The following is a 54,280-nucleotide window of genomic DNA, read 5'->3' as shown; positions in this document are numbered from 1 at the left end:
AGGGGTGGTACTCGTTGGTCAGGCCGTTGATCACAGGCACGCGCGAGTTGGCGGCAAAACGCTCGATCTTGCTTTGCTCGTAGGTGCGGATCATCACCAGATCGGTCATGCGGCTGATGACCTTGGCGCTGTCCTCGATGGGCTCGGCGCGGCCCAGCTGGCTGTCGCCCGTGGTCAGGTGCACCACACTGCCGCCGAGCTGGTACATGCCCGCCTCAAAGCTCACGCGCGTGCGGGTGCTGGCCTTCTCGAAGATCATGGCCAGTGTGCGGTCCACCAGCGGGTGGTGCTTTTCGTAGGCCTTGAACTTCTTCTTGATGAGCGCGGCGCGCTCGAACAGGTAGGCGTACTCGTCGGCGGTGAGGTCGGTGAACTGCAGGTAATGTTTCAGCGTCGTCATGGCAGTGGGACTATTCTTCATTCAGCCAGGATGGCTTTGACCAGCGGGGTCAGCTTGGCGACGATTTCGTCGGCTTCGGCGGTGGTAAGGATCAGCGGGGGCACCAGTCGAATCACGCTGTCGGCTGTCACTGACAGCAGCAGGCCTGCCTCGGCCGCGCGGCCGATCAGCGCGCCGCAGGGCTTGTTCAGCTCGATGCCCAGCATCAGGCCCTGGCCCCGGATCTCCTTCACACCGGGCAGGCTGCCCAGCTCGCGCTGCAGTGCCGCCTTGAGGTGATCACCCACCGTGGTGGCATTTTGCAGCAGGCCGTCTTCTTCCATGATGCGGATGGTCTCGACCCCGGCGCGCATGGCCAGCGGGTTGCCGCCAAAGGTGGTGCCGTGGTTGCCGGGCTGCAGCACGTTGGCGGCCTTGGGGCCCGCCACCACCGCGCCAATCGGCACACCGGAGCCCAGGCCCTTGGCCAGCGGCATCACGTCGGGCACGATGCCGGCCCACTGGTGGGCAAACCACTTGCCGCTGCGGCCCATGCCGCACTGCACTTCGTCGATCATCATCAGCCAGCCGCGCTCGTCGCACAGCTTGCGCAGCTGCTGCAGGTATTCCACGCGCATAGGGTTGATGCCGCCTTCGCCCTGGATGGTCTCGAAGAACACGGCCACCACGTTGGGGTTGCCTTCGGTGGCCTTCTTGATGGCTTCGATGTCGTTGAGCGGCACGCGGATGAAGCCCTCGACCAGCGGGCCGAAGCCGCTGTAGATCTTGGGGTTGCCGGTGGCTGACATGGTGGCAATCGAGCGGCCGTGGAAGGCTTTTTCGTAGACCACGATCTCGGGCTTGGCGATGCCCTTGTCCACGCCGAACTTGCGGGCTATCTTAAGGGCCGCCTCATTGGCCTCCAGGCCCGAGTTGCAGAAGAAGACGTTCTGCATGCCCGACAGCTCCACCAGCTTGGCGGCCAGCTGCTCCTGCAGGGGCGAGTGGTAGTAGTTGGAGGTGTGGATCAGCTTGGTGATCTGGTCCTGCAGCGCTGGCACCAGCTTGGCGTGGTTGTGGCCCAGCGTGTTCACGGCAATGCCGCCCAGCCCGTCCAGGTATTCCTTGCCGTTCACGTCCCACACGCGGCTGCCTTGTCCACGGGCCAGCGCGATCGGTACGCGGCCATAGGTGTTCATCACGTGGGGCGAAGCTGCCTCAATGAAAGCGGTCATGCGGAAATCTCCAGACGGTGCAGTGGCGAAAAAACGAGTCACGATTCTAGGGGGAGCAGGGCGACGGTCTGTTGACGATTGCGCATCACTGCAATGCACCTCGCTAGCCGACTTTGGCCCGCTTGGTGGAGCCTGGCATAGGGATTAGAGGGGTAGCTCTTATATAAGAGTTAGAATGTCGCGCTGCGGTGCAGCATGCAGTGATCCTGCGTCTGAACCCTCACTACCACTCCAATCCCCGATGGTTTCCCCCTCCTCCAAAGAAGTCTTCATCCAGGGCATCACCCACGACGGGAAAACCTTTCGTCCCAGCGACTGGGCCGAGCGGCTGGCCGGGGTGATGAGCAGCTTTCGACCCGGTGGAGCCCGGCCGGGCAGCCACTTGAGCTATTCGCCTTGGTGCATTCCCACCACGCTCAATGGCGTGAAATGTGTGGTGGTGCACCGCGACCTGCAGGGGCACGAACCCATGGCCTGGGACTTCGTGATCAATTTCGCCCGCGACAACAACCTGCAGGTGGCCGAGGCCTGCCTGCTGCCCGAGGTTCCCCCGCTTCCAAAGCCCTGAGGGTGTGCCTGCCGGGGCGCTGACGGCGGCCTGCGCGCGCCGTAGAGCCCCTCAATAGCGCACGATGAGCGCAACGATGCCGAGGAACGCAGCCACCGCTGGTTCCATGCCAGGCAAGTCGATCACAAGCTCCCGTTTGAAGGTGATGGCCGACCTCTCCCGGATACATCCCAGCGATTGTCCGGTGGACAGGTAGGTGACGGGGAAGTTCTTTGTGAGCCAGCCGGAGGATGTCCCGACCTCGATGTCCGCTGGCTGCGTCATCACGATGCGTGGCAGGCGCCGACCGGTGTTTTGGCTCAGAACGTCTGCCTGGGCGTGTATGGATTCGTCGGCGGTTTCGAGCGTGTAGCGGATATCGCTGACGTACCCCCGACTCAGGTAGCAATGCCGCACCCTCCAGGACTGGCCGTGCAAGGTCATCTGAATGTCGCCCCTGGCGGCATCTTCGGCGCTGAAGACGCGCAACCGGGCATTTTTGGCCTGCGCAAACCACGCATAGTGGAATCCACCCACCACCAGGTTCTCGGGGCCATCCAGAAACTCGTAGGCAAAACCATCCAACGCTGATTTCTGACGCAGGATCATGGGGCCTCGTGGAGTGGGGGGTATTGCCGGGCAATGTAGCCGGTTGCCGTGAGGAAGTGCGCCCCCAACGAAAAAACCGCCCGAAGGCGGTTTGTTCGTTTTTTTGCTGGCAGCGCACCCGTTACAAACGGCGAACGGCAGGTGCCATTCGGGCTGTTTGCCTGCCGGGGCAGGCGATGAATTGATTAAGCGGCTGCGGGTGCCAGGGCTTTCACCTTGGCAGACAGACGGCTCTTGTCGCGAGCAGCCTTGTTCTTGTGGAAGATGCCCTTGTCAGCCACGGTGTCCACCACGGCTTGCATCTTGGCGAACAGTTCGGTCGCCTTGGTCTTGTCGCCAGCCAGAACAGCCTTTTCGACGTTCTTGACAGCGGTACGGTATTTGGAACGCAGCGAGGTGTTTGCAGCGTTGATCTTGACGTCCTGACGGACGCGCTTGCGGCCCGACGCCAGGCGCGGGTTCTTCTTCTTGGGTTTTGCGGATGCCATTGTTTAGTTCCTTGGGTCTGTGGATGATGCCAGCAAAGCCCGCAATTATAGCCCAGAGCCTTTCGTTGCGCCACTGCGACAACGCTTCACGCCCACCTCACCCACTTCCTGTTCGCCTCACACGCACCGTTCACAGTGGGTGATCCACTCCCTCATGAAGGATCGTCCTTTGAAGATACCGTCGCCTTCTGGGCCAGCCCGGCTTGCCGCCGGTGCGCGCCTGCAAGCGCATACACTCCCGCCGGTGTCACTGTTCAAAGCCGCCTCCACTGTTTCCCTGTTGACTCTCGTCTCCCGCATCACGGGGCTGGTGCGCGAGTTGCTCATGGCCTCCGTCTTCGGGGTCAGTGCCATGACGGACGCTTTCAATGTGGCGTTCCGCATTCCCAACCTGTTCCGCCGCGTGCTGGGCGAGGGCGCCTTCAGCCAGGCCTTTGTGCCGGTGCTGGCCGCCACCCGGGCCGAGGAGGGCGACGACGGTGCCAAGGCGCTGATCGACCATGTGGGCACCTTGCTGGCCTGGACGCTGGTGCTGCTGTGCATCGCCGGTGTGTTGGGCGCGCCCTGGATGGTGTGGGCCATGGCCAGTGGCATGAAACAGTCCCCCCAGGGTTTTGACGCCGCCGTCACGATGACGCGCTGGATGTTCCCCTACATCGGCTTCATGTCGCTGGTGGCGCTGGCCGGGGGCATCCTCAATACCTGGAAGAAGTTTGCGGTGCCCGCTGCGTCGCCGGTGCTGCTCAACATCGCCCTCATCCTGTCCATCACAGTGGGCGCGCCCTTGTTTGCACGCCACGGCATTGAGCCCATCTATGCCCAGGCAGCGGGCGTGATGCTGGGCGGCCTGCTGCAACTGGCCATCCAGGTGCCCGCATTGCTGCGCCTGGGGCTGCTGCCCCGCATCGGCGTGCGCTGGTCGGCCATCCGCGCGGCCTGGGCCGACCCCACCACCCGCAAGGTGGCGCGCCTGATGCTGCCCGCCTTGTTGGGGGTGAGCGTGGCGCAGGTCTCGCTGCTCATCAATACGCAGATTGCCTCGCACCTGGCCACCGGCAGCGTGAGCTGGATCACCTACGCCGACCGCCTGATGGAGCTACCCACCGCGCTGCTGGGCGTGGCGTTGGGCGTGGTGCTGATGCCGCAGCTGGCCAGCGCCCGCGCCAAGCAAGACGACGAACGCTATTCGGCCATGCTCGACTGGGGACTTCGGCTGGTGGTGGTGCTGTCGGTGCCCTGCATGGTGGCGCTGCTGGTGTTTGCCAAGCCGCTGGTGGCGGTGCTGTACCACTATGGCGCCTTTGCCGACCGGGATGTGCAGCAGACCACGCTGGCCCTGGCGGGCTACGGGGTGGGCATTGTGGGCATTGTGGCCATCAAGGTGCTGGCGCCAGGCTACTTTGCCAAGCACGACATGCGTACCCCCATGCTGATTGCGGTGGCGGTGCTGGTGTTCACGCAGCTGATGAACCTGGTGCTGGTGCCCTATTTGCAGCATGCTGCGCTGACGCTGTCCATCGGCGTGGGGGCGGTCATCAATGCCACCTGGCTGCTGGTGGGTCTTCTGCGGCGTGGCAGCTACCGGCCGCTGCCTGGCTGGGGGCGGTTTGCCCTGCAGGTGGTGGCGGCCAGCGCGTTGCTGGCCGTGCTGCTGGCGTGGGGTGCGCAGCATTTCGACTGGGTGGAAATGAAAGCGCAGCGCCTTCAGCGCATCGGCCTGCTGGCCGCGATGATGGTGGCCGCTGCGGTGCTGTACTTTGGCGCCCTGTGGGCCGCCGGGCTGAAGCTGCGCCAGCTGCTGCGCCGCTGACCGGCAGCTGCCCGTTTGGCCTCCGAAATACCCTGCAAAGCCCGTGCTTCTGTGGCTTGACGCCATGGCAGCGGCCCCGTACAAAGCTGCCATGTCCCTGAGCCTTTCCGTGCCCACCTCGCTGGAGTACTTTGCATCGCTGGTGCAAAGCGACGACCACTTTCCCTTGCTCGAAGCGGCCGCCAGCCTTGCGCAGGATGAATACCCCGAGTTCGACGTGCAGCAACTGCTGGGCGATGTGGACCAGCTGCAGGCCCGCATCAAGCGCCGCCTGCCTGCCGATGCACCGGCGCTGCAGCGACTGCGCACGCTCAACCAGTTCTTTTTTGCCGACCTGGGTTTTGGCGGCAACATCAACAACTACTACGACCCAGAGAACAGCTACCTCAACGCCGTGCTGCGCACGCGCCGGGGCATTCCCATCAGCCTGGCTGTGCTGTGGATGGAGCTGGCCCAGGGGCTGGGCCTGCATGCACGGGGCATTGCGTTCCCGGGGCACTTCATGGTCAAGGTGCTGCTGCCCAAGGGCCAGGTGGTGCTGGACCCGATCTCGGGCCAGTCCCTGAGCCGCGAGGAGCTGGCCGAGCGGCTGGAGCCCTACAAGCGCCGCAACGGCCTGGTGGACGACTACGATGTGCCGCTGGGCCTGTACCTGCAAGCCGCCACGCCGCGCGACATCATTGCGCGCATGCTGCGCAACCTCAAGGAGGTGCACCGCACCCAGCAGGACTGGCAGCGGCTGATTGCCGTGCTGGACCGGCTGATCGTGTTGTTGCCCGAGGCCTGGGGCGAGCGGCGCGACCGGGGGCTGGCGCATGCCGAGCGCGGCAACACGGCCGAGGCCGTGGCCGACCTGGAGGCCTATCTGGCCCACAGTGAAGACGGGCTTGACCTGGACCTCATCGCCGACCGGCTGAGCGCGCTGCGCAACGCCAACGGGTGAACCCCAGCGGCTGACCCTCCAAGCAGTTTTAGAACGGCGTGCTGTCTGCAGGCAGCGCCGCCTGCAACTGCGCTACCTGGCGGCGCAGCTCGGTGTTCTCCGCCGTCAGCTCTGCCACACGCAGGCGCAGGGCGTGCAACTCGTCGGTGTTCCCTTCGGCACCGGTGGCCGGCTCTGCATGGGCTTTGTCGTCTGACGGCGCCTCGTCGCGCGGCTTACGCTTATTGAGCTCACGCACGCGTTTGGCTGCTTGCTTGAGTTCGTCCTTGCCGGCCGCTGCGGCCGCCACCTGTTCCTCGGCGGGCAGGGTGGCCACGGCGGCTGCGGCGTTGATGGAGATGGTGCCGGACTTGACGGCGGCCACCAACTCGGGCGCCGCCTGTTTCTGGATCTTTTCGATCATTACCACCTGGCTGCTGCTCAGCCGCGCAGCCTTGGCAATGGCCTCTCGGCTGTTCAGCGGGTCGGGGGCGGGCAGGGCGGCTGCGGCCTCGGGCACATCCGCCGTGGGGGTGGCCTCTGCAGTGTCTGTGGCAGTGGCTGCGCGCGCCTTGCGCTCGGCCATGATCTCGCGCTTTCGCAGGGCCAGCACGCCGCGCTGGAAGTCGGACACGCTGCGGCGGCCCAGGTGCTGGTCGATCATCCACAGGTGCACGTCTTCCATCGACTGAAAGCGCGGGTTCTGCACGGTCTGGAAAGGCAGGCCATGCTTCTGGCAGATGCCGTAGCGGTTGTGCCCGTCCACCAGCACATCGCCCCACAGCACCAGTGCGTCGCGGCAGCCTTCGGTGAGGATGCTGCGCTCCAGCGCGTCGTGTTCGTCGGGCGTCAGGGGTTCGATGTAGGCTTTGAGTTCTTCGTTGACGACGATGTTCATGGTGGCAGGCGGTCCGGGGAGCTGGGCAAGGGGCGGCATTGTAGTGGGGCTAGCCACCGGGCCTGTCTTGCTTGTCGGGCGATCAAACCTGCCGACTGCCGAACAGTCCCGCCTACTTACTGATCGCGCGTGCCCCGCAGGGCCAGCCAGCCCGCCACCGCCGTGAAGGCCGCCACCACGGCCACGATGATCCAGAAGCCGTGGCTGTTATCCGCCAGCGGCACACCGCCCACATTCATGCCAAACAGGCCGGCCAGGATGTTGATGGGCAGGGCCAGCACAGTCACCACCGTCAGCACAAACAGGCTGCGGCTGTTGGCCTCCTGCACGCTGGCGGCAATTTCTTCCTGCAGCAGCTTGATGCGCTCCTGCAGGCCCTGCATGTCGCGCAGCACCACAGAGAACTCTTCGGTCGAATCGCGCAGCTCCTGCGCATCGTCGGCGCCCATCCAGGCCGGTGGGTGCTGCAGCAGGCGGAACAGCGCCGCAGGCTCGGGGGCCAGCAGCCGCTGCAGCCGCACCAGCAGGCGCCGCAGCACGCCCAGCCGTGCGCGCTTGTGGTCCAGGCGGCCGGCCAGCAGCGCGTCTTCCACATCGTCGATGCGCTGGGTCACACCCCGCACGATGTCCACGAGGCCTGATGCCTGCGTGCGCATCAGTTCGGCCAGCAGCGCGACGCTGGAGCACGGGGCGTTGCCGCTGCGCACCGTGGTGCGCAGGGCATCCACCGACCGCAGCGGACGTGTGCGCCCCGTCACCATCAGGTGGGGCGCCACGCTGGTCCACAGCGTGGCAATGTCCGAGGGCTCGAACGCAAAATCAAAGTGGGCATCGTTGAGCACCGCGATCAGCGTGTCATCGTCGCGTTCGATGCGCGTGGACACCGAGCGGTCCTTGAGCGCATCAAAAAAAGCTTCCGGCAAATGGGCGTGCCGCTCCATCCAGCGCACCGCCTGCGCGTGGCTCAGGTTGAAGTGCAGCCACAGAAACTGGTCCGCTGGCGCAGCACCGGCCTGCAGGCTCGCCAGCCACTGCGCAGCCTGGGCCGAATCCACCTCCTGGGGTGGGGTATCGGTGCCCAGCAGATAGCCGCAGATCAGCCCGGCGGCGTCTGCGCCGTAGTTCTGGCTGGCACTGGCGGGGAAAGGGCTGGACAAAGGCGGGGAGTGGTCTGCGGTCGGCACGGCCTCGCATGCTGGCCTGTGGTTGTGACAGCGTTGTGACGGATCACGCCAGTGTCACGGCGCTGTCACTGCACCGGTTCACCATCGCGCATCTGTTTTGCACGACCGCCGGATGGTTGCCCATGTTCCACAACAACGCCCTCGACACACAGGAGCTGATGCAACGCATCGCCAACGACCTCATTGACAGCTACGACGAAGAGATTGAGCTGGAGATCGAAGACCGCGAGGTCGATGACATCGGCGCCCCCAGCCCCGGCGACAAGCTGGCGCGCCAGCAATATTTCAAGGACCTGTTTCGCCTGCAGGGCGAGCTGGTCAAGCTGCAGGATTGGGTGCAGCACAGCCGCCAGAAGGTGGTGATCCTGTTCGAGGGGCGCGATGCGGCGGGCAAGGGCGGTGTCATCAAGCGCATCACGCAGCGCCTGAACCCCCGCGTGGCCCGTGTGGCCGCGCTGCCCGCACCCAACGACCGCGAGCGCACGCAGTGGTACTTTCAGCGCTATGTGGCGCACCTGCCTGCGGCGGGCGAGATGGTGCTGTTTGACCGCAGCTGGTACAACCGCGCTGGCGTCGAGCGGGTGATGGGCTTTTGCACCGACGACGAATACGAGGAGTTCTTCCGCACCGTGCCCGAGTTTGAAAAGATGCTGGTGCGTTCGGGTATCACCCTCGTCAAATACTGGTTCTCGATCACCGACGAAGAACAGCACCTGCGCTTTCTGGGCCGTATTCACGACCCGCTCAAGCAGTGGAAGCTCAGCCCCATGGACCTGGAAAGCCGCGTGCGCTGGGAGGCCTACACCAAGGCCAAGGAGACCATGCTGGAGCGCACCCACATCCCCGAAGCACCCTGGTGGGTGGTGCAGGCGGTGGACAAGAAAAAGGCGCGCCTGAACTGCATTGCGCACCTGCTGTCGCAGCTGCCTTACCAAGAGGTGCCGCACCCGCCCGTGGTGCTGCCCGACCGCGTGCGCAACCCCGAATACCTGCGCCAGCCCGTGCCGGCCAGCATGTACGTGCCAGAGATCTATTGAGATGGAGGCACCCCGCGGGCTGCGGGGTGGGGGCGCGGTTATCTGTCCTTCAGCAGGCCAATGGTGGCGATCACGTCCCGCACCTTGAAGGGCTTGATCAGCACCCGCCGCACCTGCAAGGCCTTCATCTTCACGGCGGTGGATGCATCCACCTGCGTGGTGGTCACCGCCACCGGCACATCGGCGCTGACGGCCAGGGCGTCGTTACGCACCTGCTCCAGCAGGGCGACAGCCTCCTGCTCTTGCTCGTCCAGCGAGACGATCACGCCCGCATAGCTCTGATGGCTCAGCCGCTGCTGGGCCATGCGCACGCTGTTCACCTGCCGCACCACGGGCAGGTTCAGCTGGCGGGCCGTGGCCACGATGATGCTGCCGGTCAGCGAACTGGGTTCGACCAGCAGGATGTCCTGGGGGCTGCGGTCGCTCATGGGGCGGGTGCTCCCTGTTCGCGCCGCACCAGCTCTTCCACCGCCAGATCGCGCAGCGAGCCCAGGATGGCCAGATCGATGTCGTCCAGGGTGCGTGGTTTGTTATCGATCAGGCACAGCGTGCCCACGTTCTGCCCGCCGGGCAGCTTGAGCGGGGCGCCGGCATAGAACTGGATGTGGGGATCGCCCGTCACCAGCGGGTTGTCGATGAAGCGCTCGTCCTGGTTCACATCGGGCACCACCATGATGTCGTCCTGCAGGATGGCGTGGCCGCAGAACGAGATGCCCCGCGAGGTTTCGCACTGGTCCATGCCCACGCGGGACTTGAACCACTGGCGGTCGTCGTCGATGAGCGAAAGCAGTGCCGTGGGCACGTCGAACTCTTGCGCGGCAAAGGCCGTCAGGCGGTCAAACCGCTCCTCGGGGGGGGTGTCCAGAATCAGCAGCTGGCGCAGGGCCTGCAGGCGGTCGGGCTCGTTGGCGGGGCGGGGTGGTTCTTGCATGGTGGCGACCCGGCGGGTGGTGCGGCAAAGGGCTTGATTATCGGCGGGTGCTGGGTCGCGTGCATCGCGCGGCATCCCGCCGGGCGTACCCCTCAATGGCTGCGCGCACTGCCCTGCGATGGCGTGCCGCCACGTCCGAACTGGTGCCAGGCCCGGCGCAGCTGCGTGTCAGAGCTGAACCCCGCCATCAGCGCCGCCTGCGTCACGTTCTGGCCCGAGCGCAGCGCGGCCTCGGCGGTGGCCAGGCGGATGCGGCGCAGGTACTGCAGCGGGGCAATGCCCGCATGCTCCAGAAACAGCCGTGTCAGATGGCGTGGCGAGGTGTGCGCCACCTCAGCCATCTGCGGCACGCTCCAGTCGGCCTGGGGTTGTTGCCCCACGGCATCCTGCACGCGGTGCAGGGCCGGGTGCAGGTGGTTGCGGTGGTGCAGAAAGGGCGAGAACTCGGGGTCGTTGGGCCCCCGGCGCAGCGCCACCACCATGGCCTGTGCCACCTGGGCCGCCAGCGCGGGGCCGCAAGTGTCCGAGATGCGGTGCAGCAGCAGGTCGATGCCCGTGGTCACGCCCGCGCTGCTGTACACCGCGCCATCGGCCACAAACACGCGGTTGGCCACCACGTCGCAGCGCGGGTCCACGGCGGCCAGTTCATGAAGGTGCTGGTGGTGCGTGGTGGCGCGGCGCCCCGTCAGCAGGCCGGCGTGGGCGGCCAGCACCGAGCCCGCGCACACGGTGATCAGCTCCAGCTGTCCCGCCACAGGGCGCAGCCCGCGCAGCCAGTGCAGCAGCGCGCGGGCCTCGTCACCGTCCACTGCGATGTGTTGTCCCGCCAAACCCACCAGCACCACCCAGGCGGGGCTGGGCAGGGTGGCGGGCAGCGGCTCCAGCCGGGTGAGCACGGCGCCAACCGACGAGACGGACTCGGTGGTGGGGCTCACAAAGTGCTGCACAAACCGCTCGGGCTGGCCTTGCTTGGCCAGGGTCTGGTTGGCGATGCGCAGTGCCTCGGCGGGGCCCGCCCAGTCCAGCACCAGGCTGCCCGGCAGCAGGGTGAAATAGACGTGGATGGGGGAAGGGACCGGGTTCTGCATTGATGGCGTTGAGTGGCTAAAAGCGTGTCATGGCTGAGGGTTCCAGGGCGTGTCCATCTGGCGGGCCGTGCGCTCGGACAGCGCCGCGCCCAGCAGCCGGGTGACCAGATGCAGGCTCATGTCGATGCCCGCGCTGATGCCAGCGGATGTGACCAGCGCGCCCCGGTCCACCCAGCGCAGATTCTCCAACACGTCGAGCGCGGGGTACTGCGTGCGCAGGTCGGCAATGTCCTCCCAGTGCGTGGTGGCCGGGCCTTCGCTCAGCACCCCGGCTGCGGCCAGGATGAAGGCCCCCGTGCACACCGAGGCCGTGATCTGCGCGGCCCCAGCCGCCTGGGCCACCCAGGCGCGGGTGGCGGGGCAGGCCGCGGCGGCATCGACCACGCCGCCGGGCACGATCAGCACATCGGGTGCGGCGGCGCTGGCAAAGTCCGCATCGGGCAACACGCGCAGGCCCGCGCGGGCGCGCACCGGGGCCATGCTGCGGGCCACACACTGCACCACAAACGGTGCAGTGGCGTCAGGGTGCTGCCGCTGGTGCATGCGGCTGGCGGTGGTGAAAACCTCGTAGGGCCCGCCCAGGTCCAAGGCCTCCACGTCGTCGAACACCAGGATGGCGACCTGTAGTGGCTGCGTGCTCATGCGGCCGCCCGGTCCAGCGCCTGCTGCACGGTGCACAGCGTGGCAAAGCGGCCCTGCAGCACGGTGGCGGTGCGGGTCTTGATGTCGGCGGCTGCCAGCACCTGGCCGTCGGGCTGCACCATGTCCCAGGTCAGGGTGGCGTCGGTCACGTAGTCCACGTCCCAGCCCAGGTCGGACGCGTGGCGCGTGGTGGTTTCGCAGCACTGTTCGGTGCGGATGCCGCTGATGATGAGGCGCTGAATGCCATGGCGCGTGAGCCACACATCCAGCCCCGTGCCCACCAGCGCGCTGTGGCGCGACTTGGTGAAGGTGGCCGCCGCGTCGAAAGGCGCCAGGCCATCGAGCGCACGCACCTGACCGGACGCCTGCGAGAACGGGTTCTCGGCCACTTCGGGGCCGTCGCTGTGGAACATGCGCAGCACCGGGATGCCCTGGGCGACGCAACCGGCGATCAGCGCGTTCTGCGCCTGCAGGTAGGCGGGCAGGTCGCGTTCGGTGAAGAAGGGGCGGTGGCGGAAGGATTCCTGGACATCAATCACTATCAGACAGGTTTTCATGAAAGGCTCGCGGAGGCAGTGGTTGGGATGCGCTTATCTTCCGTGCGCAGCGAGCCGATGTCCGAACCGCCGAGGACAGGATTCGATCAATTTCAGCCATTAGCATTCTGCTGGCGAAGTGGCCTGGCTGTCGCCGCTTGCCGGGTGGGGTGGCCTGGGTTGCCGCTGGAGGGTGGTTTGAAGAAAAAACAGCCTCAAGCGCTAGTGAATCATGCCCTGATAGCTATAAAAAACGTAGCAATTCGCCAGGCATGGCAAGAAGCTGTTAAGGTGACTAGGGTTTTCCCTGTGTTTTGAACATCGCCCGCACGCCCTCCTGCCTATGCCCCGCCGCTCCCGCCTGTTTTCCCTGTCGTCCCTGGCACGGGCCTACCAGCGCAATCTCAAGGCCTTTGCACGTGCGGCAGGGGCGGCCAGCAAGCCCGTGCGGGCCAAGGCGGTGTCAAAGCTGCGCGCTGCACCGCGCAAAAGTGCGGTGGCTCCCGTGCCGTCCACCGCCCGTACGCCGCGCGCGGCCGCCAAGCCGGTGCCGCTGCGGGGTGAGTGGATCTCTGGCGTGGCCCCGGGCCCGGCAGGGGCGCGGCGGTTCCATGCCTACGTGCCCACCGGGCTGGCCCTGCGCCCGGACGAAAAGCTGCCGCTGCTGGTCATGCTGCACGGCTGCGGCCAGACGGGGCGGGACATTGCCGCGGTGTCGCGCATGAACCGGCTGGCAGCGCGCCATCGGTTTGTGGTGCTGTACCCCGAGCAGGAGCGCGTGGCCAACGCCCAGGGCTGCTGGAACTGGTTTGAGCGCCGCAACGGCCGTGCCGAGGCTGAAGCCGCCACGCTGCTGGCCGCCGTGGACAAGGTGGCGCGCCGCCTGCCGGTGGACCTGGCGCGGGTTGCGGTGGCGGGGCTGTCGGCGGGCGCCAGCATGGCGGTGCTGATGGCGGCGCTATTCCCTGACAGGTTCTGCGCCGTGGCCATGCATTCGGGCGTGGCGCCCGGCACGGCCGAATCAGCTGCCACCGCCCTGGGGGCCATGCATGGCCGCCGCGAAGCCCATCTGCCCGACCTTCCTGCGTCTACCGCTGCAGCCACCCCGGCGCTGCCCGTCGGCGCCTCTGCGGTCTTGCCTCCGCTGCTGATCCTGCATGGCGATGCCGATGGCGTGGTGTCGGTGCGCAATGCGGCAGCCACCGCGCAGCTGTGGGCTGGTGCATTGTGTGCGCGGGCGGGGGCTGTGCGTACCTTGCAGCGGGGCCAGCGCTACCCCATGCGGGTGACCGAGTTCAAGGCCCGGGGCCGCACCGTGGTGGCGCTGCGCGAGGTGGTCGGGCTGGCGCATGCCTGGAGTGGCGGCGCTGCCCAGCGGCCCTACAGCGACCCGGCCGGGCCGGATGCGTCAGCGCTCATCTGGGCCTTTGTGGCCCGGCAATTCGGAAAATAAACAAGAAAATGGCCGCAAGCGCTAGTTTGTATTGCGCCGGCTGCTATCAAAAAGTGACTTGTGCAGCCTGGAGCTGCCTCCTGGGCACGGTGAGCGACGCAGAGGTCACACCAGCCGTGCGGCCACCAGTTCCTTCTTGAGGTAGGCATAGAACAGCGGCGCCGCCACCAGCCCCGCAGGACCAAACACGGCCTCGGCCACGAACATCACACTCAGAAGCTCCCACACACCCATCTGGGTGCGGCGGCCCACCACCTTGGCGTTGATCACGTATTCGGCCTTGTGGATCAGGATCAAAAACCCCAGGCAGGCGGCGGCTGCGAGCGGTGACACCGACAGCCCCACGATGGTGATCACCACGTTGCACACCAGATTGCCCACGATGGGCACCAGCCCGGCCACGAAGGTGAAGGTGATCAGCACCGGCGTGTAGGGCAGTTGCAGCCCCCAGATCGGCAGCACAAACAGCAGAAACAGGGCGGTGAGCAGGGTGTTGAACGCCGCGATCCAGAACTGGGCGGCCACGATCTGGCGGAATGCCTCGCCGAACAGCGTGATGCGCAGCTTGAGCTGCTGCGCCAGCGGGCCGCGCGCCAGCACCGGCGGACGCACCGCAGCTAGCGCGCCAATGAGCAGGCCCACGTAGGCAAACAGCACACCGGCCAGCCAGGCCCGCCCCGCCATGGCCAGCGCCCCGGCCTTGGCGCCCAGGTAGCTGGCAATGATGCGCTGGATGTCGGCCACACCCTCGGGCAGGTGGGCGGCCATGTCGGCGGGGAGCTTCAGGCGCAGCTCCAGCACCGTGCGGGCCATGTAGGTGAGCAGTTCCTGGTACTGCTGCGGTGCGCTGACCAGGTAGCCGCGCGAATGCGTCAGGCCCAGCGCCAGCAGGGCCAGCGGCAGCAGCATCACCAGGCCCGCGGCCGTGACCTGCGCCACGCGCAGGTGGGTGGCGGACGGTGTGGTCTGGCGCTGAATGCGGCCCAGCCCTGCGGCAAACCAGCCCGTGAGCGCGCGGGTGAGCAAAAAGCCCAGGCACACGCACAGCAGCCCGGGCAGCAGGCCGCGCCACATCACCAGCAGCAGCACAGCGGCCACCAGCAGGTAGCTGGCCACCACGATGCCCTGGTTCAGGGCGCGCGGCGGCAGGGTGGTGGGCGTGGGCTCAGTCTGCGCTGAGGGGGCGGGGGCTGGAGCGGGGCGCTGCGCCATGCGCGGTGAGGGGGCAGTGTTCCAGGCTGGGTATCAGGCTACCACCACGGCGGCGCCTTCGCCACGCGCTGCAATCGTGCCGATCGCGTAGACCTGCTCGCCGGCCGCACGCAGCGTGGCGGCCGTGGCTTCGGCGTGGGCCGCGTCCACCACCACCACCATGCCGATGCCGTTGTTGAAGGTGCGATTCATCTCGATGTCGTCGATGCCCGCCGTCTTCTGCAGCCAGGCGAACAGCTCGGTCTGGGGCCAGCTGCCCTTCTTCAGGTGGGCGGCGGTGCCGTCAGGCAGCACGCGGGGAATGTTCTCCAGCAGACCGCCGCCGGTGATGTGGGCCAGGGCCTTGATGGGGTGCGCGGCCAGCGCGGCCAGCACGTTCTTCACATACAGGCGGGTGGGCTCCATGATGGCCTGCTTGAAAGGCTTGCCATCCAGCGTGGCGGGGGCGCTGTCGCCAGCGCGGTCGATGCACTTGCGCACCAGGCTGAAACCGTTGGAATGCACGCCGGCCGAGGCCAGGCCCAGCACCACATCGCCGGGCTTCACATCCTTGCCGGTCAGGATCTTGGACTTTTCGACCGCGCCCACGGCAAAACCGGCCAGGTCGTACTCGCCCGCAGGGTACATGCCGGGCATTTCAGCGGTTTCGCCGCCGATCAGCGCGCAACCGGAGAGTTCGCAGCCCTTGGCAATGCCGCCGACCACGGCAGCGGCCGTGTCCACGTCGAGCTTGCCGCAGGCAAAGTAGTCCAGGAAGAACAGGGGCTCGGCGCCCTGCACCAGCACGTCGTTCACGCTCATGGCCACCAGGTCGATGCCCACGGTGTCGTGCATGTTCCATTCAAACGCCAGCTTGAGCTTGGTGCCCACGCCATCGGTGCCGGAGACCAGCACGGGCTCCTGGTACCGCTTGGGCACTTCAAACAGTGCGCCAAAGCCGCCGATGCCCGCCAGCACGCCTTCGCGCATGGTCTTCTTGGCCAGCGGCTTGATGCGCTCGACCAGGGCGTCGCCCGCGTCGATGTCAACGCCGGCGTCTTTGTAGGAGATGGGGGTGGAGGGGGCAGGAGAGCTCATGGATGGTGTGGTGCTGGTAGGCCCGCCGGGCGGGCTGGAATCCGGGGATTTTAAGGGGCACGCCTCGGCGCCCTCACTCAGCCCTGTGGGGCAGGGGGCTTTGGGGCGCGACCGTGCCGGGCGGATTGCACCAGCACACCCGCCAGCGCGAGCGTGGCAAACAGGATTCCGGCGCCAAACGTGGCGCTGGCACCCAGCCGGTCCCACAGCAGGCCTGCCAGGCCGCTGGCCACCAGCAGCGCCACGCCGCTGACCAGGTTGAACATGCCAAACGCCGTGCCCCGCAGGTCGGCCGGTGCGGTGTCGGCCACCATGGTGGCCAGCAGCCCTTGCGTCATGGCCATGTGCAGGCCCCACAGCGCAATGCCCAGCCAGGCGGCGGCGCCCCGGTCGCTGAAGGCCAGCAGCGCATCGGCCGCGATCAGCACCACCAGCCCCCAGGCCAGCAGCGTGGTGTGGCGAGTGCTGTCTGCCAGTTTGCCCAGCGGATAGGCACCCAGCGCAAACACCACGTTCATCAGCACCAGCACCAGGGGCGTCCAGGCCAGCAGCAGGCCGCCCTGCTGCACGCGCAGCACCAAAAATGCCTCACTGAAGCGGGCCAGCGTGAACACGGCGCCCAGCGCCACCACCCACCAGTAGGCGCCATCCAGGCGGCGCAGGTTCTCGCGGCGGATGGGGTTGGTGCGCATGGCGCTGGCGGCGCGCTCGGGCTCTTGCACGCCCACCAGTAGCAAAGCCACGCACAGGGCCGCCGGAATCACCGCCACCCAGAACACGGCGCGGAAGTCATTGGCCCACAGCAGCATCAGCCCCATGGCCAGCAGTGGGCCCAAAAAGGCGCCCACGGTGTCCAGGGACTGCCGCAGCCCGAACGCTGCGCCCCGCATGCCGGGTGGCGCCAGGTCAGCCACCAGCGCATCGCGCGGCGCGCCGCGGATGCCCTTGCCCACCCGGTCGATGAGGCGCGCGGTGACCACCAGACCCACGGTGGGCGCGATGGCAAACAGCGGCTTGGACAGCGCCCCGAGCCCGTAGCCCAGCACCGCCAGCGGCTTGCGCCGCCCCCACCAGTCGCTCAGAACGCCCGAGAAAACTTTCAGAACCAGCGCTGTGGCCTCGGCCGCCCCCTCGATGAGGCCCACAGCCAGCATGCTGACCCCCAGCGAGGTGACCAGGAACACGGGCAGCAGGCTGTGGATCATCTCGGACGACACGTCCATCAGCAGGCTGACGAAGCCCAGTGCCCAGATGCTCGCGGGCAGACGCTTGGCGGGGGAGGCGGGAGCTGTCATGGTGCAAGGCAGGCGAGGGTGGGGCCGAGCGGCGGCTCAGGGGGCTGGCAGCAGACTAAAATCGCAGCCATTGTCCCCCAGCCCCTGCCAGGGAGCCGGTCGGTGACCACGCGCCGTACGCCACTTTGTCGCCGCGCCTGGCCGGAGTCATCGACGGCCCGGTGCCTTCCCACCCACTTGTGATGCCGCTGCTGACCCTCTTCCTGACCGCCGCTTCCGCACCTTCTGCCACGGTTCAGCCTGCGCTGTGCGGGTGCCGCGCATGACGATGAAGCAACTGGCGCTGGACATCGGCCTGGCCACCGGGCCCACTCTGGAGCGGTTTTTTGCCGGGCCCAACGAGGCCGCGCTGCAGCACCTGCGCCTGGCCGCCGGGGCAGGCAGCAGCGAAACCACGCGCTCCCCGGTGCCCACCTACCTGTGGGGCGAGCCGGGCAGCGGCAAGACCCATTTGCTGCAGGCCGTGCGCCAGGCCCTGCGCGAGCAGGGCTCCAGCGTGGGCTGGCTCGACCCCACGGTGGGCGAGCCGCCCGATTTTGACGAGCGCTGGGCCGCCGTGGTCATGGACGACGTGCATCTGTACAGCACCGCCCAGCAGGCCACGGCCTTCAACTGGTTCGTCAATGCCATCAGCCCTGCCAGCGGTAGCCAGCGCTGGGTGCTGGCGGCGGGCGACCTCCCCCCGGCCGACCTGCCGCTGCGCGACGACCTGCGCAGCCGTCTGGGCTGGGGCCATGTGTTCCAGCTGCAACTGCTGGGCGAGGCCGAGCGCCGCGCCGTGCTGCGCCAGGAGGCCGATGCGCGCGGCGTGTTCCTGGGCGACGAAGTCATGGACTACATGCTCAACCGCTTTTCGCGCGACCTGGGCAGCCTGATGCAGCTGCTGGACCAGCTCGACGCGTTTGCCCTGCGCACCCAGCGCGCCATCACGATTCCGCTGCTCAAGACGATGCTCGAATCGGAATGAAAAATGAGGGACAACCCCCTGAGCGGCTGCGCCGCTTCCCCCTTCTCTCGCTGTGCTGCGCACCGCGGGAAGGGGGACGCCGCCAGCGCGGCGGGGCGGCCCTTGCGCGGCGGCCGCTGGCTTTGGGCAGCGACAGTTTTTGCAACCGCTCGCGCAGCGCAACTTATTGAATGACTGAAATGCAAAGAAGCCGCCTTCGCTTGGCGCTGTTTGACCTGGACCACACGCTGCTGCCGCTCGACTCTGACTACGAGTGGGGCGAGTTCACCATCCGCATCGGCTGGAACGACCCGGTGGAGTTCGCGCGCCGCAACGACGAGTTCTATGCCCACTACCAGGCCGGCACGCTCGACGTGCACGACTACGTGCGCTTTGCCACCGAGGCCGTGCGCCTGCGCGGGCCCGAGGCCGCAGCAGCGGCGCACCAGCAGTTCATGCGCGAGGTCATCACCCCCGCCATCAAGCCCCAGGCGCTCGACCTGATCCGCCAGCACCAGGCGGCGGGTGACGAGGTGCTGATCGTCACCGCCACCAACGAGTTCGTGACCACACCCATCGCCCAGGCCCTGGGCGTGCCGCAGCTGCTGGCCGTGCAGCTGGTGCGTGATGCCAGCGGCTGGTACACCGGCGAGATCGACGGCATCCCGACCATGCGCGAAGGCAAGGTGCGCCGCATGGAACAATGGCTGGCCGAGCGGCAGCTCAGCTGGGCCGACGTGGAGAGCACCTTCTACAGCGACTCCATGAACGACGTGCCCCTGCTGGAGAAGGTGAACCACCCGGTCGCCACCAACCCCGACCCGCGCCTGCGCGCCCTGGCCCAGCAGCGCGGCTGGCGCATACTGGACCTGTTCTCGGCACCCTCCGGCGAGCCCGCCAGCCAGACGGCCTCCTGACCCTGCGCGCGCAGCCCCTGATAACTCCCTACCCATGATCAAGAAGTTCATCGACAAACTGCTGGGCAAATCGACGCCCGGCACCGCGGGCGGCAAGCCCCATTTCGGCAAGCGCGAAGAGGTGCCTGCCAGCGTGCATGGCATCAACCCCGAACTGGTGGACCGCCGCGCGGCCGAGGTGGTGCAGACGCTCAAGGACGCGGGCTTCGAGGCCTACATCGTGGGCGGTGCCGTGCGCGACCTGCTGCTGGGCCTGCGCCCCAAGGACTTTGATGTGGCCACCAACGCCACACCCGAGCAGGTCAAGGGCCTGTTCCGCCGCGCCTTCATCATCGGCAAGCGCTTTCGCATCGTGCACGTGGTGCACGGCCGGGGCCGCGAGCACGAGGTGATCGAGGTCTCCACCTTCCGCGCCTACCTCGACAACAGCGCCGCAGGCCAGGTCAGCGGCAACGAAAAGACCTCCAAGGCGCAACTGGCGGGCATGCAGCACGCCGTGGACGCCAGCGGCCGCGTGCTGCGCGACAACGTCTGGGGCCCGCAGGACGAAGACGCCACGCGCCGCGACTTCACCGTCAACGCCATGTACTACGACCCGGTGAGCCAGATCGTGGTGGATTACCACAAGGGCATCCAGGACGCGAAGAAGAAGACGCTGCGCATGATTGGCGACCCCGCCACGCGCTACCGCGAAGACCCGGTGCGCATCATCCGCGCCGTGCGTTTTGCCGCCAAGCTCAGCCCGCTGGGCTTCACCATCGACGCCAAGTCGGCCGCGCCCCTGGTGCAGTCGCAGGCCCTGCTGGCCGAGGTGCCCCAGAGCCGCATGTTTGACGAAATGCTCAAGCTGCTGCAAACCGGCCACGCCATCGCCACCATCGAGCAGCTCAAGAAGCTGGGCATGGCCAAGGGCATCTACCCGCTGCTGGACGTGGCCGTGGAGCGCGCTGACACCCCGTTTGTCAAAGCGGCCCTGGTGGACACCGACCGCCGCGTGAACGAAGGCAAACCCGTGGCCCCCAGCTTCCTGCTGGCCTGCGTGCTGTGGGAAGACGTGCGCAACGGCTGGCAGGAGCGCCTGAACCAGCGCCAGCACCCGCTGCCCGCGCTGCAAGAGGCCATCGACGAAGTGTTCGACAAGCGCATCGGCGACGTGTCGGGCCGGGGCAAGCTCGCCGCCGACATGCGCGAGATCTGGGTCATGCAGCCGCGCTTTGAAAAGCGCGTGGGCAACACGCCGTTCGGCATGGTCATGCAGCCGCGTTTCCGTGCCGGGTTCGACTTCATGCGCCTGCGCGCCGATGTGGGCGAGGTCGAGGAAGCGCTGGCCGAGTGGTGGCAGGACTTCCAGGCGGCCGACGACGAGCGCCGCGAAGACCTGATGGACCAGGCCAAGGAAGAGCAGCGGGCCCGCCAAAAGGCGCAGCAGCCCGTCGTCAAGCGCGTACCGCGCAGCAACCCCGCGCCGCGCCCGGTATCTGTTACGCCCACCGGTGCCACCGTGGATGCCGCGCCTGCCGACGGCGAAGATATGGAACTGCCGCCCGACGGCAGCGCCCCCAAGAAGCGTCGCCGCCGCCGTCGCAAAGCCGGTGGTGGCACCGGCGGCAGTGGCGGGGAGGGCAGCGGCGCGCCCGGCAGGGCCGCGGATGCCTGACCACACGGCGTACATCGGCCTGGGTGCCAACCTGGGCGATGCGCCCGCGGCCCTGCGCGCGGCCATCCAGGCCCTGGCCGCGCTGCCGGGCACCCAACTGCTGCAGTGCTCGGCGTTGTACCGCAGCGCTCCGGTGGACGCTACCGGCCCCGATTTTTACAACGCGGTGGCAGCCCTGCGCACCAGCCTGCCGCCGCATGAGCTGCTCGTGGCCCTGCAGTCCATCGAAGCCGCCGCGGGGCGTGAGCGCCCTTACCGCAACGCCCCACGCACGCTGGACCTGGACATCCTGCTCTTCGATGGCTTGGCCATCGACACCCCCAAGCTGACCGTGCCACACCCCCGCATGCATGAGCGGGCCTTCGTGCTGCTGCCGCTGGCAGAAATCGCACCCGCCCAGGTGCGCGCCGAGTGGCTGCAGGCCGTGCGCGACCAGCGCATTGAGCGCCTGGAAGCCGTCTGAGGAAATAGCAGGCCCTGCCGCCACCCTGCGTGGAGGGCGGCGCACCTTGGTGTCCGCGACTGTTTTGCTATTAAGGTGATAGCTATAGGCGCTTATTCCATAGGCGATGGGGCGAATTCCTCAGTGGCTGCGCACCCTGGCATTCTCCATCGTTCTTGCTCAGGCGAGTGATGTGAACTCCGGCAGGGCACGCCCTGTCTCCAGCATGGTCACGATGCGATCCACCTGACCGCTCAGGTTCTTTTCCCTTCTGAACTTCTTCATATGGAGCGCCAGATCCAGCAGGGTTTTGTCTGTAGACACAGCCGTGGATGGGTCTGCGCCACGAGCCAGCAGTGCACCCACGGCCAGGTCGCTGCCGGAGGTGACCGCCGTCCGTAACGGTGTGAGGCGCAGCGCGCTGGCATCGGGCGTGTTGACGTCGCGCGACAGGCGGATCAGCTCGGGCACATAGCGGTTGTTGCCCATGCAGATGATGTGCAGTATCCGCAAGGAGTCGTCCCAAGGTGCGTCCACGTCGACCACGCCAGCGTCCAGGATGCGCTGGAACAGGGCGTCGGAGCTTGCATCCAGCTCGCGCTCATGCAGCTCTGTCAGGCGCAGCACCGGCATGTGGTCCTGGGTGGTTGAGTGGATGGCTGCACCCAGGTCCAGCGCGGCCATCACGGCCTCGTGGCACCCGGGCCGCCACAGTGCAGCCATCGTCAGCGGCTCGACCGCTCCGTATCTCTTCTGCGCCATCAGGGCGTTGTGGTACAGCGGCATACCCGCCTCGGCCAGCAGGTGCACCATCTCCAGGTCATTCCCTTCGACGGCCAGGACCATGGGATAGGTGTCTTCCCAGCGTTCGCCTTGCCACAGGGCCTTGGCATCGCCGCCGCTCGCCAGCCACCTGCGCACGGCGGCGTAGTCTCGGGCCTGTACGGCGGCCTGTAGTGCGCGCTGCGAGGTGAGCAGGGCCAGTCGTTCGTTTCTCTTCATGGTGATGGGATGCCTTGCAAGGAGGACAGAGGGCGCGATGAGGCCGAAGTGAAGGGTGGGTGCGAGGCCGGAGGCGATCGAAGGTGCATTGACTGCCTTGCATAGGGTGCCGTGTGAGCGCGTGCCGAGGGTTGACAACTTGTCCACCGCAAGAGGGCTGGACGGCGCGAGAAGGGCTTTACATTCTGAGGGGCCGTCGGCAAGGAGGAGCTTTGGCGCTGCGACCCCCAAGGCATCCCGTGCCGCGTCATCACTGGGGCTGATTTTGGCGCTCTACAGAGCCACTGCGGATGGGGAACGAAGACGAATCACGGAGAGGAATGGTGATGGATTGGACGAGAGAGCAGCTGTGGAATCGCATGGACGCCTTGGATGCATTCGACTGGTGTGAGCCGCAGCAATATGCAGCGCTGCGCGCCCTCTTTTTTGACGGGGTGCTGTGGCAGGGGGACGAGTATCCGCCCACCTGGATGACCTGCCGCGAACTCTTCTTTCACCCCGTGCAAACGCCTGAGCAATGGGCACGCATGGTGAAGCTGCGCTCGACCTATACCGACGAGGACGGGGCTACCCACACGAGTGAATCGATGGCGGCAAGTTACCGAGCCGAGGCCTTGTCACATTTGCTGGGCAGAGATCACCAGTACTGCGGCATGGGTGTGGCCCAGCAGCTGGAGATGCTGGAATGGCTGGGCTGGATGCAGGCAAGTCCATCCTGCGCGGCGTTGGATGCTTGGGTGGGTGACATTCACTTTTGGCTGAATCCTCAGCCGCGCAACAGTTGGGTTTTGGATGAGTGTGACGACAGCCGCCATGCCCACGCACTGCCTTGGCTGTACCACATGCTAGAAAAGGCACCGCTGGTGATGCAGGGCCGCTGGTTGGCCGCTACGGAGACAGGCTGGTGCTACGAGATCTTTCCGCGCACCTTTCTCCAATCGCTGCAGTCGCTGATGCGCAGGGCCGATAAAGGCAAGGTACCCCATCGGCCAGGCCTGAACCCGAAGCATCGTCAGGACTTCCTGCGGCAGCTGCGCGATGACTTGGTGGCTGGCAAAGGCGGGGCTGTGTTGCAGCAGGTCTGGGCGATGACCCGACAGCCCTGATCAGGGGCAGCAGGATTTCAATGAGCGCTACCTCCCACACCATTGCCGCTATCCTCAAAAGGGCAGGCATTGCCTTCCGGCCCCTGCCCCAAGACTGGGACAGCTCCCACCTGGGCCAAATCTTCCATCACATGGTGCCTGATCGGATCTGCGAGTTCGACCCGAAGAGCATCACGGAAGTAGACGACTATGTGGGGGTACTTCAGGAGCTCGCACAGGTCACCCAGGGAGAGTTTGTGCCCGAGAGTCTGCGAGCCGAGGAGCGCGTCGGCGACAAGGTGGTGCTGGAGTTCCTGCATGCCGGGAAGGCCATTCGCTTCCAATTCACGCAGGAAGGCCGCTGGGTGGCCGACAGCTTTTACGAGCAACTGCGCAAGTTCTGCAAAAAGCACCTCAGCGGCAGCTATCTGAGCGTGGGCACGGATTGGGCCACTGAGGTCTACTTGCCGCACAAGGTGATTGCGCAGATCCAAAAAAAGACGCGCACGTTTGATAGCGTCGAAGCGCTGGTGCAATTCGTGGTGGAAGGCGCATCCCAGAGCGACATGTTCACGGCATGGGAGCGTCTGCCCTGGCAGTTGAAGGCGGGCTATACCCGCGACGGAGACAGCCTGATGACGGCGCTGCTCAAGTCTGAGGCGGACACGGACCGATGCCTGAGTGCCTACGAGACGCATGAAACCCCTTTACTGCCCAGTCGCTATGGCGAATCGCCCCTGGAATTGGCGCAGCGCCTGCGGGGGGTGAATCCGCGAGTGCTGATAGGAGAGCCCAGCGCTACCCTGGGCTATGCCGAAATCCGCCAGAAGTGGAGCCAGCGGCTCTGGCACAGCTATCTTCCCGAGTACCTGCGCATCGTCGATGCGCTGGAGGCGGACCTGTCATCCATGCGCTTCTCCGAAGCAGGCAACTTGTATGGCATCGCCATGTGCCACGCGCCGCTGCTGGATTGCGGGTCAGAAGTCGCGCAAGTGCACTACTACGAATACAACGGCGCGTACACCCTGAATTTGCTCACCCAGGGACCTGGAGGTGGCGCCTTGCACCTGCAATTGCCCTGCGACCAGGTCGACACGGTGATCGACCTGCTGCGCCGCTATTGCCGCCGCACCTTGTGGACCACGCCCGGGCAGGACGGTGCGTGGCTTGTTGCGCAAGAATAGCCTGCGGCCCCGGCGCAAAGCCAGTATGCAAAGAACGCGCGGGGATGTCGGGCGGCCGGTGCAGGCGGCCCCACATCCCTGCGCAATTTGCTATTCAATAGATAGCGACGAGCGCTTTCTGGGAAGGCGCTACAGACAGACTGGGCTCAAAATTCTCAATCTACCTTCGCACCCGAGGCCTTCACCACCTGCTGGTATTTGGCACGCTCGGCGGCCATGAAGCTGTCGAATTGCTGCGGCGTGGTGGCCACAGGCTCTGCCAGCAGGGCAGCAAAGCGGGTCTTGGTCTCGGGCGCGTTCAGTGCCGCCACAAAGGCCTTGTTCAGCTTGTCGATGACGGGCTTGGGCGTAGCGGCGGGTGCCACCAGGCCCCACCAGGTATCGATGGAGAAGCCCTTGAACGTGGCAGACAGGGGCGGCACGCCCGGCAGCGAGGCCGAGGCGTCGAGCGAGGTCACGGCCAGGGCCTTCAGCTTGCCCGCGCGGATATTGGGTGCAGCGGCGGCCAGGTTATCGATGTTGAAGTCCACCTCGCCGGCCAGCAGCGCGAGCTGGGCCGGGTTGGCGCCCCGGTAGGGGATGTGCAGGGCATAGATGCCAGCGCGCTGTTTGAACATTTCACCGGCCAGGTGGCCCGCGCTGCCGTTGCCGCCGCTGCCGTAGTTGAGCTTGGCGGGGTTGGCCTTGGCGTAGGCGATCAGGTCGGCCACGGTGTGGATCTTGAGTTGCTCGGCCTTGGCGGCGTTCATGACCAGCACGTTGGGCACACGCACCATCTGCGTGATGCCTGCAAAGTCCTTGCCCGCGTCATACGGCATGCGCGCATACAGCCAGGGGTTGACCGCATGGGTGGCGGTGGCGGCGATGCCGATGGTCAGGCCATCGGGTGCGGCTTTGGCAATGGCGTCGGCGCCAATGTTGCCGCCTGCACCGCCCTTGTTGTCGATGATCACCGTGCCCAGCGAATCGCGCACGCGCTCGGCCAGCGCGCGCGCCGTCACGTCGATGGGACCGCCGGGGGCATACGGCACGATCAGGCGGATGGGCTGGCCCGTGTCCTGCGCTGAAGCGATGGAGGGAGAAAACACCGTTGCGGCGGCAACGGCGCTGGCGAGGAGGATGTTTCTGCGGTTCATGGGTGCCATTGTGCAAAAAAATCGTAAGAAAGCTTATGAAGCCCTGAGGGGGTGATGGTCAGGCGGGGAGGTTTATGCCGTACGAGGCGCGCTGAGGGCCACGCCCAGGTCTTCCACCAGCATGCCCAGTTCGTGCGATGAGCGGATGTCCAGCTTCAGGAAGATGGCGGACCGGTGCGTGTCCACGGTGCGTGGGTCGATGGGGCGCTCCGGGTCACGCTGCGCCAGTGCGCGGGCCACTTCCTTGCTGCTGAGGCCGGTGCCCAGCAGTTGGGCCACCTCTTGCTGGCGTGGGCTCAGGGCGTTCCAGCGCTCGCGCAGTTGCTGCTGCCGTTGCGTCTGTCGTGTCTGCGCTTGCGACAGCGCGGAGGCTTTTTCCACAGCGGCCAGCAAGGTGGCTTCGTTGCAGGGCTTTTCGAGCCAGTCCACCGCCCCTTGCTTGACGGCTGCGACGGCGGAGGAGAGCTCGCCATGGGCCGACAGGAACACGGTCTTGAGCGCGCTGTGGCGCAGGCCGAGTTCGTGGAACACCTGCAGCCCGCTCAGGCCCTCCATGCGCAGGTCCAGCAGCACGCAGCCGGGGTGGTCCAGCGGGGCCTCTGCCAGGAAGGACTCGCCGCCGCCAAAAGTGTGCACCGTGTACCCGCGCGCCAACAGCAGGGCCGCCAGCGATTGGCGCACGCCTTCGTCGTCGTCCACGATGTAGACCACGGTGTCATCGGGCGGCTCGGCGGTGGGTAGGGTGTCGTAGGTCATGGTGCGACGGCATTCTCAGGGGTTCTCAGGGATTCTCAGAGACGTTGACGAGCGGCAGGCGGATTTCGAAAACAGCGCCGCCGCCCTCGCGGTTGCGGGCGTGCAGCTGGCCGCCCATGCTTTCGATGATGGAGCGGCAGATGTTGAGGCCCAGGCCCAGCCCGTCGGAACGGGTGGTGAAAAAAGGCTCGAACAGGCGCTCTGCGATGCCGGGCGGCAGGCCCGGGCCCCGGTCGAGCACCTGCACCAGCGCATGGCCCGGGTCTGCGGCCAAACGCAGCCGCAGTTCGTGCCCTTCGGGCGGGGGCTGGTGCGTCTGCATGGCCTGCAAGGCGTTCAGTCCGAGGTTGATCACCACCTGCTCCAGCAGCACGCGGTCGGCGTGCACCTGCAAAGGGGCTGCGGCCTGCTCGACGCGCACCGCAATCCCCTGGCGGCGGGCCTCGGCGCGTAAGAGCAGCTCCAGCGACTGCTCCACGATGGCCGACAGGTCGCAGGGCTCGCGGCTTTCAGGGTGCTGGCGCACCCAGCGGCGGATGCGGCCCACGATGTCGGCGGCCCGGAGCGCCTGGGCCGACAGGGCTTCGAGGCTGTCGTTCAGTGGCCCGGTTTTGCCCTGTGCGGCCAGCGCACGTGCAGCCGCCGCGTAGTTGACCAGGGCTGCGAGCGGCTGGTTCAGCTCGTGTGCCAGGGTGGAGGCCATCTCGCCCACCGTGATCACGCGTTGCACCCGCTGCAGCTGGGTCTCGCGTTGCTGCTGCTGTTCCTCGGCCCGCTTTTGCGCGGTGATGTTGACCACCGAGCTCATCCAGCCGATGTGGTGGCCGCTCCCATCGATGAGACGTGTGGTGTAGAACATGGTGTACACGTCCGACCCATCGCGGTGCCGCAGGCGGTTCTCCCGCCCCTGGGGAAACGCATTGCCGGCCAGCACGGTGTCGCTGTCGTTCCAGTGCCGGTCGAGGTCGTCGGGGTGCCAGTAGGGGTAGGGCGGCAACTGGCCAATGAGTTCGTCGGCCCGGTAGCCCACCATGTCGCACATGGCGGCGTTGACGTAGACGATGCGGCCTTCGAGGTCGCGCGCGCGCATGCCCACCAGCAGTGAGTCTTCCATGGACTGGCGGAACGCCTGGGCTTGCTGTAGCGCGTGGGTGCGTTCCTGCACGCGCTGCTCCAGTTCGATGCGGGCCAGGCGTGTCTCTGCCAGCCGCCGCTCGCGCAGTTGCCAGTAGAGCGCGCCCAGCACCAGCAGGCCCGAGGCCAGCGTGGCCAGCGCCCAGGCCTGCTGCCGTGCCAAGGCCACCACGCGGCTGTCGGCGGTGACGGTGAGGGTCCAGCCCAGATCGGGCAGCTTTTCCTCAAAGGCCAGATACCGCTTGCCGCCCGGGCCGTCCAGGCGCAGTTCGGCGCCGGGCGAGTCGTCCTGGGGGCGCAGGGTCCAAGGCACGGCGCGCGGGGCCCAGCCCGTGCCGTACTGTTCGTTGTGCTGCAACTGCTGTACCAGCGGTGCGGGCAAAGGGCGGCTAGTGCGGTAGAGCCAGCCGGGCACGGAGCCCAGAAACACGATGCCCTGCTCGTCCGTCACAAACACCGGGTCACGCAGCTGGGCCCAGGCGTCTGAGATGGGCTCCATGCGCACCTTGACCGCTACCACGCCGATCACCCGGTCCGCTTCGACCACCGGGGCGGAGACAAACAGGCCGGGCTCGCCCGTGGTTTTGCCCACGCCATAAAAGCGGCCCGTCTGGCCTGCCAGCGCATCGCGAAAGTACGGACGGTTGCCGTAGTTCTGGTGCACAAAGCTGTTGGGGGTATCCCAGTTGCTGGATGCGAGCGTGAGGCCCTGCGGGTCCATCACGTACAGCATGTCGGAGCCCGCGTGCTGGTTCACCGCCTGCAGGTAGGCGTTGGCAGCGTCCCGCACGGCCTGTGATGCGGGCCGCTGCAGTAGCTGCCGCACCAGCGGGTGCTGCGCGGCCGTGAAGGGCAGGTAGTTGTACCGCGTGGCCACGCCGCGCAGCGCCAGGGCTTGTACCTCGCCCAGGCGGCGAAGGTTGTCCCACTGGGCATCGCGTTCGCTTTGCTCCGCCCATTCGCCTGCGCCCCACACCAGCAGCGCCGCCACGCACAGCAGCGTGGCAATAAAGCCCGCGCGCCGTGCCTGGGGCCAGCGCTGCGGCGTGCCCTGCGGGGTGGGCGGGGCGGGCGCTGGGCGCACGGTCAGTGGGGTGGCTGGTGCCGTGGGGGGGCTAGGTCAGCCGCCATGCTTGTCGGCTTCTGAGGTGAAGGCGTCGGCAAAGAATTCCTCGGGCGGCAGGCCGCGCTGGGCGCTGTAGGCATCGCGGGCGGATTCGACCACGATGGGGGCTCCGCAGGCATAAACCTGGTGGCCCGAGAGGTCTGCAAAATCATCCAGCACCGCCTGGTGCACGAAGCCGGTGCGGCCCGTCCAGCCGTCCTCGGGCAGCGCATTGGAAATGACCGGAACGTAGCGCAGCCACGGCAGCTCTGCCACGCGGGCCTGCACCCAGTCTGCCAGGTACAGATCGCCCGGGCGACGGCCGCCCCAGTACAACACGGTGGGGCGGCTGATGCCCTTGAACTGCAGGTGCTCGATCAGCGCCTTGATGGGGGCAAAGCCGGTGCCGGACGCCAGCAGCACGATGGGCTTGTCTGAGTCTTCGCGCAGGAAGAAGCTGCCGAACGGGCCCTCGACACGCAGGATTTCCTTCTCTTTCATCGCGCCGAACACATGGTCGGTGAACTTGCCGCCCGGCATGTGGCGGATGTGCAGTTCCACGCCCGGCGCCTCGGCCTGGGTGTGCGGCGCGTTGGCCATCGAGTAGGCCCTGCGCGCACCGTCGCGCAGGATGAATTCAATGTACTGGCCCGCGTGGTAGCGGAACGTGTCTGCCGCAGGCAGCTGCAGGCGCACCTGCATCACGTCGTGCGACATCTTTTCGAGCGAGGCCACGCGCACGGGCATCTTTTTGATGGGGTAGGCACTTTCGTCGGTGACCTGGCGTGATTCGAGCACCACGTCGGACAGCGGCTGCGCGCAGCAGGTCAGCACCAGGCCTGCGGCTTCTTCGTCGGCCGAGAGGGCCTTGGACTGGTGGGCGCCGTGCTGCACGGTGCCGCTGATTTTTTTGCATTTGCACGAGCCGCAGGCGCCGTCCTTGCAGCCATAGGGCAGGCCCACGCCGCTGCGGATGGCGGCGGCCAGGATGGCTTCGCCCGCATTGGCACTGAAAGCGCGGCCACTGGGCTGCACGGTGATCTGGAAAACGGACTCAGCACTGGTCATGGAGTGGGTATCCTCGGGGGCTCTTGTAGTCAACGGACGGTTCCGATTTTGCCTTCAAACCAAAACCCCCTCGGCGCCCTGCCAGCCCGCTTTCGTCGCGAACGCCTGCTGATCGTGGGCTGTGGTGATGTAGGTCAACGGGTGCTGCGCAATTTGCAGACCGGCCCTGGTGCTGGCCGCATGCAGGTGCTGGCGCTGACCTCCAGTGCAGGGCGGGTGGCGGGGCTGCGCGCACAGGGCGCCCGGCCGCTGTTGGGCAATCTGGACGATGCGGCGACGTTGCGCAGGCTGTCTGGCCTGGCCACACGTGTGCTGCACCTGGCGCCGCCGCCGGGTGAGGGCGCGGGGGGCAATGCATGGTGGCGCGACCCGCGCACCGTGGCGCTGACCCGGGCGCTGCGGCTGCGCAGCCTGCCAGCGTCATTGGCGTATGCGTCCACCAGCGGCGTGTATGGTGACTGCCAGGGCGCCCTGGTGCAAGAGACGCGGACCGTGGCCCCTGGCACACCGCGCGCCCAGCGCCGTGTGAACGCCGAACGCGCCGTGCGCCATCTGGGCCGTGCCGGCGTGCGGGCCACGGTGCTGCGCATACCGGGCATCTATGCGCCTGACCGAGAGGGTGGCACCCCAGACGCGCGCTTGCGTCGGGGCACGCCCGTGCTGGTGGCTGAGGACGATGTGTTCACCAACCACATCCACGCCGACGATTTGGCCCGCGCTTGCATGGCGGCGGTGTGGAAGGGCCGGCCGCAGCGCGCCTACAACGTGAGTGATTCCACCCATATGAAGATGGGCGACTACTTTGACCTGGCGGCCGACCTGTATGGTCTGCCGCGCCCGCCGCGTGCGCCACGCAGCACGGCGCAGGAGCAGCTGTCGCTGATGCTGTTGAGCTTCATGAGTGAATCGCGCCGGCTGGACAACCAGCGCATGCTGCGCGAGCTGGGGCTGCGGTTGCGCTACCCCAGCGTGGCCGAAGGGCTGCGGGCCTGAGAAGCCGCGCAATAACTTCGAAGGTTTCTCAATCCGCCTGCAACGGACGCCCAATCAGCGTGGGTAGCTGTTGCCCTGCGCGTCGTAGCAGCGGAACACGTTGCACTGCGTGAATTTTTTGGGGGCGGGTGTGGGTGGCGGTGGCTGCACGGGCGTTGGCCGCACGGGGTAGTACGGCGGGGGAACGACCACCACGGGTGCCGTGGTGTTGGACCGGGGCCGGGATTTCTCCACCTCTGCATAGCCCTGGGGGCCCAGGCAGTCCAGGTCGACCTGGCGCTGTGCCGCCTCCACCCGCAGGTTTTGTTCGTAGCCACCACCCGTGGCGCTGCTCAGCACCACATCCAGGTTCCGCCGCGAGCGAGCGCACTCCGGAGAGCGCGCATAGTCGATCGTCTTGGCTGGGGCCGCGTGGTCACGCTGTGCATTGCGCCGTGCCTCGGTCTCTGCAGCCGTTGCTTCGGCCTGCAGCCGCTGCTGTTTGCGGGCCAGCGCTTCGGCAGCTTCTTCGCGCTCCTGCTGGATCTCTTGTGGGGTCTTGCGGGCCTCTACCTCACGCTCGGTGGCGCCGCTGGCGCACTTGCCGTCGGTGTAGGTGACCTTGCCCGTGGCAGCGTCGGTGCAACGTATCACTTGCGCCTGGGCTCCCAAGGGAGCCCAGGCACCCAGGAAGACCACGCACAGACCGGTGATGAGAATGTGTCGACGTGGCTTCATGGTCATGAAAAAGTGGCTAGGGCAGCGGGTTCAGCGACAGGCCATCAAGGCTTTTCCTGGCTGTTGGACTGCTGGCGCGAGCGCCAGTCGTACGGGCTCGGTGTATAGCTGTCAGGCGCCAGACGACCGGGGCGGTTCTCGCGGTTACGGCGGTCTTCGGCGGCACGGCGGTCCCGTTCGGCCTGCTCCCGGCGGGCCTGGTCTTGCTCACGGGCTCTGCGATCCAGTTCGCGGGCTTGCTGATCGCGCCGCTCACGTTCGCGGGCGGCCCGGTCGCGTTCTGCGCGGTCCCGCTCACGTTCCCTTTCGCGCCAGTCACCGCGGTTGCGGTCGTTGTCCCAGCGGTTGTCGTCGCGGTCACGTCCGCCGTAGTACACAGCGGGCGGTGGGGCCGAATAGATCACGCCGGGCGCGCGGTACACGGGCGGGGCCTGGTACACCGGCTGCGGCGCGCTGTAGATGTAGCCTGGCTGTTCGTACACGGGGTAGCGTGGAGCATCGTAGTACGGGTCGCCGGGCACGGTGGCGCACCCAGTCACCAGGGCCCCCAGAACCGTGGCCGAAAGGATGCGTGTGATGGTGTAGTTCATGGTGTTCAGACTCCGGCCGGAATGGCGCGTTCCGCCCCGTCCGTAAAGCCCATGAAAAGCGCTCCGGTGGAACGTTACAAATTTCAGGAGCCTGGCACAGGGGTGCCAATCACTTTAGCGCGTGGGGCGGGTGTTTGGTTGACCCGCCGTCAGCACAGGTGCAGAGAAAGGCTGTAACAACCCGTGAAGGCAGGCGCGCCCTGCCGGTAGGTACTAACAAAAATGATAGCTACCGAGGCATATTCAATCGGCGCTACGAGCTAACTGGACGTAGTGTGGCATCCTTCAAAACACAACGGCCCCGCAGGGCCATTGTGATGGGGGGAGGGGCCGCCGGTTTACTTGGGGAGCACGCGGCGGATGGTTTCCGCCAAGTCTTCGGCCACAAACTTGGCGACGTAGCCATCCGCCCCGACGCTGCGCACATGGTCTTCGTTGGCCGAGCCCGACAGCGAGGAGTGGATAACCACCGGCAGGCCGTGAAAACGGGCGTCCTGCTTGATGTTGCGCGTCAGCGTGAAGCCGTCCATTTCGGGCATTTCCAGGTCGGTCAGCACCATGGCCACGCGGTCGAGCACGGTTTTGCCTTCGGCCTCGGCGCTCTTGGCGATGGCATTGAGCCGGTCCCAGGCCTCCTTGCCGGACTTGACCATTTCGTACGGTGCGTTGAGCACCTTGAGTTCTTGCTCGATTAGCGAGCGGGCGACAAACGAATCGTCGGCCGCCAGGATGATGCAGCCGGGCTTGAGTTTGAGCTTGGCGCCCACCTTTTCCTCGGTGACCTCATGACCGTCAGAAGGCGAGATCATTTGCAGGATCGCCTCCACGTCCAGCACCTGGGCCAGGCGGGACTCGTCGGTGTTGCCATCCAGGCGGGCAATGCTGGTCACCAGCTTGCCGGCTGCGCCGCTGGTCTCTGCCGACAGCACCTGCTTCCAGTCCAGGCGCACGATGTCTTCCACCGACTCGACCGCAAATGCCTGGGTGGTGCGCGCGTATTCGGTCACCAGCATGATATTCAGGCCCGTCTGAGGCTTGCAGCCGACGATGGAGGGCAGGTCCAGCACCGGAATCACCTGTCCGCGCAGGTTGACCACCCCCAGCGAATGGGCCGTAGTGCCAGCGATCGGCGTGATGCTGGGCATGGCCACGATCTCGCGGATCTTGAAGACGTTGATGCCGAACAGCTCGGACTTGCCCAAGGCGCTGTCGATGCCCAGGCGGAACAGCAACAGCTCGAACTTGTTGGTGCTGGTGAGGTTGGTCCGCTCGTCGATGTCCTGCTGGATGGCTTTCATGTTGGATCCTTCGCGCGGTAATGAAGATACGAAGATACGCGCTTTTACAAATTCTAGGACCCAAACGGCATGCGCAGTGCGCTAAATCTTCAGGCAATACCCGAATAGTGCGCTGCAGCATCCGTGCGTGGCGGCGCCGTCACACCCTGTCCGGCGTGACGGGCTCAAAGTGCACAACCGTGGGGAACGGATCGTAAAAATGGTGCAGCAGCCGCTTCCATTCCTGGTACTGGGCGGACTGGCGGAACCCCACCTCGTGGTCGGTCAGGGTGGCCCAGCGCACCAGAAGCACATAGTCCTGCGGTCGCTCCATGCAATGGCCCAGCTCATGGGACAAATAGCCGGGCATGGACGCAATGATGCGCTGCGCCTGGGCAAAAGCCTGCTCAAACGCGCTGTTCTGACCGGTGCGGACAGTGAGGTGGGCAACTTCAAGAATCATGGATGTCTCCGCAACGGTCTGGTCAAGATATCAGCCACTGTGCAAGGTCTGCCGCAGGGGCGTGGCGTTGCCGTGGGGCTTCCGCGCAGTAGTGGGCTGGCAGGGTTTCACAGTATCGCCGGGCCTCAGTCCGAAATGCCCGGCACCTGCTTCAGGTAGGCGTGCAGCGCTGCAATCGCCTGGCGCACCTTTGCGGGCTGGGCATCGCGCTGGGGCGTGACGGCCCAGATATCCAGCGTGCCAAACGACCACTCCGGCAGCAGCCGCACCAGCCGCCCGGCCTGCAGCGCATCGTGCGAATCCATGCTGCCCACCAGCGCCAACCCCAGCCCGGCTTCGCACATCTGCTGGATCGAGAGCTGGTTGTTGCTGGCAATGCGCGGCTCCACGCGCAGCGCGCGGGGTTCGCCGGTGGGGCTGCGCAGGTCGATGAGCAGCCCACCCCCCTCCCGCGCAAAGCCCAGCCAGCTGTGGGACAGCAGCGCGTCCGGGTGCTGGGGCATGCCATGTGCGGCCACCCAGTCGGGCGACGCGCACAGGTACCAGTGCATGCCCCCCAGGCGCCGCGCGGCCCAGGTCGAATCTGCCAGGCGCCCGTAGCGCACCGCCAGATCGATGCGGGCGTTGATGAGGTCGATGGTGGAGTCGTCCACCAGCAGCCGCAGGCGCAGCGCCGGGTGCGCGGCCAGCAGTTCTCCCAGGGCGGGCGCAATGTGCCGCGCAAAACCTACGGTGGCCGACATCCGCAACTCGCCGCTCGGCGCATCGCGCGAGGCCGCCAGCTCGGCCCGCGCCTGCTCCGCCGCCGCCCACATGGCAGCGCAGCGCGCGTGGTACCGCTGGCCCGCCTCGGTGAGCGCCAGCTTGCGTGTGGAGCGGTGCAGCAGCGTCACGCCGCCATCGCTTTCGAGCTTGCGCACCTGCTGGCTCACCGCCGAGGTGCTCATGCCCAGGGCGCGCGCGGCGCCGCTCATCGAGCCGTGTTGCACCACAGCGGCAAACACGGCCATGCGTTTGAGGTCTTCCATCATGGGTCAACGAGAGTGGTAGGGAGTTGATTGTGAAGTAGAGCTTCAAAAAGAAGGCTGTTTTAACCCTCTACCGCCTGCTTTGACAAGCTCCTATTCTCACTACATCGCAACTTTGACCCCAAGGACACCGTATGAACATCGCCCTGATTGGTGCCACCGGCTTTGTCGGCTCGGCCGTGCTGAACGAACTGCTGCAACGTGGTCACCGCGTGACCGTGCTGGCCCGCAACCCTGGCAAGCTCACCCCCCGCGAAGGCCTGACCGTGGTCGCCGCCGACGCGCAGGACGCTGCCCAGGTGGCCAAGGCGGTCGCTGGCCACGACGCCGTGGTCAGCGCCTACAACCCTGGCTGGACGGTGCCAGACATTCACGACCAGTTCCTCAAGGGCACGCGCGCCATCATCGACGGCACCAAGGCCGCCGGTGTGCGCCGACTGCTGGTGGTGGGCGGCGCAGGCAGCCTGTTCGTGGCGCCCGGCGTGCAGCTGGTGGACACGCCCCAGTTCCCGGCCGAATGGAAGCAGGGCGCCCTGGCAGCCCGCGAGGCGCTGAACTGGATCCGTACCGAAAACACGCTGGACTGGACCTTCCTCTCGCCCCCCATCCTGCTGCAGCCCGGCGAGCGCACCGGCCAGTACCGCCTGGGCGACGAGGCCCCGCTGATGAACGGCGACCAGCCTGGCAGCATCAGCGTGGCCGACCTGGCGGTGGCAATGGCCGACGAACTGGAAACACCACGCCACGTGCAAAAGCGTTTCACGGTGGCCAACTGAACAGCGCTTAGGGGTGAGTAACTCCTGATTTGATAGCTGCAAGCGTAATATCCACTAGCGCTTGCGGCATTTTTTGCTTCAAACCTGTAGATTCATCCCGTAAACCACCGCATCGGCACCAGCACGAGCGACGGAAACAGCACCATCAAGAACATCACCGCGAACTGCGCCACCATGAACGGGATGACGCCCCGCGTCACGTCGTCCATGCGCATCTTGCCCACTCCGGCCACCACGTTCAGCACCGTGCCCACGGGCGGGGTGATGAGCCCGATGGCGTTGTTGATGATGAACAGCACGCCGAAGTAGACCGGGTCGATGCCCGCAGCCTTCACCACCGGCATCAGCACGGGTGTGAGGATGAGGATGGTGGGGGTCATGTCCATGGCGGTGCCCACGGCCATCACCAGCACCATGATGGCGATGAGCAGCAGCGTGGGGTGCTCCATCAGCGGCTTGAGCAGGCCCACCAGCTGGCGCGGGATGTCGGCCACGGTGATGAGCCAGGCGCTGACCATGGCGGCTGCCACCAGGAACATGATCACCGCCGTGGTCTTGGCGGCGCTGATGAACACGTCAGTGAGCTGGCGCCAGTGCAGCTCGCGGTAGACCAGCGTGGCCACGAACAGGGCGTAAACCGCAGCCACCGCCGCCGCCTCGGTGGGCGTGAACACGCCCATCTTCAAACCCACGATCACGATGACCGGCAGGAACAGCGCCCACGTGGATTCCTTGAGCGCCCGCAGCTTCTCGGCCGTGGAGGCCTTGGGCGGCGGCGTGACGTTCTCGCGCTGCGACACCCAGTACCAGGTGACCGCAATCGCCAGCCCCATCAGCAGCCCCGGCACGATGCCCGCCAGGAACAGCTTGCTGATCGACACATTGGCCGCCACGCCAAACACCACGAAGCCGATGGAGGGCGGAATGACCGGCGCGATGATGCCGGCCGACGCAATCAGTCCGCCCGCACGTGCCTTGTCGTGCCCGGCCTTCACCATCATGGGCAGCAGCAGCGCCGCCAGTGCTGCCGTGTCGGCCACGGCCGAGCCCGACAGCGCCGCCAGCATGCAGGCGGCCAGGATGGCCACAAAACCCAGCCCGCCGCGCTTGTGCCCCACCAGCGTGAGCGCGAGCTTGACGATGCGCTGCGACAGCCCACCCACGTTCATGATTTCGCCCGCCAGCATGAAGAAGGGCACCGCCAGCAGCGGAAAGCTGTCGGCGCCGTTGATCACGTTCTGCGCCAGGATCTGTGCGTCAAACAGGTCCAGGTGCCACATGAGGGCGACGCCGGACACCAGCAGCGCGTAGGCAATCGGCACGCCAATGGCCATGGCGGCCAGCAGGGAGCCGAGGAAGATAAAAACGGTCATGGAAGAGCGCTCCAGGTCATTGCGGTGTGGGGCTCACTGGCGCGAGGCCGTGGGCGCGGGGGCTGCGTGTGGCAGCTGGCTGCCCACGGCGGCCAGTTCTTCGGATTCGGCGATCTGCACCAGCTCGCTGTCCGGCATCTGCCCCGACACAATGCGCCACAGGTCCAGCGCCAGCAGCAGGCCCGCCGCCACGGCAAACACCACGCCGGACGCATAGAAGATGGCCATGGATGCACCGGTGACCGGCGCATCCACATCCCAGTTGATGCGTGCCTGCGCCAGTGCGCCGCTGAACAGCAGCCAGGTGCACCAGATCATCAGCGCGTAGCTCAGGCCCAGGCAAATGCGCTGGCCCAGCGGTGGCAGGCGCGCCAGCAGAAAGTCGGTGCCCAGGTGGCCCCGCTCGCGCACCGCCACGATGGCGCCCAGAAAGGTGATCCACACAAACAGCCAGCGCGACACCTCCTCGCTGATGGCAATGCCGGAGTTGAACGCATACCGCAGCACCACATTGCCAAACACCATGGCCACCATCACGGCCAGCGCCAGGGCGATGAGCAGGTTGATCCAGCGGCAGCAGCGGTCGATGAAGGCATTCAGCATCGGTGTCTCCTTTTTTCTTCTTCACTCAGAGTGCGGCGCCCTGCAGCAGCCCACGCTGCGCCAGGTTGGCCATGAAGGCGCGCAGGCCAAAGCGCCAGTGCGGGGCGGCCTCGCTGTGGGTCACGCGGTTGTGCAAGCCGCCCAGCCAGGCGCTCTGGATGGACACCAGGTCGCCCAGGTGGTGGGTGAAGCCGCCGCCCGGCTGGTCGCGGTCTTCGATGGGGGCGAACAGTGTGCCCATGAACAGCATGAAGCCGTCCGGGTACTGGTGCGCGGCCAATGTCTGCGCCACCAGGTCGGTGGGGTCGCGGCTGATGCTGGCCATGGTGTTGATGCCGCGCAGCTCAAAGCCGTCTTGGCCCGCCACGCGCAGGTGCACCGTCTCATTGCGCACCTGTTCCAGCCCGAAACTGGCGTCAAACAGGCGAATGAACGGGCCCAGCGCGCAGGACGCGTTGTTGTCCTTGGCCTTGCCCAGCAGCAGAGCGCTGCGGCCCTCGATGTCGCGCAGGTTCACGTCGTTGCCCAGCGTGGCGCCCACGATCTGGCCCCGGCTGTTCACGGCCAGCACCACCTCGGGTTCGGGGTTGTTCCAGGCCGAATCGGAGCGGATGCCGATGTCGTCGCCACAGCCCACCGAGGCCAGCACCGGTGCCTTGGTGAACACCTCGGCATCGGGGCCGATGCCCACCTCCAGGTACTGCGACCACAGGCCTTTGTCCTGCAGCAACGCCTTCAGGCGCATGGCCTCGGGGGAGCCGGGGCGGATGTCGGCGAGGTTCTCGCCGATGAGGCCGATGACCTGGTTGCGCAGGCCCTGCGCGCGGGTCGCGTCGCCGCGCGCCTGTTCTTCGATCACGCGCTCGATCAGGCTGGCCGCAAAGGTCACGCCCGCCGCCTTGACCACCTGCAGGTCGCACGGGGCCAGCAGCCAAGGGCGGGTGGCGTCGCGCGCGCCCGGTTGGCTGTTGGCCAGCAGGTCCTCCACACTGCACAGGTACTGGCCGGTGGCGGTGCGCGCAGCCTCTGCCGGTGCCAGGGTGTCGAGCAGCGTGCTCATGGTGGGGTAGTGCGCGCTCAGGTCAAAAACACCTTCGGGCCGCAGTGCCACCACGGCGGGGCCGGGCACCGCCCCTTGGGGTGCCCACACACGGCCCACCAGCGTGCCTTGCAGGCCGTCGTCGGGGAGCACTTGCAACGCGGCTTGGGGCGCACGGGCCCGTTCGGCAACTGCTGCTGCCGTCATGTTGTTCATGTGGAGTCCTTTGAAAAAAACCGGGTTGGCGCCAGTGGCCCGCCCGTTCGTTGTCAGTGGTTGTGGCGTGGCGTCTTTTCGGAAATGCGCTGAAATTCCAGCGCAAAGTCCAGCGTGGCGCCATCGGCCAGCTGCCCCGTTTTCTCGCGGTACAGCGCCTCCCACGGCGACTGGCTCGCGGGCACGGGCGGGGCGGGCAGGTCACGCTTGCGGCGCGCGATCTCTTCGGGGGCGACCAGCGCATCGCAGCGCCCGGTGTTCAGGTCGATGCGGACGGTGTCGCCGCTTTGCAGCCAACTCAGCCCTCCGCCCACGGCGCTTTCGGGCGATGCGTTGAGGATGGACGGGCTGTCTGCCGTGCCTGATTGGCGCCCGTCGCCCAGCGTGGGCAGGGTGTTGATGCCGCGCCGGATCAGCGCGTCCGGCGGCTGCATGTTCACCACTTCGGCCGACCCCGGCCAGCCGATAGGGCCTGCGCCGCGCATGACCAGGATGCAACCTTCGTCGATGTCGAGCGCCGGGTCGTTGATGCGCGCGTGGTAGTCGTCCGCACCCTCAAACACCACAGCACGGGCTTCAAAGATGCCTTCCGCGCCCGGCTGGCTGAGGTAGCGCTGGCGAAAGGCTTCGGAGATCACCGAGGTCTTCATGATCCCGAAGTCGAACAGGTTGCCGCTGAGCACCATGAAGCCGGCCTTTTCCATCAGCGGGTTGCTGAAGGGGCGGACCACCTCGCGGTCATGGGTCTCGCGGCCTTGCAGGTTCTCGCCTACTGTCTTGCCCGTCACGCTGGCGCAGTCGGCGTGCAGCTTGCCGGCCTGCTGCAGCTCCCACATCAGTGCGGGCACGCCGCCGGCGCGGAAGAAGCGCTCACCTAAAAACTGGCCCGCAGGCTGCATGTTCAGCAGCAGCGGCAGGTCGTAGGCATGGTCGGTCCAGTCCTGCGCGTCCAGCTGCACGCCAGCATGCCGCGCCATGGCCATGATGTGCACCTGCGCGTTGCTGCTGCCGCCCGCCACGCTGACCACGGAAAGCGCGTTCAGGAAACTCTCGCGCGTCAGGATGCGCGAGGGGCGCAGGTCTTCGTACGCCATCTCCACGATGCGCCGCCCGGTCTCGTAGGCCATCTGGCCACGCTCGCGGTACGGTGCCGGGATGGCCGCGCAGCCCGGCAATGACAGGCCCAGCGCCTCCGCCACGGCGTTCATGGTGGAGGCCGTCCCCATGGTGTTGCAGTGCCCGGCGGAGGGCGCGCTGTTGCAGGCGCGCTGCAAGAATTCTTCCTCGTCGATCTCGCCTGCGGCCAGCTGGCGGCGGCTGCGCCAGATCACGGTGCCTGAGCCCACGAGTTGACCCTCGTGCCAGCCATCGAGCATCGGCCCGCCCGAGAGCACGATGGCCGGAATGTCCACGGTGGACGCGGCCATGACGCCCGCCGGCGTGGTCTTGTCGCAGCCTGTGGTCAGCACCACCGCATCGATGGGGTAGCCGTAGAGGATCTCCACCAGGCCCAGGTAGGCCAGGTTGCGGTCCAGCGCGGCCGTGGGGCGGCGGCAGTTTTCAAAGATGGGGTGGACGGGGAACTCCATCGGAATGCCACCCGCATCGCGGATGCCGTCGCGCACGCGGCGCGCCAGATCCAGGTGGATGCGGTTGCAGGGCGACAGGTCGCTGCCCGTCTGCGCAATGCCGATGATGGGCCGGCCCGAGCGCAGTTCTTCGGGCGTCAGCCCGTAGTTCATGAACCGCTCCAGGTACAGCGCGGTCATGTCCGAGCGCTCGGGGGCGGCAAACCATTCGCGGGAGCGGAAGGGGCGGCGGGGTATTTTTGTCATGGGGTCGGGGCGTCGCAAAAGAGGGGCTGGGCGCAGCCGGACGCTGCGCCCCGGGAAGCGTGCAAATTACTTGCCGCCCCGCGCCTTGGCCAGCTCGCCCATCAGCTCGCTGGTGGTCTCTTCGCCAAACTCCTTGCCGTACTTGGCCAGCACGGGCTGCAGCTTGGTGCGCAGCTTGGCCTGTTCGGCGGCGGGCAGCTCGGTGATCTGCATGCCGGTCTTCTTCAGTTCGCCCAGGGCGGTTTCGCTGAAGGCGCGGATGGTCTTGCGCTCGAACACCGTGGCCTCGCGCGCGGCCTCCTGCACGATCTTCTTCTCGTCGGCCGAGAGGCCGTCCCAGGTCTTCTTGGAGATGAGCAGCACCCAGGCGCTGTACATGTGGCGCGACAGCACCAGGTGCTTTTGCACTTCATAGAACTTGCTGGCCAGGATGGTGGCGGGCGGGTTCTCCTGGCCGTCTACGGCCTTTTGTTCCATGGCGGTGTACAGCTCGGTGAACGGCATGGGCGTGGCGTTGGTGCCCAGGGCATTGAAGGTGTCGAGGAACAAGGGGCTCTGGATCACGCGCAGCTTCAGGCCCGCCAGGTCGTCGGCCGTGTTGATGGGGCGGCGCGAGTTGGTCACATGGCGAAAGCCGTTTTCCCAAAAGCCCAGGCCGATCAGGCCCTTGTCGGGCAGCATGGCCAGCAGCTTCTGGCCGAAGGGGCCGTCCAGCACCGCGTCGGCTTCTGCCTCGTTGTTGAAGGTGAGCGGCAGGTTCAGCACGCCAAAGGGCTTGATCAGCGACATCAGCGTGGACGAATCCGGGATCGTCATTTCTAGCGTGCCGCCGCGCAGGGCCGAGGTCATGCTCACGTCATTGCCCAGCGCGCCGCTGGCAAATAGCTTGGCGTTCATCTTGCCGCCGCTCTTGGCCTGCAGGCGCTCGGCAAAGTGACGCACGGCCTGGGCCTGCGGGTGGTCGTCGCTCAGGCCGATGCCGACCTTGAAGGTGTGTTCCTTGACTTGTGCCGCGGCGGGCGCGGCGAGGGCGGCCAGCAGCGTGGCGCCGAGTGTCAAGGATTTGGCGAGTGATGTGAATTGCATGGTGTCTTGTCTCCGTTGGAATGGCTGACCCCGTTGGCGAGGCCTTCGGCGCCTGCGGCTTTTTGGGGCCAGCCGTCATGAACGCAAGGCGAAGGTTAGGTTTCGCGCCCCGGCCGGTCCACTGAATGTTTTGCGACAATCCATTCCAAACGCTTATGAGTCCAGACGAATTTCCGGGTAAACCCTTGTCTTTGGCGCAGGCCTGTGCGCGGCTGCGCTTTCGGCATTTGCAGTTTCTGGACATCCTGGGCCGCACGCGCAATCTGCGGCTCACGGCCGAGCAGATGCACGTCACGCAGCCTGCGGCCACCAAGATCCTGATGGACATCGAGGAGATCCTGGAGGCGCGCCTTTTCGACCGCCTCTCGCGTGGCATGCGGCCCAACGAGCTGGGGCTTTTTACGCTGCGCTATGCCAGCGCGGCGCTGGATGGGCAGCGCAAGTTTGTCGATGAATTCAATGCGTTGAAGCAGGGCGGCCACGGCCATGTGACGGTGGGCGCCATCACCGGCTCGGCTGCGCATGTGCTGGTGGCGTCGGTGGTCGAGATCCAGCGCCTGCGGCCCCTGCTGGTCATCAAGATCCTGGAGCAGAGCAGCGACCAGCTCATCGCCTGGCTGGCCGAACGCAAGATCGATCTGATGATCGGCCGCTTCACCACCGAGGACCAGCGCAGCCAGTTCCACTACGAGCACCTGTCCGCCGAGCCGCTGCATGTGGTGGGCGGGCAGCACCACCCGCTGCGCGGCGCCACCGACCTGTCGCTCACCGAGCTGGCGCACTGGCCGTGGATTCTGTACCCCGCCTCCACGGCGGTGCGCAAGGTGTCGGACGATCTGTTTGGCGGCGCGGGCCTGGCGCTCACGGCGGGGGTGGTGGAGACGCCGTCCTTCCTGTTCGCGCTGGAGCTGATGAACACCACCCACATGATGTCGCTGCAGCCTGCCGCGCTGATCCAGAAATACGTGGACCGGGGCCTGCTCTCGCGCATCCCCGTAGAGCTGCCGGACCGCATGCCCAGCTATGGCCTCATCACCCGCCTGGGCGAGCCGCCCACGCCCTCGGCCCAGGCCTTTATCGACGTGCTGCGTGAAACGGCGGGGGTGGCGCCGGACGTTTTGGGCGAGTAACCAAGCCTGCGCTATGTACGGCCTTTTTCGATAACCAATGGTTATTGAAAATCCAGGCTACCGGGCCCTGCCGTTATGCTCTGCGCCCTTTCCCGCCATCCAGGCCTTTTTTCCATGAGCGACGCACCCGACACGCCCGACGCCATCCAGGAACCCCGCTGCTGGAGCGATGGGCGCTGGACGGCGCAGGTCATCAAGAACGAAGACGACGATGGCTGGGCCGTGTCCATGACACTGAAGGGCGAGGCCGAACCCGCGCTGGTGGGCCCCTGGACCATGGGCCGCGACAAGAAGAACCCCAAGCCGCTCGATGTGTCGGCCTTCCACACCCTCGTCAAGACCGCGAGCGAGGTGGTGCGCCGCCATGAGCAGCAACTGCACGCACAACTGAACAAAAGCGTGCACATCACCACCGCCGACGGCCAGCGCCTGCGCGTGGCGTTGGCCATCGTGCCCGATGAAGAAGGCGCCACAGCCACGCTGAGCGCGCAGGACGAGCTGGGTGAAGAGGTTGCCCGTGCGTCCGCGCCGCCCACCTTCAAGCTCACGCCCGCCAGCGCAGCGGCCTGGGCCGAAGGCGGGTTTCAGCGCGTGCGCTGAGCAGGCATCGGCGTTCTGCACACCCCGAGCCCCAGAAGCCGCCACTGCCAGTGCGGCAATCGCCTGCGCGACGGCATTGCGCCACCCAGCCGCCTAAAATCTCGCCCGTTGGCCCCGAATGACCTTCGGGGCCGACAGCGTTCTCAGGGCGGGGCGGAATTCCCCACCGGCGGTATTTGTTGGCTGAAAGGCTGGCAAGAGCCCGCGAGCGCCTGCGGAGCCGTTCTTCGGAACAGGCCTGCAGGGTCAGCAGATCTGGTGCGAAACCAGAGCCGACGGTCACAGTCCGGATGAAAGAGATCGCGAAACCCACAGCACCCGCCATGGGTGGCTGGGCCTTTGGCGTTTGCTTGCGTGCTTTTTGCCCGCTGGTCAGCGCCTGAGGCCTGCGCCGCCCTGTGCAGGTGCCGTGCTCGCGCGCGCCCTGATTCTGGTACGACCTGTTTTGAGGAACCCATGAATCAGTCTTCTGCTACTTCTCCCGTCTCTCCCCTGGCCCCCGTCGCCGCCCACCGTGGCGCTCGCGTGGCCATCATCAGTGCCAGCTGGCACCAGGACATCGTGCACCAGGCGCGCGACGCGGCCCTGGCCGAGTTCGACCGCCATGGCCTGCCGCCCGCGCAGGTGGCGCTGTTCGACGTGCCAGGCGCGTTCGAGATTCCGCTCTTGGCCCGCAAGCTCGCGCGCAGCGGGCGCTACGACGCCATCGTGGCCTGCGCGCTGGTGGTCAACGGCGGCATCTATCGCCACGAGTTCGTCACCACCGCCGTCATCGACGGCCTGATGCGTGTGCAGCTCGACACCGAGGTGCCGGTGATGTCGGCCGTGCTCACGCCGCGCGACTTCCACGACCACGAGGACCATGTGCGCTTCTTCCGCGAGCATTTCGTGAAGAAGGGCACCGAGGTGGCCCAGGCCTGCCTGCAGACCATGGCCTACCTGCGCAAGCTGGCCTCGCCCACGCTGGCGACTGTGCAGCAGGCAACGCCTGCGCTGGCCGAAGCCTGAGAAGACGTCAGTTGCTACTATTTATGTAGCTACTGGCGCATGATGCACTAGCGCTTCAGGCCGATTGGGTTTGAAATGGCCGCGCCACGTCAGCTTGCGGCCAACCGGGGCTGGCGTTGGCCCGCAGCGGGCATGCGGGAGGCTGGGGATGGGCTCGTCTGCGCATCCGCCAGCCGGAACACCGCCACCGCCTGCACCAGCTGCTGCGCCTGCACCTTCAGGCTGTCGGCAGCCGCTGCGCTTTGCTCTACCAGCGCTGCGTTCTGCTGCGTGGCCTGGTCCATCTGCATCACCGCTTCGCCCACCTGGGCCACACCTGCGCTTTGCTCGCTGCTGGCGGCGCTGATCTCGCCCACGATGTCGGTCACGCGGCGGATGGCGCTCACCACCTCGTTCATCGTCGCGCCTGCCTTGTCCACCAGCGTGGTGCCCAGCTCCACACGCTCCACGCTGGCGTGGATCAGGGTCTTGATCTCCTTGGCGGCGTCCGCGCTGCGCTGGGCGAGGTTGCGCACCTCGCTGGCCACCACGGCAAAGCCCCGGCCTTGCTCGCCCGCGCGAGCGGCCTCCACCGCAGCGTTCAGCGCGAGGATGTTGGTCTGAAAGGCGATGCCATCGATGACAGAGATGATGTCGGAGATCTTCTTGCTGCTGTCGTTGATGCCCTTCATGGTGGTCACCACCTCGGCCACTACGTCGCCGCCTTGCACGGCCACGGTGCTGGCGCTCACGGCCAGCTGGTTGGCGGTGCGGGCGTTTTCGGCATTGGCCTGCACGGTGGAGCTGAGTTCTTCCATCGATGCCGATGTTTCCTCCAGTGCGCTGGCCTGCTGCTCGGTGCGGGCGCTCAGGTCGTTGTTGCCCAGCGCGATCTCGGTGCTGGCGGCGGCCACGCTGTCGGCGTTGTTGCGCACGTTGCTCACCACCTGCGACAGGCTGTTCTGCATGTCGTGCAGCGCGTTCAGCAGCAGGGCGATCTCGTCCTTGCCCTGCACATGGCGCGCCACCGTCAGGTCGCCGCTGGCCACGGCCTGCGACACGCGCACTGCGTTGTCCAGCGGGTTCACCACGGTGCGGCTGAAGGCAATGGCGCCAGCAATGCCCAGCGCGCACACCACCAGCATCACCACCAGGCTGATGGTGGTGGCGCGCTGTGCGGTGGCAGCGGCACGTTCGGCCACGGTGCTGCTGGCCTTTGCGATCAGGTCGCCCGCTTGGTCCAGCAGTTGCGAGGGTTCGCGGTCCATGCCCGCCACGGCCTTGTCGCCCGCCTGCGGGTCGTGGTCGGCGGCCTTGAAGGCTTCCAACCCCTTGCGGTAAGCGGTGCCCATGCGTTCGTGGGCCTGGGCAAACTGCAACACGCGTTCGCGGCCCTCGCCCGGGGGCAGGGCGGCGACGAGCTTTTGCGCTTCATCCTTGATGGCCTGTTCCTGCTTTTCAAACGCGGCCCAATAGCGCGTGAGCTGGGCCGGGTCCTTGCCGCGCAGCAGCACGTTTTTCCACTCCTGCACCTGCACCTTGAAGTTGTTGAGCATTCCTGCTGCCATGCGCTCGTGCTCAAAGCTCTGGGCCACGGTGGTCTGGTAGGTGTCGAGCGCCTGATTCAGACGGCTGATGCCAAACAGGGCCGCTGCAAACAGCAAGAGCAGCGACACGGTGAAGGCCAGGGGGAGCTTAAGGCTGAGCTTCATGAGGAACTCCTTGAGGGTCCAGAAACGTCGCAGTGGGGCCGGTGGCCCTCCATCCTGGTTCAGCGGCGCGTGGTGGGCAGGGCCGCAGGCAGGGCGTCTTCAGGATTATGGAGACGGATGTAAATTTTTGTACATGTCTTTTTTGCCGTGGGGCAGGCGCGCGCGGAATAGGGCCAGTGACTTATGGAATGCAGCCAGCCCAAACAAAACGGCCTTGCCGGTGAGGGCAAGGCCGTGCAGTGGTCAGGGCATCGCGCAGACCGATGCCGCGAGGGGCTGATTACACAACCCCGCTGGCCCGCAGCGCTGCAATGCGCGCCGCATCCAGGCCCATCTCGCGCAGCACCTCGTCGGTGTGCTGCCCCAGTGCCGGTGGCGCATTGCGCAGCACGGGCGGCGTGGCCGACAGGCGCAGCGGGCTGGCCACACCGGTGATCTGCTGCACCTTGTCGGTGGCGGCCTCGCCAGCTTTCCAGCGCGGCAGCGTCACGGCCAGGCCACGGGCCTGCACCTGGGCGTCGTCAAACGCCTGGGCGATGGTGTTGATGGGGCCGCAGGGCACAGCCTTGTCTTCCAGCAGCGTGATCCAGTCGGCCGTGGTGCGCGTGCGGGTCACGGCCTCCATGGCGGGGATCAGTGCAGCACGGTTTTGCACGCGCAGCGTGTTGGTGGCAAAGCGAGGGTCCGTGGCCCATTGCGGCTGGTTGGCCGCTGCACAAAAGCGCTGGAACTGCCCGTCGTTGCCAATGGCCAGCAGCATGTTGCCGTCCTGCGTGGGGAAGTCCTGGTAGGGCGCCAGGCTGGGGTGGCTGTTGCCCATGCGGCCGGGCGCCTTGCCCGTGGCCAGAAAGCCCGAGGCCTGGTTGGCCAGCACGGCCATGCCCACGTCGAGTAGGGCCATGTCGATGTGCTGGCCCTGGCCGGTGCCGTTCACCGCGTTGTCGCGCACATGCAGCGCGGCCAGGATGGCGTTGCTAGCGTAGAGGCCGGTGAACAGGTCGATGACGGCCACGCCCACACGCATCGGGCCACCGCCGGGCTGACCATCGGCCTGGCCGGTGATGCTCATCAGGCCCGTCATGGCCTGCACCATCAGGTCGTAGCCCGCGCGCTCGGCATACGGGCCGTCTTGCCCAAAGCCGGTGACGGAGCAGTAAATGAGGCGCGGGTTCAGCGCGCGCAGGCTCTCATGGTCCAGGCCGTACTGCTTGAGGCCGCCGACCTTGAAGTTCTCCACCACGATGTCCGCCTCCAGCGCCATCTGCTTGATGAGCGCTTGGCCGTCGGGCGAAGCCATGTCGATGGTGACCGAGCGCTTGTTGCGGTTGCAGGCGGTGTAGTAGCTGGCCTGGTTGGTTTCGTTACCGTCCGCGTCCTTCAAGAAGGGCGGGCCCCACTGGCGGGTGTCGTCGCCCACGCCGGGGCGCTCCACCTTCACCACATCCGCGCCCAGGTCGGCCAGGATCTGCGTGCACCACGGCCCGGCCAGCACGCGGGAGAGGTCGAGCACCTTGATGCCTGCGAGGGCGCCTGGAGCGGTAGAGGAGGTGGTCATGGTGTGCTTACTATGAAATTGATAGCTGTCAGCGCATGATGGACTAGCGCTACAAGGCAAAAACACCGCAAAGGCGGTGTTTTTGCCGGTTCTCGGTGCGCAGGCCGATCAGTTGGCGAACGCGGCGATGCCCGTCTGGGCGCGGCCCAGGATGAGGGCGTGCACATCGTGCGTGCCTTCGTAGGTGTTCACCACTTCCAGGTTCACCAGGTGGCGGGCCACGCCGAACTCGTCGCTGATGCCGTTGCCGCCCATCATGTCGCGCGCCAGGCGGGCAATGTCCAGGGCCTTGCCGCAGCTGTTGCGCTTGATGATGGAAGTGCCTTCCACGCTGGCCGTGCCCGCGTCCTTCATGCGGCCAAACTGCAGGCAGGCCTGCAGGCCGATGGCGATCTCGGTCTGCATGTCGGCCAGCTTCTTCTGGATGAGCTGGTTGGCGGCCAGGGGGCGGCCGAACTGCTTGCGGTCCAGCGTGTATTGGCGGGCGGTGTGCCAGCAGAACTCGGCCGCGCCCAGCGCGCCCCAGGCGATGCCGTAGCGCGCGCTGTTCAGGCAGGTGAACGGGCCCTTCAGGCCTTGCACTTCTGGGAAGGCGTTTTCTTCGGGCACGAACACGTCGTCCATCACGATCTCGCCGGTAATCGACGCACGCAGGCCCACCTTGCCGTGGATGGCAGGGGCTGTCAGGCCCTTCATGCCCTTTTCCAGCACAAAGCCGCGGATGGGGCCCACGGCGCCGCCTTCGGACACTTCCTTGGCCCAGACCACGAACACGTCGGCCACGGGGCTGTTGGTGATCCACATCTTGCTGCCCTTGAGCTTGTAGCCACCATCGACCTTGTAGGCGCGCGTGGCCATGCTGCCGGGGTCGGAGCCGTGGTCGGGCTCGGTCAGGCCAAAGCAGCCAATCCACTCGCCGCTGGCGAGCTTGGGCAGGTACTTCTGGCGCTGGGCTTCGCTGCCGAATTCATAAATAGGCACCATCACCAGCGACGACTGCACGCTGGCCATCGAGCGGTAGCCCGAATCCACACGCTCCACTTCGCGGGCGATCAGGCCGTAGGCCACATACGACAGGCCGGGGCCACCGTATTGCTCGGGGATGGTGGGGCCCAAGAGGCCCACTTCACCCATCTCGCGGAAGATGCTCACGTCCATCTTTTCGTGGCGGAAGGCGTCCAGCACGCGGGGTGCCAGCTTGTCCTGGCAATACGCTGCGGCGGCGTCGCGGATGGCGCGCTCCTCGTCGGTCAGTTGCTGGCTCAGAAGGAAAGGGTCATCCCATTGAAAAGCGGCGTGGGCCATGTGTGTCTCCAGGTCGGAAAGGGGGTGAACAAAAAAACGAATCTGGAATGCATCGTAGGCCTGGGGGCGGTAGCCTGCAAGCGAGTTCTTTTCATCCAGACATGCGTTTATGGAATGTATGGAATACTTGTCGCAGCCAGCTTCAAGGGCTGGTGGCTTCTTCACAAGTTCCTCTTCATCATGCGTCGCAACATTCCATCGACCCAGGCCCTGGCCTGTTTTGAAGTGGCCGCCCGCCACGAGAGCTACACCCGCGCCGCGCAGGAGTTGTCGCTCACCCAAAGCGCCGTCTCGCGCCAGATCCAGGCGCTGGAAGAGTTTTTGGGCGTGGCACTGTTTCGCCGCACGCGCCACGGCGTGGTGCTGACGCCAGCGGGCGCGCACTATGGCCGCCAGGTGGCGCGCTGGCTGCAGGGGCTGGAGCGTGACACGCTCGATGTGATGGCCCACCAGGGCGAGGGCGGCACGATCACGCTGGCGGCCGTGCCCACCTTTGCCACGCGCTGGCTCATCCCGCGCCTGCCGCAGCTGGCGCAGGCGCACCCCGACATCGTGGTGCACATCGACACGCAGACGCGGCCTTTCTTGTTTGCCGACACCACCTTCGACGCCGCGCTGTACGCAGGCACGCCCGAGCAGGTGAGCAACTGGCCTGGCGTGCAGGCGCAGCTGCTGATGCATGAAGACGTGGTGCCCGTGTGCAGCCCGCGCCTGCTCGAATCCGCCGCGCCGCGGGGCCGGGGCCGCGCCCACCAGCCCGTGGCCGCCGAGGCGCTGGCCGAGCTGCCGCTGCTGCAGCAAAGCACGCGCCCGTATGGCTGGCGCCAGTGGTTCGATGCCATGGCAGTGGATGCGCCGCATGCGCTGGATGGCCCGCGCTACGAGCTGTTCTCCATGCTGGCCGTGGCCGCCACGCATGGCATGGGCGTGGCGCTGATCCCGCCGCTGCTCATCGAGGCAGAGCTTGCCAGTGGCGAGCTGGTGGTGGCCTGCAACCGCCCGCTGCGCGGCGAGCGGGCGTACTACCTCATCAGCCCCACGCAGGCACAGCCGCCGGTGCTGGCCACGTTTGCGCGCTGGCTGCAGCAGATGGCCGAGGCGGCGGGCGCCCCGGTGGCGGGTTGATGCGCTTGCGTCCACCTAGGCGGTGAACTAATCTGGTTGCGCGGAAGTCTGTCTTTCATTCAGCAACCTTGTTGGAGAGCGACCCCCATGACCACATACCACGCTCCGCATTTCGATCCCACGGTGGATGAGATCGAAACCCTGAAACAGCTTGAAATGGGCGAAGTCATCACGCTGCCCCATGCGCTCAAAGACCATGTCTCCGGGCGACTGCTCGAATGGGGCTTCATCACCAAGGGGACGGGTGGCGAGCTGGCCATCACCGCCAGTGGCCGCCAGTTGATCCGGCGACAGGACAACTGACTTCCAGCTCACCCAGTCTTTGGTGCGCAGCCCTTGTGGGGCTGGGCTGACCGGGCTGACCGGGCTGGCTGGGTTCGGGCAGGTGCGCATCCGGGTGAAATCCTGGTCTGCGGGCCGGGGTATCCGTGCCCTGTGGCCGCCGTAGCGGGCATTGGGCCTATCCTGCGCTGTCCCGTTGTTCTGGAGCTGCCGTGCCTGCTGTGTCCCGCCTGCGCACCACCCTGTGCATTGCCGCCCTGGCCCTGGCCGGTGCGTTGCTCGCGGGCTGCAGCACGGTGCGGCTGGCGTACAACCAAGTGCCCCATCTGGCGTACTGGCAGCTGAACCGTTACCTTGACCTGTCGGACGCGCAGACAGAGCGCGTGCGGGGCGACCTGGGCGAGCTGCACCGCTGGCACCGCGACACCATGCTGCCCCAGCATGCCGAGCTGTTGCAAAGGGTGCAGCAGCAGTTGCCTGCCACCATCACTGCCGAGCAGGCCTGCCGCATTTACGAGGAAGCCCGTGCCCAGCTGGACAAGGTACTGGCCCAAGCCGAGCCCAAGGTGGTGTGGCTGGCCTCCCAGCTGACCGAGGCGCAGATCCGCAACCTGGAGCGCAAGCAGGCCGACAGCAATGCCGACTGGAAGTCCGAGTGGCTGGACCCGCCGCCCGACAAGCTGCGCGAGCGCCGCTTCAAGGACCTCTCATCGCGGCTCGAAACCTTTTATGGCCCGCTGGACGAGCCGCAGAAGGCCGTGCTGCGCGCCTTCGTCGCCCAGTCGGCCTTCGACCCGCAGCGCACCTATGCCGAGCGCGTGCGCCGGCAAAAGGACCTGGTGCAGGTGCTGCGCAGCATCCAGGCCGACCGCAGCAACACCGCCCAGGCCCGCACGCTGATGCTGGGCTTTCTGGACCGCGTGGTGACGTCGCCGGATGGCGCCTACCAGCGCTACGCGCAAGCGCTGGTGGCCGAGGGCTGCGAGGGGTTTGCGCGCCTGCACAACGCCATGACGCCTGCGCACCGGCTGCGTGCGGCGCAATCGCTCAAGGGTTATGAGCAGGACTTCCTGTTGCTGGCTGCGCGTTGAGGTGCCGTGCCATCGGCCATGCGCAAGCGTTGCTGCAGCAGGGGCGTGAAGGTCAGCAGAACATCATCGCCAGCAGCGCCGCATCCTCGGCCATGTTCTGCAGGGCATAACCCGCCAGCCGGTAGGCCAGCACGGTGGCGTGCGCGATCAGATCCTGGGCGGTCATGGCGGTGGCTGGGTGTGGGGAGGTGCAGAAATCACATGCCGCCGCCACAGCGGCTGGCCCAGCAAAAAGGCCGATAGCTCGTGGAAGCTACCGGCCTTGTTGACTGTGGTGCCCGGGGCCGGAATCGAACCGGCACGCCTTGCGGCGGGGGATTTTGAGTCCCCTGCGTCTACCAATTTCACCACCCGGGCGGAATATGTGAAGCCCTGAATTATGGCACAGTAGGGCGTATGAAATATCCGACGATTGAAGACGCGGTAGGCAACACGCCGCTGGTAGCGCTGCAGCGCATTGGGGCCCAGGACAACGCCGCGCGGGGCAATGTGGTGCTCGGCAAGCTGGAAGGCAACAACCCCGCAGGGTCCGTCAAGGACCGGCCTGCACTGTCGATGATCCGCCGCGCCGAAGAGCGTGGCGATATCCGTCCTGGCGACACGCTGATCGAGGCCACGTCGGGCAATACCGGCATCGCTTTGGCGATGGCCGCGGCCATCAAGGGCTACCGCATGGTGCTGGTGATGCCTGAGGACTTATCCATCGAACGCGCCCAGACCATGAAGGCCTTTGGTGCCGAGCTGGTGCTCACACCCAAGAGCGGCGGCATGGAGCACGCCCGCGACCTGGCCGAGGCCATGCAAAAGCGTGGTGAGGGCAAGGTGCTGGACCAGTTTGGCAACCCCGACAACCCCCGCATTCACTACGAAACCACAGGCCCCGAGATCTGGGAGCAGACGGGCGGGCGCATCACCCACTTTGTGAGCGCCATGGGCACCACGGGCACCATCACGGGCGTGTCGCGGTTCCTCAAGGAGAAGAACCCCGCCATCCAGATCATCGGCGCGCAGCCCGAAGAGGGCTCGCGCATCCCGGGCATCCGCAAGTGGCCGCAGGAGTACCTGCCCAAGATTTATGACGCCAGCACGGTCGATGAGCTGGTGTATGTGAGCCAGGACAGCGCCGAAGACATGTGCCGCCGCCTTGCGCGCGAAGAGGGCATTTTTGCCGGCATCTCGGCTGCAGGCGCGTGCTGGGTGGCGCAGCAGATCGCTGCGCGCGACAGCAATGCCACCATCGTCTTCATCGTGTGCGATCGGGGCGACCGGTATTTGTCGACCGGGGTGTTTCCTGCATGACCGGTGGTGCGGGGTGCAGGACGGGCTCCTCGGGCGTCGCCAGGTGCCTTTGCACAGGTTTTTGAATCAAAATGGCTGCTAGCGCTAGTTGAATATGCCTCAGTAGCTACATAAAAGATAGCATATGCACTACGAAGTCCGTTTTTGCCCCCACTGCGCGACCGAGCTGCAGCCCATCACGCTGGCCGAAGATGGCGGCGACAAGGAGCGCCTGCGCTGCCCCGCCTGCGGCTGGACACACTGGAACAACCCCACGCCCGTGCTGGCCGCCATTGTGGAGATCGACGGCAAGGTGCTGCTGGCGCGCAACGCGGCGTGGCCGGGCAAGATGTTTGCGCTGATCACCGGCTTCATGGAGGCAGGCGAGTCGCCCCAGGAAGGCATTGCACGCGAGGTCAAGGAAGAGACCAACCTCGATGTGCAGTCCACCACCCTGGTGGGGGCCTACGAGTTCTTGCGCATGAACCAGGTCATCATTGCCTACCACGTGGTGGCCACGGGGCAGGTCAAACTGTCGCCCGAGCTGGTGGACTACCGGCTGTACGATCTGCCAGATCTCAAATGCTGGCCTGCGGGCACGGGCTACGCGCTGGCCGACTGGCTGCGCACGCGCGGCCATGAGCCCGTGTTTTTCACGGCCGAAGAAAATGCAGAACGCCGCCGTGGGCTGGACGAACAAGCCCCGGCCGCGACGCCGCCTAAGGATTGATGACCATGGACATTCACAAAGAAATCGACACGCGGGGCCTGAACTGCCCCCTGCCCATCCTCAAGGCCAAGAAGGCGCTGTCGGACATGGCGAGCGGCCAGCTACTGAAGGTGGTGGCCACCGACAACGGATCGCTGCGCGACTTTCAGGCGTTTGCCAAGCAGACCGGCAACGAGCTGGTGGAGCAGCAGACGGTGGGCGAAGAGTACATCCACGTCCTGCGCCGCCGTTGAACGCAAAAATAGCTGCCAGCGCTGGTTGCATCAGCGCTGGCAGCTATCAATTTTGATCTTAATCGAGAGCTTGGACGGCCGGGTTTACAGCGCCAGGTTCTTCAGGTAGTCCCGGAAGTGCGCCCCCACCTGCGGGTGCTGCAGGGCCAGTTCCACCGTCGCTTCCAGAAACCCTTCCTTGCTGCCGCAGTCGTAGCGTTTGCCTTCGTACTGGAAGGCGTACACGGCTTCATTGTTCATCAGGCGCGCAATGCCATCGGTGAGCTGGATCTCGCCGCCCACGCCGCGCGGCTGGTTGCGGATCTCGTCAAACACGCCGGGCGTGAGGATGTAGCGGCCCGCCACGCCCATGCGCGAGGGGGCATCGGCCGCCTTGGGCTTTTCGACAATGCGCTGGATGCGGATCAACGGGCCACCGGCAGGCTCGCCCGCCACGATGCCGTACTTGTGCACCTGGTCCTCGGGCACCTCTTGCACGGCG

The 54,280-nt window shown here is 66.4% G+C and carries 55 protein-coding genes, 1 tRNA gene and 1 riboswitch (2 of these 57 cut by a window edge); of the genes, 22 read left to right on the top strand and 34 right to left on the bottom strand.

Translation table 11 applies throughout. The features are described 5' to 3' along the window. Together argF and ACODSM_RS11040 are read right to left on the bottom strand one after the other, a co-directional pair. Positions 1–400 carry the 5' end (the start) of an ornithine carbamoyltransferase gene (argF, locus tag ACODSM_RS11045; RefSeq protein WP_488805282.1) on the bottom strand. Its footprint begins 560 nt before the window's first position, so the window shows 400 of its 960 coding nt (coding positions 1–400); its start codon is at positions 398–400; its stop codon lies beyond the left edge, outside the window. Between the two features lie 17 nt (positions 401–417). Continuing rightward, entirely contained in the window at positions 418–1,614 is a 1,197-nt protein-coding gene (locus ACODSM_RS11040; protein WP_488805281.1) for an aspartate aminotransferase family protein, read from the bottom strand. 241 nt (positions 1,615–1,855) lie between these two features. On the opposite strand from ACODSM_RS11040, the gene ACODSM_RS11035 reads away from it, so the two are divergent. After that, on the top strand, positions 1,856–2,182 hold the full coding sequence (locus ACODSM_RS11035; protein WP_488805280.1) for a DUF3579 domain-containing protein: 327 nt from the start codon (positions 1,856–1,858) through the stop codon (positions 2,180–2,182). Between the two features lie 51 nt (positions 2,183–2,233). Here the strand turns inward: ACODSM_RS11035 and ACODSM_RS11030 are convergent, their stop codons facing one another. Both ACODSM_RS11030 and rpsT read right to left on the bottom strand, forming a co-directional pair. Continuing rightward, on the bottom strand, positions 2,234–2,770 hold the full coding sequence (locus tag ACODSM_RS11030; RefSeq protein ID WP_488805279.1) for a hypothetical protein: 537 nt from the start codon (positions 2,768–2,770) through the stop codon (positions 2,234–2,236). Between the two features lie 185 nt (positions 2,771–2,955). After that, the gene (gene rpsT / locus ACODSM_RS11025) at positions 2,956–3,258 is read right to left on the bottom strand and encodes a 30S ribosomal protein S20 (protein ID WP_015015385.1); all 303 of its coding nucleotides are present in this window, start codon (positions 3,256–3,258) and stop codon (positions 2,956–2,958) included. A 244-nt stretch (positions 3,259–3,502) separates the two neighbouring features. Between rpsT and murJ the strand changes: the two genes are divergently transcribed. Together murJ and ACODSM_RS11015 are read left to right on the top strand one after the other, a co-directional pair. Continuing rightward, complete coding sequence (gene murJ, locus ACODSM_RS11020; RefSeq protein WP_488805278.1) at positions 3,503–5,068, top strand: murein biosynthesis integral membrane protein MurJ; 1,566 nt, start codon at positions 3,503–3,505, stop codon at positions 5,066–5,068. A 91-nt stretch (positions 5,069–5,159) separates the two neighbouring features. Beyond that, complete coding sequence (locus ACODSM_RS11015; protein ID WP_015015383.1) at positions 5,160–6,011, top strand: SirB1 family protein; 852 nt, start codon at positions 5,160–5,162, stop codon at positions 6,009–6,011. A gap of 28 nt (positions 6,012–6,039) precedes the next feature. Here the strand turns inward: ACODSM_RS11015 and ACODSM_RS11010 are convergent, their stop codons facing one another. Continuing rightward, positions 6,040–6,888 (bottom strand): ParB N-terminal domain-containing protein, encoded by an 849-nt coding sequence (locus ACODSM_RS11010; protein WP_488805277.1) that lies wholly within the window; start codon positions 6,886–6,888, stop codon positions 6,040–6,042. Between the two features lie 116 nt (positions 6,889–7,004). Continuing rightward, positions 7,005–8,045, bottom strand: coding sequence for a transporter (locus ACODSM_RS11005; RefSeq protein ID WP_488805276.1), 1,041 nt, complete (start codon positions 8,043–8,045; stop codon positions 7,005–7,007). Positions 8,046–8,194: 149 nt separating this feature from the next. Here ACODSM_RS11005 and ppk2 point away from each other — a divergent pair, with 149 nt between their 5' ends. After that, positions 8,195–9,109 (top strand): polyphosphate kinase 2, encoded by a 915-nt coding sequence (gene ppk2, locus ACODSM_RS11000; protein WP_060985813.1) that lies wholly within the window; start codon positions 8,195–8,197, stop codon positions 9,107–9,109. Between the two features lie 38 nt (positions 9,110–9,147). Here the strand turns inward: ppk2 and ACODSM_RS10995 are convergent, their stop codons facing one another. From ACODSM_RS10995 to ACODSM_RS10975, 5 genes are all read right to left on the bottom strand, one after another. Next, positions 9,148–9,537 (bottom strand): histidine kinase, encoded by a 390-nt coding sequence (locus ACODSM_RS10995; protein ID WP_488805275.1) that lies wholly within the window; start codon positions 9,535–9,537, stop codon positions 9,148–9,150. Beyond that, on the bottom strand, positions 9,534–10,040 hold the full coding sequence (locus ACODSM_RS10990) for a GAF domain-containing protein (RefSeq protein ID WP_083871683.1): 507 nt from the start codon (positions 10,038–10,040) through the stop codon (positions 9,534–9,536). Before ACODSM_RS10990 ends, ACODSM_RS10995 begins: the two co-directional genes overlap by 4 nt. Positions 10,041–10,132: 92 nt before the next feature. Further along, positions 10,133–11,128, bottom strand: coding sequence for a GlxA family transcriptional regulator (locus ACODSM_RS10985; protein ID WP_488805274.1), 996 nt, complete (start codon positions 11,126–11,128; stop codon positions 10,133–10,135). Positions 11,129–11,155: 27 nt separating this feature from the next. Next, positions 11,156–11,770, bottom strand: coding sequence for a DJ-1/PfpI family protein (locus ACODSM_RS10980; RefSeq protein WP_488805273.1), 615 nt, complete (start codon positions 11,768–11,770; stop codon positions 11,156–11,158). Beyond that, a complete protein-coding gene (locus ACODSM_RS10975; RefSeq protein ID WP_488805272.1) occupies positions 11,767–12,327 on the bottom strand; it encodes an isochorismatase family protein in 561 nt (186 codons plus the stop codon). The genes ACODSM_RS10980 and ACODSM_RS10975 overlap by 4 nt, the downstream gene beginning before the upstream one ends. A 322-nt stretch (positions 12,328–12,649) precedes the next feature. Here ACODSM_RS10975 and ACODSM_RS10970 point away from each other — a divergent pair, with 322 nt between their 5' ends. Next, on the top strand, positions 12,650–13,759 hold the full coding sequence (locus tag ACODSM_RS10970) for an extracellular catalytic domain type 1 short-chain-length polyhydroxyalkanoate depolymerase (RefSeq protein WP_488805271.1): 1,110 nt from the start codon (positions 12,650–12,652) through the stop codon (positions 13,757–13,759). 105 nt (positions 13,760–13,864) lie between these two features. On the opposite strand, the gene ACODSM_RS10965 is transcribed toward ACODSM_RS10970, so the two are convergent. From ACODSM_RS10965 to ACODSM_RS10955, 3 genes are all read right to left on the bottom strand, one after another. After that, positions 13,865–14,971 carry an AI-2E family transporter gene (locus ACODSM_RS10965; protein ID WP_015015373.1) on the bottom strand — a complete coding sequence of 369 codons (1,107 nt, stop codon included), beginning with the start codon at positions 14,969–14,971 and terminating at the stop codon, positions 13,865–13,867. A gap of 33 nt (positions 14,972–15,004) precedes the next feature. Next, entirely contained in the window at positions 15,005–16,048 is a 1,044-nt protein-coding gene (gene purM / locus ACODSM_RS10960) for a phosphoribosylformylglycinamidine cyclo-ligase (RefSeq protein ID WP_488805270.1), read from the bottom strand. A 77-nt stretch (positions 16,049–16,125) separates the two neighbouring features. After that, positions 16,126–17,343, bottom strand: coding sequence for an MFS transporter (locus tag ACODSM_RS10955; RefSeq protein WP_488805269.1), 1,218 nt, complete (start codon positions 17,341–17,343; stop codon positions 16,126–16,128). Positions 17,344–17,611: 268 nt separating this feature from the next. Here ACODSM_RS10955 and hda point away from each other — a divergent pair, with 268 nt between their 5' ends. From hda to folK, 4 genes are all read left to right on the top strand, one after another. Beyond that, complete coding sequence (gene hda, locus ACODSM_RS10950) at positions 17,612–18,310, top strand: DnaA regulatory inactivator Hda (RefSeq protein WP_488805305.1); 699 nt, start codon at positions 17,612–17,614, stop codon at positions 18,308–18,310. A gap of 179 nt (positions 18,311–18,489) precedes the next feature. Then, positions 18,490–19,206, top strand: a complete 717-nt coding sequence (locus tag ACODSM_RS10945) for a histidinol-phosphatase (RefSeq protein WP_488805268.1) — start codon at positions 18,490–18,492, stop codon at positions 19,204–19,206. Between the two features lie 34 nt (positions 19,207–19,240). Next, positions 19,241–20,863 carry a polynucleotide adenylyltransferase PcnB gene (gene pcnB / locus ACODSM_RS10940; RefSeq protein WP_488805267.1) on the top strand — a complete coding sequence of 541 codons (1,623 nt, stop codon included), beginning with the start codon at positions 19,241–19,243 and terminating at the stop codon, positions 20,861–20,863. Further along, complete coding sequence (gene folK / locus ACODSM_RS10935; RefSeq protein WP_291446335.1) at positions 20,856–21,326, top strand: 2-amino-4-hydroxy-6-hydroxymethyldihydropteridine diphosphokinase; 471 nt, start codon at positions 20,856–20,858, stop codon at positions 21,324–21,326. The genes pcnB and folK overlap by 8 nt, the downstream gene beginning before the upstream one ends. A 159-nt stretch (positions 21,327–21,485) precedes the next feature. Here folK and ACODSM_RS10930 read toward each other — a convergent pair whose 3' ends face one another. After that, positions 21,486–22,307 (bottom strand): ankyrin repeat domain-containing protein, encoded by an 822-nt coding sequence (locus tag ACODSM_RS10930; RefSeq protein ID WP_488805266.1) that lies wholly within the window; start codon positions 22,305–22,307, stop codon positions 21,486–21,488. Between the two features lie 290 nt (positions 22,308–22,597). Here ACODSM_RS10930 and ACODSM_RS10925 point away from each other — a divergent pair, with 290 nt between their 5' ends. Beyond that, a complete protein-coding gene (locus ACODSM_RS10925; protein WP_488805265.1) occupies positions 22,598–23,413 on the top strand; it encodes a hypothetical protein in 816 nt (271 codons plus the stop codon). Positions 23,414–23,433: 20 nt separating this feature from the next. Further along, positions 23,434–24,576, top strand: coding sequence for a hypothetical protein (locus ACODSM_RS10920; RefSeq protein WP_488805264.1), 1,143 nt, complete (start codon positions 23,434–23,436; stop codon positions 24,574–24,576). 155 nt (positions 24,577–24,731) lie between these two features. Here the strand turns inward: ACODSM_RS10920 and ACODSM_RS10915 are convergent, their stop codons facing one another. The 4 genes from ACODSM_RS10915 to ACODSM_RS10900 form a co-directional block, all read right to left on the bottom strand. Next, positions 24,732–25,712, bottom strand: a complete 981-nt coding sequence (locus ACODSM_RS10915) for a Bug family tripartite tricarboxylate transporter substrate binding protein (protein ID WP_291446343.1) — start codon at positions 25,710–25,712, stop codon at positions 24,732–24,734. A gap of 72 nt (positions 25,713–25,784) precedes the next feature. After that, positions 25,785–26,468: a response regulator transcription factor gene (locus tag ACODSM_RS10910; RefSeq protein ID WP_488805263.1), complete on the bottom strand. Its 684-nt coding sequence runs from the start codon at positions 26,466–26,468 to the stop codon at positions 25,785–25,787. 25 nt (positions 26,469–26,493) lie between these two features. Next, positions 26,494–28,686: an ATP-binding protein gene (locus tag ACODSM_RS10905; RefSeq protein ID WP_488805262.1), complete on the bottom strand. Its 2,193-nt coding sequence runs from the start codon at positions 28,684–28,686 to the stop codon at positions 26,494–26,496. Between the two features lie 36 nt (positions 28,687–28,722). Continuing rightward, entirely contained in the window at positions 28,723–29,775 is a 1,053-nt protein-coding gene (locus ACODSM_RS10900) for a CDP-6-deoxy-delta-3,4-glucoseen reductase (RefSeq protein ID WP_488805261.1), read from the bottom strand. Between the two features lie 48 nt (positions 29,776–29,823). Here ACODSM_RS10900 and ACODSM_RS10895 point away from each other — a divergent pair, with 48 nt between their 5' ends. Further along, complete coding sequence (locus ACODSM_RS10895; protein ID WP_488805260.1) at positions 29,824–30,768, top strand: SDR family oxidoreductase; 945 nt, start codon at positions 29,824–29,826, stop codon at positions 30,766–30,768. A 54-nt stretch (positions 30,769–30,822) separates the two neighbouring features. On the opposite strand, the gene ACODSM_RS10890 is transcribed toward ACODSM_RS10895, so the two are convergent. From ACODSM_RS10890 to ACODSM_RS10870, 5 genes are all read right to left on the bottom strand, one after another. Further along, complete coding sequence (locus tag ACODSM_RS10890) at positions 30,823–31,485, bottom strand: DUF4124 domain-containing protein (RefSeq protein WP_488805259.1); 663 nt, start codon at positions 31,483–31,485, stop codon at positions 30,823–30,825. Between the two features lie 44 nt (positions 31,486–31,529). After that, the gene (locus ACODSM_RS10885; protein WP_488805258.1) at positions 31,530–32,075 is read right to left on the bottom strand and encodes a hypothetical protein; all 546 of its coding nucleotides are present in this window, start codon (positions 32,073–32,075) and stop codon (positions 31,530–31,532) included. Positions 32,076–32,413: 338 nt separating this feature from the next. Continuing rightward, a complete protein-coding gene (locus ACODSM_RS10880) occupies positions 32,414–33,373 on the bottom strand; it encodes a chemotaxis protein (protein ID WP_015015359.1) in 960 nt (319 codons plus the stop codon). A gap of 139 nt (positions 33,374–33,512) precedes the next feature. Next, the gene (locus ACODSM_RS10875) at positions 33,513–33,815 is read right to left on the bottom strand and encodes an antibiotic biosynthesis monooxygenase family protein (protein ID WP_015015358.1); all 303 of its coding nucleotides are present in this window, start codon (positions 33,813–33,815) and stop codon (positions 33,513–33,515) included. A gap of 125 nt (positions 33,816–33,940) precedes the next feature. Beyond that, a complete protein-coding gene (locus ACODSM_RS10870; protein WP_343736041.1) occupies positions 33,941–34,843 on the bottom strand; it encodes a LysR family transcriptional regulator in 903 nt (300 codons plus the stop codon). Between the two features lie 134 nt (positions 34,844–34,977). Between ACODSM_RS10870 and ACODSM_RS10865 the strand changes: the two genes are divergently transcribed. Next, entirely contained in the window at positions 34,978–35,619 is a 642-nt protein-coding gene (locus tag ACODSM_RS10865) for an NAD(P)-dependent oxidoreductase (RefSeq protein WP_488805257.1), read from the top strand. A 92-nt stretch (positions 35,620–35,711) separates the two neighbouring features. On the opposite strand, the gene ACODSM_RS10860 is transcribed toward ACODSM_RS10865, so the two are convergent. The 5 genes from ACODSM_RS10860 to ACODSM_RS10840 form a co-directional block, all read right to left on the bottom strand. Then, complete coding sequence (locus tag ACODSM_RS10860; RefSeq protein WP_488805256.1) at positions 35,712–36,992, bottom strand: TRAP transporter large permease subunit; 1,281 nt, start codon at positions 36,990–36,992, stop codon at positions 35,712–35,714. A gap of 33 nt (positions 36,993–37,025) precedes the next feature. Next, entirely contained in the window at positions 37,026–37,595 is a 570-nt protein-coding gene (locus ACODSM_RS10855) for a TRAP transporter small permease (RefSeq protein ID WP_488805255.1), read from the bottom strand. Positions 37,596–37,620: 25 nt separating this feature from the next. Continuing rightward, positions 37,621–38,850, bottom strand: a complete 1,230-nt coding sequence (locus tag ACODSM_RS10850) for a fumarylacetoacetate hydrolase family protein (RefSeq protein WP_488805254.1) — start codon at positions 38,848–38,850, stop codon at positions 37,621–37,623. 53 nt (positions 38,851–38,903) lie between these two features. Then, the gene (locus ACODSM_RS10845) at positions 38,904–40,685 is read right to left on the bottom strand and encodes an IlvD/Edd family dehydratase (RefSeq protein ID WP_488805253.1); all 1,782 of its coding nucleotides are present in this window, start codon (positions 40,683–40,685) and stop codon (positions 38,904–38,906) included. A gap of 66 nt (positions 40,686–40,751) precedes the next feature. Beyond that, a complete protein-coding gene (locus ACODSM_RS10840) occupies positions 40,752–41,771 on the bottom strand; it encodes a TRAP transporter substrate-binding protein (RefSeq protein ID WP_488805252.1) in 1,020 nt (339 codons plus the stop codon). Between the two features lie 155 nt (positions 41,772–41,926). On the opposite strand from ACODSM_RS10840, the gene ACODSM_RS10835 reads away from it, so the two are divergent. The 3 genes from ACODSM_RS10835 (at position 41,927) to ACODSM_RS10825 (ending at position 44,509) form a co-directional block, all read left to right on the top strand. Continuing rightward, positions 41,927–42,901 carry a LysR family transcriptional regulator gene (locus ACODSM_RS10835; RefSeq protein ID WP_015015350.1) on the top strand — a complete coding sequence of 325 codons (975 nt, stop codon included), beginning with the start codon at positions 41,927–41,929 and terminating at the stop codon, positions 42,899–42,901. Between the two features lie 114 nt (positions 42,902–43,015). After that, positions 43,016–43,501, top strand: coding sequence for a hypothetical protein (locus ACODSM_RS10830; protein ID WP_488805251.1), 486 nt, complete (start codon positions 43,016–43,018; stop codon positions 43,499–43,501). 135 nt (positions 43,502–43,636) lie between these two features. Then, a riboswitch (FMN riboswitch) is annotated at positions 43,637–43,807 on the top strand. Positions 43,808–43,957: 150 nt separating this feature from the next. Next, positions 43,958–44,509: a 6,7-dimethyl-8-ribityllumazine synthase gene (locus ACODSM_RS10825; protein ID WP_488805250.1), complete on the top strand. Its 552-nt coding sequence runs from the start codon at positions 43,958–43,960 to the stop codon at positions 44,507–44,509. Between the two features lie 89 nt (positions 44,510–44,598). Here the strand turns inward: ACODSM_RS10825 and ACODSM_RS10820 are convergent, their stop codons facing one another. From ACODSM_RS10820 to ACODSM_RS10810, 3 genes are all read right to left on the bottom strand, one after another. Next, positions 44,599–46,200, bottom strand: a complete 1,602-nt coding sequence (locus tag ACODSM_RS10820; RefSeq protein WP_488805249.1) for a methyl-accepting chemotaxis protein — start codon at positions 46,198–46,200, stop codon at positions 44,599–44,601. Positions 46,201–46,480: 280 nt separating this feature from the next. Then, on the bottom strand, positions 46,481–47,755 hold the full coding sequence (locus tag ACODSM_RS10815; protein ID WP_488805248.1) for a CaiB/BaiF CoA transferase family protein: 1,275 nt from the start codon (positions 47,753–47,755) through the stop codon (positions 46,481–46,483). Positions 47,756–47,863: 108 nt separating this feature from the next. Beyond that, positions 47,864–49,060, bottom strand: a complete 1,197-nt coding sequence (locus ACODSM_RS10810) for an acyl-CoA dehydrogenase (protein WP_488805247.1) — start codon at positions 49,058–49,060, stop codon at positions 47,864–47,866. A gap of 180 nt (positions 49,061–49,240) precedes the next feature. On the opposite strand from ACODSM_RS10810, the gene ACODSM_RS10805 reads away from it, so the two are divergent. The 3 genes from ACODSM_RS10805 to ACODSM_RS10795 all read left to right on the top strand — a co-directional run bounded on the left by ACODSM_RS10805 (position 49,241) and on the right by ACODSM_RS10795 (position 51,558). After that, the gene (locus ACODSM_RS10805; RefSeq protein ID WP_488805246.1) at positions 49,241–50,185 is read left to right on the top strand and encodes a LysR family transcriptional regulator; all 945 of its coding nucleotides are present in this window, start codon (positions 49,241–49,243) and stop codon (positions 50,183–50,185) included. An 87-nt stretch (positions 50,186–50,272) separates the two neighbouring features. Further along, the gene (locus tag ACODSM_RS10800) at positions 50,273–50,488 is read left to right on the top strand and encodes a hypothetical protein (RefSeq protein ID WP_015015343.1); all 216 of its coding nucleotides are present in this window, start codon (positions 50,273–50,275) and stop codon (positions 50,486–50,488) included. A 191-nt stretch (positions 50,489–50,679) separates the two neighbouring features. Next, positions 50,680–51,558 carry a DUF6279 family lipoprotein gene (locus ACODSM_RS10795; RefSeq protein WP_488805245.1) on the top strand — a complete coding sequence of 293 codons (879 nt, stop codon included), beginning with the start codon at positions 50,680–50,682 and terminating at the stop codon, positions 51,556–51,558. Between the two features lie 272 nt (positions 51,559–51,830). On the opposite strand, the gene ACODSM_RS10790 is transcribed toward ACODSM_RS10795, so the two are convergent. Next, positions 51,831–51,915 (bottom strand) — tRNA-Leu (locus ACODSM_RS10790). Between the two features lie 39 nt (positions 51,916–51,954). On the opposite strand from ACODSM_RS10790, the gene cysM reads away from it, so the two are divergent. From cysM to ACODSM_RS10775, 3 genes are all read left to right on the top strand, one after another. Beyond that, positions 51,955–52,857 (top strand): cysteine synthase CysM, encoded by a 903-nt coding sequence (cysM, locus tag ACODSM_RS10785; RefSeq protein ID WP_015015341.1) that lies wholly within the window; start codon positions 51,955–51,957, stop codon positions 52,855–52,857. A gap of 124 nt (positions 52,858–52,981) precedes the next feature. Further along, positions 52,982–53,566 carry an NUDIX domain-containing protein gene (locus tag ACODSM_RS10780; RefSeq protein WP_015015340.1) on the top strand — a complete coding sequence of 195 codons (585 nt, stop codon included), beginning with the start codon at positions 52,982–52,984 and terminating at the stop codon, positions 53,564–53,566. Positions 53,567–53,571: 5 nt separating this feature from the next. After that, positions 53,572–53,799, top strand: a complete 228-nt coding sequence (locus ACODSM_RS10775; protein WP_015015339.1) for a sulfurtransferase TusA family protein — start codon at positions 53,572–53,574, stop codon at positions 53,797–53,799. A gap of 84 nt (positions 53,800–53,883) precedes the next feature. Here ACODSM_RS10775 and galU read toward each other — a convergent pair whose 3' ends face one another. Continuing rightward, positions 53,884–54,280: the 3' portion of a UTP--glucose-1-phosphate uridylyltransferase GalU gene (galU, locus tag ACODSM_RS10770; RefSeq protein WP_056066808.1), read on the bottom strand. It continues 491 nt past the right edge of the window; the window shows 397 of its 888 coding nt (coding positions 492–888); its start codon lies beyond the right edge, outside the window — the gene reads right to left on this strand; its stop codon occupies positions 53,884–53,886.

The sequence above is a fragment of the Acidovorax sp. FG42 genome, assembly GCF_057809195.1.
The sequence above is the reverse complement of the archived record's forward strand: the minus strand, read 5'-3'. Positions and strand labels throughout refer to the sequence as shown.

Excerpts from the sequence above, each read along its gene's own strand:
- purM (WP_488805270.1), bottom strand. The coding sequence starts at position 16,048 with ATGAGCTCTCCTGCCCCCTCCACCCCCATCTCCTACAAAGACGCCGGC.
- ACODSM_RS10955 (WP_488805269.1), bottom strand. The coding sequence starts at position 17,343 with ATGACAGCTCCCGCCTCCCCCGCCAAGCGTCTGCCCGCGAGCATCTGG.
- ACODSM_RS10865 (WP_488805257.1), top strand. The coding sequence starts at position 34,978 with ATGAACATCGCCCTGATTGGTGCCACCGGCTTTGTCGGCTCGGCCGTG.
- ACODSM_RS10900 (WP_488805261.1), bottom strand. The coding sequence starts at position 29,775 with ATGACCAGTGCTGAGTCCGTTTTCCAGATCACCGTGCAGCCCAGTGGC.
- ACODSM_RS10880 (WP_015015359.1), bottom strand. The coding sequence starts at position 33,373 with ATGAAAGCCATCCAGCAGGACATCGACGAGCGGACCAACCTCACCAGC.
- ACODSM_RS10810 (WP_488805247.1), bottom strand. The coding sequence starts at position 49,060 with ATGGCCCACGCCGCTTTTCAATGGGATGACCCTTTCCTTCTGAGCCAG.
- pcnB (WP_488805267.1), top strand. The coding sequence starts at position 19,241 with ATGATCAAGAAGTTCATCGACAAACTGCTGGGCAAATCGACGCCCGGC.
- ACODSM_RS10800 (WP_015015343.1), top strand. The coding sequence starts at position 50,273 with ATGACCACATACCACGCTCCGCATTTCGATCCCACGGTGGATGAGATC.
- ACODSM_RS10875 (WP_015015358.1), bottom strand. The coding sequence starts at position 33,815 with ATGATTCTTGAAGTTGCCCACCTCACTGTCCGCACCGGTCAGAACAGC.
- folK (WP_291446335.1), top strand. The coding sequence starts at position 20,856 with ATGCCTGACCACACGGCGTACATCGGCCTGGGTGCCAACCTGGGCGAT.
- ACODSM_RS10805 (WP_488805246.1), top strand. The coding sequence starts at position 49,241 with ATGCGTCGCAACATTCCATCGACCCAGGCCCTGGCCTGTTTTGAAGTG.
- ACODSM_RS10965 (WP_015015373.1), bottom strand. The coding sequence starts at position 14,971 with ATGGCGCAGCGCCCCGCTCCAGCCCCCGCCCCCTCAGCGCAGACTGAG.
- ACODSM_RS11035 (WP_488805280.1), top strand. The coding sequence starts at position 1,856 with ATGGTTTCCCCCTCCTCCAAAGAAGTCTTCATCCAGGGCATCACCCAC.
- ACODSM_RS10980 (WP_488805273.1), bottom strand. The coding sequence starts at position 11,770 with ATGAGCACGCAGCCACTACAGGTCGCCATCCTGGTGTTCGACGACGTG.
- ACODSM_RS10775 (WP_015015339.1), top strand. The coding sequence starts at position 53,572 with ATGGACATTCACAAAGAAATCGACACGCGGGGCCTGAACTGCCCCCTG.
- ACODSM_RS10830 (WP_488805251.1), top strand. The coding sequence starts at position 43,016 with ATGAGCGACGCACCCGACACGCCCGACGCCATCCAGGAACCCCGCTGC.
- ACODSM_RS10945 (WP_488805268.1), top strand. The coding sequence starts at position 18,490 with ATGCAAAGAAGCCGCCTTCGCTTGGCGCTGTTTGACCTGGACCACACG.
- ACODSM_RS10780 (WP_015015340.1), top strand. The coding sequence starts at position 52,982 with ATGCACTACGAAGTCCGTTTTTGCCCCCACTGCGCGACCGAGCTGCAG.
- ACODSM_RS10850 (WP_488805254.1), bottom strand. The coding sequence starts at position 38,850 with ATGAACAACATGACGGCAGCAGCAGTTGCCGAACGGGCCCGTGCGCCC.
- ACODSM_RS10870 (WP_343736041.1), bottom strand. The coding sequence starts at position 34,843 with ATGGAAGACCTCAAACGCATGGCCGTGTTTGCCGCTGTGGTGCAACAC.
- ACODSM_RS10995 (WP_488805275.1), bottom strand. The coding sequence starts at position 9,537 with ATGAGCGACCGCAGCCCCCAGGACATCCTGCTGGTCGAACCCAGTTCG.
- ACODSM_RS11010 (WP_488805277.1), bottom strand. The coding sequence starts at position 6,888 with ATGAACATCGTCGTCAACGAAGAACTCAAAGCCTACATCGAACCCCTG.
- ACODSM_RS11030 (WP_488805279.1), bottom strand. The coding sequence starts at position 2,770 with ATGATCCTGCGTCAGAAATCAGCGTTGGATGGTTTTGCCTACGAGTTT.
- ACODSM_RS11040 (WP_488805281.1), bottom strand. The coding sequence starts at position 1,614 with ATGACCGCTTTCATTGAGGCAGCTTCGCCCCACGTGATGAACACCTAT.
- ppk2 (WP_060985813.1), top strand. The coding sequence starts at position 8,195 with ATGTTCCACAACAACGCCCTCGACACACAGGAGCTGATGCAACGCATC.
- ACODSM_RS10970 (WP_488805271.1), top strand. The coding sequence starts at position 12,650 with ATGCCCCGCCGCTCCCGCCTGTTTTCCCTGTCGTCCCTGGCACGGGCC.
- ACODSM_RS11015 (WP_015015383.1), top strand. The coding sequence starts at position 5,160 with ATGTCCCTGAGCCTTTCCGTGCCCACCTCGCTGGAGTACTTTGCATCG.
- rpsT (WP_015015385.1), bottom strand. The coding sequence starts at position 3,258 with ATGGCATCCGCAAAACCCAAGAAGAAGAACCCGCGCCTGGCGTCGGGC.
- ACODSM_RS10930 (WP_488805266.1), bottom strand. The coding sequence starts at position 22,307 with ATGAAGAGAAACGAACGACTGGCCCTGCTCACCTCGCAGCGCGCACTA.
- hda (WP_488805305.1), top strand. The coding sequence starts at position 17,612 with ATGAAGCAACTGGCGCTGGACATCGGCCTGGCCACCGGGCCCACTCTG.
- ACODSM_RS10925 (WP_488805265.1), top strand. The coding sequence starts at position 22,598 with ATGGGGAACGAAGACGAATCACGGAGAGGAATGGTGATGGATTGGACG.
- ACODSM_RS10825 (WP_488805250.1), top strand. The coding sequence starts at position 43,958 with ATGAATCAGTCTTCTGCTACTTCTCCCGTCTCTCCCCTGGCCCCCGTC.
- ACODSM_RS10915 (WP_291446343.1), bottom strand. The coding sequence starts at position 25,712 with ATGAACCGCAGAAACATCCTCCTCGCCAGCGCCGTTGCCGCCGCAACG.
- ACODSM_RS10820 (WP_488805249.1), bottom strand. The coding sequence starts at position 46,200 with ATGAAGCTCAGCCTTAAGCTCCCCCTGGCCTTCACCGTGTCGCTGCTC.
- ACODSM_RS10985 (WP_488805274.1), bottom strand. The coding sequence starts at position 11,128 with ATGCAGAACCCGGTCCCTTCCCCCATCCACGTCTATTTCACCCTGCTG.
- cysM (WP_015015341.1), top strand. The coding sequence starts at position 51,955 with ATGAAATATCCGACGATTGAAGACGCGGTAGGCAACACGCCGCTGGTA.
- ACODSM_RS10890 (WP_488805259.1), bottom strand. The coding sequence starts at position 31,485 with ATGAAGCCACGTCGACACATTCTCATCACCGGTCTGTGCGTGGTCTTC.
- ACODSM_RS10815 (WP_488805248.1), bottom strand. The coding sequence starts at position 47,755 with ATGACCACCTCCTCTACCGCTCCAGGCGCCCTCGCAGGCATCAAGGTG.
- ACODSM_RS10885 (WP_488805258.1), bottom strand. The coding sequence starts at position 32,075 with ATGAACTACACCATCACACGCATCCTTTCGGCCACGGTTCTGGGGGCC.
- ACODSM_RS10910 (WP_488805263.1), bottom strand. The coding sequence starts at position 26,468 with ATGACCTACGACACCCTACCCACCGCCGAGCCGCCCGATGACACCGTG.
- ACODSM_RS10855 (WP_488805255.1), bottom strand. The coding sequence starts at position 37,595 with ATGCTGAATGCCTTCATCGACCGCTGCTGCCGCTGGATCAACCTGCTC.
- ACODSM_RS10920 (WP_488805264.1), top strand. The coding sequence starts at position 23,434 with ATGAGCGCTACCTCCCACACCATTGCCGCTATCCTCAAAAGGGCAGGC.
- ACODSM_RS10860 (WP_488805256.1), bottom strand. The coding sequence starts at position 36,992 with ATGACCGTTTTTATCTTCCTCGGCTCCCTGCTGGCCGCCATGGCCATT.
- ACODSM_RS10845 (WP_488805253.1), bottom strand. The coding sequence starts at position 40,685 with ATGACAAAAATACCCCGCCGCCCCTTCCGCTCCCGCGAATGGTTTGCC.
- ACODSM_RS10840 (WP_488805252.1), bottom strand. The coding sequence starts at position 41,771 with ATGCAATTCACATCACTCGCCAAATCCTTGACACTCGGCGCCACGCTG.
- ACODSM_RS10990 (WP_083871683.1), bottom strand. The coding sequence starts at position 10,040 with ATGCAAGAACCACCCCGCCCCGCCAACGAGCCCGACCGCCTGCAGGCC.
- ACODSM_RS10835 (WP_015015350.1), top strand. The coding sequence starts at position 41,927 with ATGAGTCCAGACGAATTTCCGGGTAAACCCTTGTCTTTGGCGCAGGCC.
- ACODSM_RS10975 (WP_488805272.1), bottom strand. The coding sequence starts at position 12,327 with ATGAAAACCTGTCTGATAGTGATTGATGTCCAGGAATCCTTCCGCCAC.